Origin of the sequence: Bradyrhizobium sp. CCBAU 45384, assembly GCF_028128665.1 — a bacterium.
GTDB classification, from domain to species: domain Bacteria; phylum Pseudomonadota; class Alphaproteobacteria; order Rhizobiales; family Xanthobacteraceae; genus Bradyrhizobium; species Bradyrhizobium manausense.
Genome location: NZ_LBIZ01000120.1, coordinates 621,390 through 678,075 on the forward strand (window position 1 = coordinate 621,390; position 56,686 = coordinate 678,075).

The 56,686-nt window shown below is 64.8% G+C and carries 50 protein-coding genes and 1 other RNA gene (1 of these 51 running past the window's edge); 23 read left to right on the forward strand and 28 right to left on the reverse strand.

The window, feature by feature from the left end; genetic code table 11:
* Both XH80_RS42695 and XH80_RS42700 read right to left on the reverse strand, forming a co-directional pair.
* Window positions 1-1,075, reverse strand: the 5' portion of a protein-coding gene (locus tag XH80_RS42695) for an oligosaccharide flippase family protein (protein ID WP_271603796.1). 293 nt of this gene lie to the left of the window's left edge; 1,075 of the gene's 1,368 nt are visible here — the first part of the coding sequence; the start codon lies at window positions 1,073-1,075; its stop codon lies off the left edge, out of view.
* 226 nt (window positions 1,076-1,301) lie between these two features.
* Entirely contained in the window at window positions 1,302-2,141 is an 840-nt protein-coding gene (locus XH80_RS42700; protein WP_271603797.1) for a protein-disulfide reductase DsbD domain-containing protein, read from the reverse strand.
* Between the two features lie 142 nt (window positions 2,142-2,283).
* On the opposite strand from XH80_RS42700, the gene XH80_RS42705 reads away from it, so the two are divergent.
* Window positions 2,284-2,928, forward strand: coding sequence for a YqgE/AlgH family protein (locus XH80_RS42705; RefSeq protein ID WP_271603798.1), 645 nt, complete (start codon window positions 2,284-2,286; stop codon window positions 2,926-2,928).
* A 170-nt stretch (window positions 2,929-3,098) separates the two neighbouring features.
* Here the strand turns inward: XH80_RS42705 and XH80_RS42710 are convergent, their stop codons facing one another.
* Together XH80_RS42710 and XH80_RS42715 are read right to left on the reverse strand one after the other, a co-directional pair.
* Complete coding sequence (locus tag XH80_RS42710) at window positions 3,099-3,986, reverse strand: TauD/TfdA dioxygenase family protein (RefSeq protein ID WP_271603799.1); 888 nt, start codon at window positions 3,984-3,986, stop codon at window positions 3,099-3,101.
* A 192-nt stretch (window positions 3,987-4,178) separates the two neighbouring features.
* On the reverse strand, window positions 4,179-4,958 hold the full coding sequence (locus tag XH80_RS42715; protein WP_271603800.1) for an SDR family NAD(P)-dependent oxidoreductase: 780 nt from the start codon (window positions 4,956-4,958) through the stop codon (window positions 4,179-4,181).
* Between the two features lie 99 nt (window positions 4,959-5,057).
* On the opposite strand from XH80_RS42715, the gene XH80_RS42720 reads away from it, so the two are divergent.
* Both XH80_RS42720 and XH80_RS42725 read left to right on the forward strand, forming a co-directional pair.
* Entirely contained in the window at window positions 5,058-5,795 is a 738-nt protein-coding gene (locus XH80_RS42720) for an SDR family NAD(P)-dependent oxidoreductase (protein WP_271603801.1), read from the forward strand.
* Window positions 5,796-5,869: 74 nt separating this feature from the next.
* Window positions 5,870-6,244, forward strand: coding sequence for a CsbD family protein (locus XH80_RS42725; protein WP_271603802.1), 375 nt, complete (start codon window positions 5,870-5,872; stop codon window positions 6,242-6,244).
* Between the two features lie 139 nt (window positions 6,245-6,383).
* On the opposite strand, the gene XH80_RS42730 is transcribed toward XH80_RS42725, so the two are convergent.
* Together XH80_RS42730 and XH80_RS42735 are read right to left on the reverse strand one after the other, a co-directional pair.
* On the reverse strand, window positions 6,384-8,102 hold the full coding sequence (locus XH80_RS42730; RefSeq protein WP_271603803.1) for an SGNH/GDSL hydrolase family protein: 1,719 nt from the start codon (window positions 8,100-8,102) through the stop codon (window positions 6,384-6,386).
* A 147-nt stretch (window positions 8,103-8,249) separates the two neighbouring features.
* Window positions 8,250-9,581 carry a lytic murein transglycosylase gene (locus XH80_RS42735; RefSeq protein ID WP_442868546.1) on the reverse strand — a complete coding sequence of 444 codons (1,332 nt, stop codon included), beginning with the start codon at window positions 9,579-9,581 and terminating at the stop codon, window positions 8,250-8,252.
* Between the two features lie 251 nt (window positions 9,582-9,832).
* Here XH80_RS42735 and XH80_RS42740 point away from each other — a divergent pair, with 251 nt between their 5' ends.
* Complete coding sequence (locus XH80_RS42740) at window positions 9,833-10,708, forward strand: UTP--glucose-1-phosphate uridylyltransferase (RefSeq protein WP_271603805.1); 876 nt, start codon at window positions 9,833-9,835, stop codon at window positions 10,706-10,708.
* 112 nt (window positions 10,709-10,820) lie between these two features.
* Here the strand turns inward: XH80_RS42740 and XH80_RS42745 are convergent, their stop codons facing one another.
* Window positions 10,821-12,317, reverse strand: a complete 1,497-nt coding sequence (locus tag XH80_RS42745) for a GGDEF domain-containing protein (RefSeq protein ID WP_271603806.1) — start codon at window positions 12,315-12,317, stop codon at window positions 10,821-10,823.
* A 154-nt stretch (window positions 12,318-12,471) separates the two neighbouring features.
* On the opposite strand from XH80_RS42745, the gene XH80_RS42750 reads away from it, so the two are divergent.
* The gene (locus XH80_RS42750; RefSeq protein WP_271603807.1) at window positions 12,472-12,735 is read left to right on the forward strand and encodes a DUF7662 domain-containing protein; all 264 of its coding nucleotides are present in this window, start codon (window positions 12,472-12,474) and stop codon (window positions 12,733-12,735) included.
* Between the two features lie 130 nt (window positions 12,736-12,865).
* Here the strand turns inward: XH80_RS42750 and XH80_RS42755 are convergent, their stop codons facing one another.
* From XH80_RS42755 to XH80_RS42765, 3 genes are all read right to left on the reverse strand, one after another.
* A complete protein-coding gene (locus XH80_RS42755; protein ID WP_333969042.1) occupies window positions 12,866-13,321 on the reverse strand; it encodes a DUF3551 domain-containing protein in 456 nt (151 codons plus the stop codon).
* A gap of 164 nt (window positions 13,322-13,485) precedes the next feature.
* Window positions 13,486-16,362 carry an EAL domain-containing protein gene (locus XH80_RS42760; protein ID WP_271603809.1) on the reverse strand — a complete coding sequence of 959 codons (2,877 nt, stop codon included), beginning with the start codon at window positions 16,360-16,362 and terminating at the stop codon, window positions 13,486-13,488.
* Window positions 16,363-16,527: 165 nt separating this feature from the next.
* Window positions 16,528-17,526 (reverse strand): NAD(P)H-quinone oxidoreductase, encoded by a 999-nt coding sequence (locus XH80_RS42765; RefSeq protein ID WP_271603810.1) that lies wholly within the window; start codon window positions 17,524-17,526, stop codon window positions 16,528-16,530.
* 127 nt (window positions 17,527-17,653) lie between these two features.
* On the opposite strand from XH80_RS42765, the gene XH80_RS42770 reads away from it, so the two are divergent.
* Window positions 17,654-17,845: a DUF1192 domain-containing protein gene (locus tag XH80_RS42770; RefSeq protein ID WP_220002087.1), complete on the forward strand. Its 192-nt coding sequence runs from the start codon at window positions 17,654-17,656 to the stop codon at window positions 17,843-17,845.
* Window positions 17,846-18,316: 471 nt separating this feature from the next.
* Window positions 18,317-18,826 (forward strand): protease adaptor protein RcdA, encoded by a 510-nt coding sequence (gene rcdA / locus XH80_RS42775; RefSeq protein ID WP_220002086.1) that lies wholly within the window; start codon window positions 18,317-18,319, stop codon window positions 18,824-18,826.
* Between the two features lie 214 nt (window positions 18,827-19,040).
* Here the strand turns inward: rcdA and rpmE are convergent, their stop codons facing one another.
* Window positions 19,041-19,268 carry a 50S ribosomal protein L31 gene (gene rpmE / locus XH80_RS42780; protein ID WP_028182497.1) on the reverse strand — a complete coding sequence of 76 codons (228 nt, stop codon included), beginning with the start codon at window positions 19,266-19,268 and terminating at the stop codon, window positions 19,041-19,043.
* Window positions 19,269-19,490: 222 nt separating this feature from the next.
* Between rpmE and XH80_RS42785 the strand changes: the two genes are divergently transcribed.
* Complete coding sequence (locus XH80_RS42785) at window positions 19,491-21,317, forward strand: ABC transporter ATP-binding protein/permease (protein WP_271603811.1); 1,827 nt, start codon at window positions 19,491-19,493, stop codon at window positions 21,315-21,317.
* 182 nt (window positions 21,318-21,499) lie between these two features.
* Here the strand turns inward: XH80_RS42785 and XH80_RS42790 are convergent, their stop codons facing one another.
* The 4 genes from XH80_RS42790 to XH80_RS42805 form a co-directional block, all read right to left on the reverse strand.
* Window positions 21,500-21,769 carry a hypothetical protein gene (locus tag XH80_RS42790; protein WP_271603812.1) on the reverse strand — a complete coding sequence of 90 codons (270 nt, stop codon included), beginning with the start codon at window positions 21,767-21,769 and terminating at the stop codon, window positions 21,500-21,502.
* 66 nt (window positions 21,770-21,835) lie between these two features.
* Window positions 21,836-22,282, reverse strand: a complete 447-nt coding sequence (locus XH80_RS42795) for a GNAT family N-acetyltransferase (RefSeq protein ID WP_271603813.1) — start codon at window positions 22,280-22,282, stop codon at window positions 21,836-21,838.
* A complete protein-coding gene (locus XH80_RS42800) occupies window positions 22,282-23,310 on the reverse strand; it encodes a peptidoglycan -binding protein (protein ID WP_057759328.1) in 1,029 nt (342 codons plus the stop codon). The genes XH80_RS42795 and XH80_RS42800 overlap by 1 nt, the downstream gene beginning before the upstream one ends.
* Window positions 23,311-23,334: 24 nt before the next feature.
* Window positions 23,335-24,357 (reverse strand): flagellar motor protein MotA, encoded by a 1,023-nt coding sequence (locus tag XH80_RS42805; RefSeq protein WP_271603814.1) that lies wholly within the window; start codon window positions 24,355-24,357, stop codon window positions 23,335-23,337.
* 182 nt (window positions 24,358-24,539) lie between these two features.
* On the opposite strand from XH80_RS42805, the gene XH80_RS42810 reads away from it, so the two are divergent.
* From XH80_RS42810 to XH80_RS42830, 5 genes are all read left to right on the forward strand, one after another.
* On the forward strand, window positions 24,540-25,349 hold the full coding sequence (locus tag XH80_RS42810) for a DUF1295 domain-containing protein (RefSeq protein WP_271603815.1): 810 nt from the start codon (window positions 24,540-24,542) through the stop codon (window positions 25,347-25,349).
* Window positions 25,346-26,377 (forward strand): SAM-dependent methyltransferase, encoded by a 1,032-nt coding sequence (locus XH80_RS42815; RefSeq protein WP_271603816.1) that lies wholly within the window; start codon window positions 25,346-25,348, stop codon window positions 26,375-26,377. The genes XH80_RS42810 and XH80_RS42815 overlap by 4 nt, the downstream gene beginning before the upstream one ends.
* A 528-nt stretch (window positions 26,378-26,905) precedes the next feature.
* The gene (locus XH80_RS42820) at window positions 26,906-28,099 is read left to right on the forward strand and encodes an efflux RND transporter periplasmic adaptor subunit (protein ID WP_271603817.1); all 1,194 of its coding nucleotides are present in this window, start codon (window positions 26,906-26,908) and stop codon (window positions 28,097-28,099) included.
* A 6-nt stretch (window positions 28,100-28,105) separates the two neighbouring features.
* Entirely contained in the window at window positions 28,106-31,261 is a 3,156-nt protein-coding gene (locus XH80_RS42825) for a multidrug efflux RND transporter permease subunit (protein ID WP_271603818.1), read from the forward strand.
* A 216-nt stretch (window positions 31,262-31,477) separates the two neighbouring features.
* The gene (locus XH80_RS42830) at window positions 31,478-32,596 is read left to right on the forward strand and encodes an AAA family ATPase (protein WP_271603819.1); all 1,119 of its coding nucleotides are present in this window, start codon (window positions 31,478-31,480) and stop codon (window positions 32,594-32,596) included.
* Window positions 32,597-32,689: 93 nt separating this feature from the next.
* On the opposite strand, the gene XH80_RS42835 is transcribed toward XH80_RS42830, so the two are convergent.
* Window positions 32,690-33,001 (reverse strand): hypothetical protein, encoded by a 312-nt coding sequence (locus XH80_RS42835; RefSeq protein WP_083514861.1) that lies wholly within the window; start codon window positions 32,999-33,001, stop codon window positions 32,690-32,692.
* A 160-nt stretch (window positions 33,002-33,161) separates the two neighbouring features.
* Here XH80_RS42835 and XH80_RS42840 point away from each other — a divergent pair, with 160 nt between their 5' ends.
* On the forward strand, window positions 33,162-34,202 hold the full coding sequence (locus XH80_RS42840) for a medium chain dehydrogenase/reductase family protein (RefSeq protein ID WP_271603820.1): 1,041 nt from the start codon (window positions 33,162-33,164) through the stop codon (window positions 34,200-34,202).
* A 41-nt stretch (window positions 34,203-34,243) separates the two neighbouring features.
* On the opposite strand, the gene XH80_RS42845 is transcribed toward XH80_RS42840, so the two are convergent.
* The 8 genes from XH80_RS42845 to tkt all read right to left on the reverse strand — a co-directional run bounded on the left by XH80_RS42845 (window position 34,244) and on the right by tkt (window position 43,848).
* Window positions 34,244-35,038 (reverse strand): inositol monophosphatase family protein, encoded by a 795-nt coding sequence (locus tag XH80_RS42845; protein ID WP_271603821.1) that lies wholly within the window; start codon window positions 35,036-35,038, stop codon window positions 34,244-34,246.
* Window positions 35,039-35,153: 115 nt separating this feature from the next.
* On the reverse strand, window positions 35,154-36,242 hold the full coding sequence (locus XH80_RS42850) for a tetratricopeptide repeat protein (protein ID WP_271603822.1): 1,089 nt from the start codon (window positions 36,240-36,242) through the stop codon (window positions 35,154-35,156).
* 8 nt (window positions 36,243-36,250) lie between these two features.
* Window positions 36,251-36,919, reverse strand: coding sequence for a thiamine phosphate synthase (locus XH80_RS42855; RefSeq protein WP_271603823.1), 669 nt, complete (start codon window positions 36,917-36,919; stop codon window positions 36,251-36,253).
* Window positions 36,920-36,922: 3 nt separating this feature from the next.
* Window positions 36,923-37,963 carry a class I fructose-bisphosphate aldolase gene (locus XH80_RS42860; protein WP_271603824.1) on the reverse strand — a complete coding sequence of 347 codons (1,041 nt, stop codon included), beginning with the start codon at window positions 37,961-37,963 and terminating at the stop codon, window positions 36,923-36,925.
* A 253-nt stretch (window positions 37,964-38,216) separates the two neighbouring features.
* Window positions 38,217-39,284, reverse strand: a complete 1,068-nt coding sequence (gene fba / locus XH80_RS42865; protein WP_271603825.1) for a class II fructose-bisphosphate aldolase — start codon at window positions 39,282-39,284, stop codon at window positions 38,217-38,219.
* A 66-nt stretch (window positions 39,285-39,350) separates the two neighbouring features.
* Complete coding sequence (locus XH80_RS42870; RefSeq protein WP_271603826.1) at window positions 39,351-40,547, reverse strand: phosphoglycerate kinase; 1,197 nt, start codon at window positions 40,545-40,547, stop codon at window positions 39,351-39,353.
* Window positions 40,548-40,682: 135 nt separating this feature from the next.
* Window positions 40,683-41,690, reverse strand: a complete 1,008-nt coding sequence (gap, locus tag XH80_RS42875) for a type I glyceraldehyde-3-phosphate dehydrogenase (protein ID WP_271603827.1) — start codon at window positions 41,688-41,690, stop codon at window positions 40,683-40,685.
* A gap of 172 nt (window positions 41,691-41,862) precedes the next feature.
* Window positions 41,863-43,848, reverse strand: a complete 1,986-nt coding sequence (gene tkt, locus XH80_RS42880; RefSeq protein ID WP_271603828.1) for a transketolase — start codon at window positions 43,846-43,848, stop codon at window positions 41,863-41,865.
* 329 nt (window positions 43,849-44,177) lie between these two features.
* Here tkt and XH80_RS42885 point away from each other — a divergent pair, with 329 nt between their 5' ends.
* The 5 genes from XH80_RS42885 (at window position 44,178) to XH80_RS42905 (ending at window position 46,841) form a co-directional block, all read left to right on the forward strand.
* Window positions 44,178-44,468, forward strand: coding sequence for a DUF4164 domain-containing protein (locus XH80_RS42885; protein WP_409363888.1), 291 nt, complete (start codon window positions 44,178-44,180; stop codon window positions 44,466-44,468).
* Window positions 44,465-44,848, forward strand: coding sequence for a cell division protein ZapA (locus tag XH80_RS42890; protein WP_057759298.1), 384 nt, complete (start codon window positions 44,465-44,467; stop codon window positions 44,846-44,848). Before XH80_RS42885 ends, XH80_RS42890 begins: the two co-directional genes overlap by 4 nt.
* A 231-nt stretch (window positions 44,849-45,079) precedes the next feature.
* A non-coding RNA gene (gene ssrS, locus XH80_RS42895) (6S RNA) lies at window positions 45,080-45,240 on the forward strand.
* A 205-nt stretch (window positions 45,241-45,445) separates the two neighbouring features.
* Window positions 45,446-46,039 carry a 5-formyltetrahydrofolate cyclo-ligase gene (locus XH80_RS42900; protein ID WP_271603829.1) on the forward strand — a complete coding sequence of 198 codons (594 nt, stop codon included), beginning with the start codon at window positions 45,446-45,448 and terminating at the stop codon, window positions 46,037-46,039.
* The gene (locus tag XH80_RS42905; protein WP_057759294.1) at window positions 46,017-46,841 is read left to right on the forward strand and encodes a TIGR00282 family metallophosphoesterase; all 825 of its coding nucleotides are present in this window, start codon (window positions 46,017-46,019) and stop codon (window positions 46,839-46,841) included. Before XH80_RS42900 ends, XH80_RS42905 begins: the two co-directional genes overlap by 23 nt.
* Window positions 46,842-47,085: 244 nt before the next feature.
* On the opposite strand, the gene XH80_RS42910 is transcribed toward XH80_RS42905, so the two are convergent.
* The 4 genes from XH80_RS42910 to XH80_RS42925 all read right to left on the reverse strand — a co-directional run bounded on the left by XH80_RS42910 (window position 47,086) and on the right by XH80_RS42925 (window position 53,285).
* Window positions 47,086-48,429 carry a c-type cytochrome gene (locus XH80_RS42910; protein WP_271603830.1) on the reverse strand — a complete coding sequence of 448 codons (1,344 nt, stop codon included), beginning with the start codon at window positions 48,427-48,429 and terminating at the stop codon, window positions 47,086-47,088.
* A complete protein-coding gene (locus tag XH80_RS42915; RefSeq protein ID WP_271603831.1) occupies window positions 48,426-50,594 on the reverse strand; it encodes a xanthine dehydrogenase family protein molybdopterin-binding subunit in 2,169 nt (722 codons plus the stop codon). Before XH80_RS42915 ends, XH80_RS42910 begins: the two co-directional genes overlap by 4 nt.
* An 8-nt stretch (window positions 50,595-50,602) precedes the next feature.
* Window positions 50,603-51,067, reverse strand: coding sequence for a (2Fe-2S)-binding protein (locus XH80_RS42920; protein WP_271603832.1), 465 nt, complete (start codon window positions 51,065-51,067; stop codon window positions 50,603-50,605).
* Between the two features lie 469 nt (window positions 51,068-51,536).
* Complete coding sequence (locus XH80_RS42925) at window positions 51,537-53,285, reverse strand: methyl-accepting chemotaxis protein (protein WP_271603833.1); 1,749 nt, start codon at window positions 53,283-53,285, stop codon at window positions 51,537-51,539.
* A gap of 208 nt (window positions 53,286-53,493) precedes the next feature.
* Here XH80_RS42925 and XH80_RS42930 point away from each other — a divergent pair, with 208 nt between their 5' ends.
* The 4 genes from XH80_RS42930 to ruvB all read left to right on the forward strand — a co-directional run bounded on the left by XH80_RS42930 (window position 53,494) and on the right by ruvB (window position 56,637).
* Window positions 53,494-54,240, forward strand: coding sequence for a YebC/PmpR family DNA-binding transcriptional regulator (locus XH80_RS42930; protein ID WP_271603834.1), 747 nt, complete (start codon window positions 53,494-53,496; stop codon window positions 54,238-54,240).
* Window positions 54,241-54,311: 71 nt separating this feature from the next.
* Entirely contained in the window at window positions 54,312-54,839 is a 528-nt protein-coding gene (gene ruvC / locus XH80_RS42935; protein WP_220002060.1) for a crossover junction endodeoxyribonuclease RuvC, read from the forward strand.
* Window positions 54,836-55,453, forward strand: a complete 618-nt coding sequence (gene ruvA, locus XH80_RS42940) for a Holliday junction branch migration protein RuvA (protein WP_057759278.1) — start codon at window positions 54,836-54,838, stop codon at window positions 55,451-55,453. Before ruvC ends, ruvA begins: the two co-directional genes overlap by 4 nt.
* A gap of 149 nt (window positions 55,454-55,602) precedes the next feature.
* Window positions 55,603-56,637: a Holliday junction branch migration DNA helicase RuvB gene (gene ruvB / locus XH80_RS42945; RefSeq protein WP_271603967.1), complete on the forward strand. Its 1,035-nt coding sequence runs from the start codon at window positions 55,603-55,605 to the stop codon at window positions 56,635-56,637.
* Window positions 56,638-56,686 lie beyond the last annotated feature (49 nt).

The following is a 56,686-nucleotide window of genomic DNA, read 5'->3' on the forward strand; positions in this document are numbered from 1 at the left end:
GCGGTCCGAACAGCCAGAGCAGCGGCTTGCCGAGCGCGAGCAGCGCGATGGTTGCCGCCAGCGACGGCCAGAATGTCCAGGCGATGGCGTGCGCGACATAGGCTGACAGGCGCGCTCTGTCGCCGCTGGCGTTGTATTCGGCGAAGCGATGCGCCGTCGTTGCCGACATCGCGTAGTGAATGAACGACACCAGTGCCAGCGTCTTCACCACAGCAAAGTAGACGCCGACCTCGTCGGAGGGACGGAACTGCTGCAGCACCAGCACGTCGGTGTAGGAGAGCAGCAAATAAAAACCTTCGACCAAAAGGATCGGCAGCGAGATCGCGAGCCAGCCGCCGATGTCGTAGGCCTTGGCGCCCGGCGCGATGTGATCGGCGAGCCTGCGGTTCAGCACCACCATCTGTCCGGCCATCGCGATCCACACGGCACCCAGGCTCGCCACCATCGCCGCGACCGCGCCGAGATGATAGCCGAGCAGGAAGGCACCGGCGGTGATGCCGATGATCAGCGCCTGGCGGATGATGAATTGCGGCATCAGGCCGAGCTGCATCCAGTCATGCGAGCGCGCGATGCCGTCCTGGGTGTTGGCGACGACGAAGGCGGGCAACGTCATGCAGCCGATATAGAGCGGCAGCTCCTCGGCCGGATCGATCCAGGGCGAGAGAAGCCTGACGATGCCGGCAAGCGCGAGCGACACCAGCGTGGAGACGGCGAAGGTCAGCCAGCGGCTGCCGGACAGAAAGCCGCGTAACAATGCATGATTGCCGCTGGCGCGATATTCCGGAATGATCTTTTGCGCGGAGGCGGAGATGCCGAAATCCATCATGCTGCCGAGCAGCAGCACCCAGGTCCAGACATAGACGTAGACGCCGTAGTCGGATGTCCCCATCCAGCGCGCCAGCAGCACCTGCGAAAGATAGGCGAGGCCCGCGCTGATGACGCGGATGATGAAGATGGTGCCGGCCAGCCGCCGCGTCAGCGATGCTTCGCTCGAGCCGCCCGTCAGTTTTCCCCGCAGCCGCGTGATCAGGCCGGCCGGTCTGGTCGTTGCGGGTTCTGCATCCATCACGGCCAAGTCGAGATCCCCAGACGTCCGCATGCTGCGGCAGGGTCCGGACTTAGCAACCATTCGTTAAGATTCGGTTGGGTGGGCGTTACGCAGTTGGTCCACCGCTGCCGTCGTCCCGGCGAAGGCCGGGACCCATAACCACAGGATTTGGTTTGACGAAGATTTGTGGTTGCCGGCTAGGCTAGCAACTTCTTTCTCGGAGTATGGGTCCCGGCCTCCGCCGGGACGACAACTACTCCAAGTTCGTATTGAACTCGTAGGATTTGTCCGGCCCCACCAGCGTGAATTTCAGTGCCGCGCCATCAGGCTTGACGCCCGGCGGCAATCCTTCGAGCTCGAAGGAAAATCGCTTCACGCCAGGCGGGCCGGGCTCGACCACATCGGGAATCGGCAGCGACCACTCCGGCGTCGGCCCTTCCACGAACAGATTGACCTTGCTGCCCTCGGGGGCGACGACATCGACCACCACGTTCTTGGGCCCGTCGCGCTTGACGTCGCGGATGGTCAGCGGATTGGGGTCTCCGATATTGGCGGGCTTCGGCACGGCGTCGAGCGCTGCGCGCAAATTGCCGTCTTCAGTCGATGCGACGTTGTTGAAGCCGAGCTCGACATTGGCATCGACGGGAATGCAGAGCTTTTCGCAGACCGCGTAGTTGATCTCGGCGCGCAGCGTCACAGGCTTGTCGGCCGCCTTGGCGACGATGCGCAAGGGCAGCACGATCTGATCGTGATAGCCGATCGAATGGCCGCCCGCGCCGTCGTCAAACTTTTGCGGCGCCGGCCACATCACGGTCACGGCTTCGACATTGTCCGACTTGGAGAAGTCGAACCGCGGTGGAACGCCGGAATCGCCCGGCATGCGCCAGTAGGTCTTCCAGCCGGGCTCGAGCTGGATGGCGATACCGCCGAGCAACACCGTGCCGCTGCGCGATCCCGCGAGCAGGCGCACCGCGGAATGTCCGTCTCGCTGCCACGGCGACGCATCGTCGGCATGGCCAGCCATCGCCAGTGACGACGCAAGCAAGGTTGCTGCGACGCCAATCGCCGCTTGCAGGGGAACTCTGGTCAGCATGGCACGTCTTTACAGGGTCGCCCCTGGTCAAACCATTGAATTGCTTGTGATGGATGCGCCCGAATCATATCTCTGCAAGCCTTGATTTGACAGCAGGCCGGCCCGACATCAGGATAGGAATTCAAACCGGAGTGCTTCACTGATGGCTCCCACAGGCAAGAGGACGGGCGAAAGCACCCGCAGCACAGGCTCCAGGCTCCCCAATTCCGCCGTTTACCTCGACGGCCGGCTCCTGATCGCGATGCCAGTGATGGGCGACTCCCGCTTCGAGCGCTCGGTGATCTATCTCTGCGCCCATTCTGCCGAGGGCGCGATGGGCATCATCGTCAATCATCCCGCGGGCAGCATCGACTTTCCGGAGCTGCTCGAGCAGCTCGGCATCGTCAAGAAGGGCGAGCACATCAAGCTGCCCGAAAATGCCGAAAGCATGAAGGTGCTGCGTGGCGGCCCGGTCGACACCGGCCGCGGCTTCGTGCTGCATTCCAGCGATTTCTATATCGAGAACGCGACGCTGCGGATCGACGACGGCGTCTGCCTCACCGCGACGGTCGACATCCTGCGTGCGATCGCCAATGGTTCCGGCCCCAAGCACGCCATCCTCGCACTCGGCTATGCCGGCTGGGGGCCGGGCCAGCTCGAGACCGAGATCCAGAGCAACGGCTGGTTGCACTGCGATGCGGATGCGGACCTGATCTTCGGCGACGACGTCGACGAAAAATACGGCCGCGCCCTGCGCAAGATCGGCATCGATCCCGGCATGCTGTCGAACGAGGCCGGGCACGCGTAACCGGCCCTACTCTCGCAGCCGTCGGGCTCGCTGCTCGCCCCACCCTCTGCCGTCATGCCCCGGCTTGACCTGGGCATCCAGTACACCGCAGCTTGTCGGCTGCATTAACTGTCTCGGGGTACTGGATCGCCCGGTCAAGCCGGGCGATGACACCTGTTACTGTGCTGCGCCTACTCCGCCGCCTGCTGTTGCACCGTCGGCTCGGTGCCCGCCACCGTTGCGCGGCGCATGTCGCGGGGCTGCGACTGGTCGTAGCGGCGGACGCGGTGCATGGTCTGGCGGTTGTCCCACATCACGAGGTCATGCAGCTTCCATTTGTGGACGTAGACGAACTCTGCCTGCGTGGCGTGCTCATTCAGGTCGCGCAGCAACAGCCGTCCTTCCGGCACACTCATGCCGACGACCTTGCCGGCATGCGATGAGAGATACAGCGATTTGCGGCGATGCACGGGATGGGTCCTTACCAGCCGCTGCAGCACCGGCTTGAACATCTCCTTTTCCTCGTCGGTATACTCGGTGAAGCCGAGCGATCCGCGCGAATACATCAGCGAGTGCTCGCAGACGAGGTCCTCGATCTCCGCCTTGGTCTCGTCATCCAGCGCATCATAGGCCGCGCGCATGTCGGCGAATTCGGTGTTGCCGCCCTTCGGGTTCACCACGCGGGCCGACAGCAGCGAGAACTTTGCCGGGATCGGGCGGAACGAGCTGTCGGAGTGCCACAGGCAATTGCCGAGATTGAACAGATGCGCGCGGCTGTCCTTGGCCAGCGGCTTGCCGTCCTTGCCGAGATTGGAGACGTCGTTGAGGCCGGACTGCAGGCGGTAGTCCTTCTCCTTGGTGACCGTGCCGCCGCGGGCGTCCTCGCGCGGGCCGAAATTCAGCGCGAAGGCCATCTGTTGCTCGTCATTGATGTCCTGGTCGTGGAACACGAGCACCGCGTACTTGTCCATGGCAGACTCGATCTCGCGGGCCTCATCCGGTGTGAGAGCTTTTCGCAGGTCGAGGCCCGAAACCTCGCCGACAAAATGCTTCTGAAGCTGCCGGATGGCGATCGTCATGGTGTTTCTCCCGCGGCTGCGAGCGGTTGGTCCCGCTCTGTCGGTGAAAAGCTACTCTGGCACTCGCAGTTGTCAACGCGCGGCACGCATGGCTCCCTTGTAGCCCGGATGGAGCGGAGCGCAATCCGGGGGGCTTTCCGCCAGATGAGAACCCCGGATTACGCTCCGCTTCATCCGGGCGACGCCATACCGTCACGCGTTCCGCGCCATCAGGCCGCCGTCGACGGGGATCACGGCACCGGTCAGGAACGATGCCGCTGGCAGGCACAGGCTCAACGTCATATGCGCGACCTCCTCGGCATCGCCATAGCGGCCGAGTGCGGTGCGACGTTTGGCGTAGATGGACTTGTGCTCCTCGGAGATGCGATCGGTGATGGCGGTGCGGATCGGGCCCGGGCAGATGCAATTGACGGTGATGCCCTCGCGGCCGAGCTCGACTGCGAGCGATCGCGTCAGGCTCGCGACGCCGCCCTTCGCCGCCGAATAGGGGCTGTGCAATACTGTGGCGCCCAGCGCTTCGGTCGAAGCAATATTGACGATGCGCGCCGACTTCGATTTGCGCAAATGCGGCAGCGCCGCGCGGATGATGCGCGGATGGGCCGTCAACATCACCGCGATGCCCTTTGCCCAGGCGTCGTCGTAAGCCTCGTCGTCGATCGCGACGCGCACAGAGATGCCGGCATTGTTGATGACGATGTCGAGCCCGCCGAAATGCGCGGCGACATCGCCAACCACGCGCTTGATCTCGCCGCCGTCAGCGACGTCGAGCTTCCACGCCTTCGCCGTTCCGCCGCTCGCTGTAATATCTTTCGCGACGGCGCGGCCGCCTTGCTCGTCATAATCGGTGACCGCGACGTTGGCGCCCTCGCCGGCGAACACGCGCGCAGTGGCGCGGCCCATGCCGCTGGCCGCGCCGGTGACGAGAACGGTCAGACCCTTCACGGAGCGGCTGAGCTCTTTGAACTCGGACATGCTGTTTCCTCGCGGTCTCTTGTTTCTTGTTGTGAGATGGACAAGGCTGGCATCGATCCGCAGACAGGTCAAACAAGCAAGACAAAAGGGGAGGCCGCGATGGCGAACGAACTCGATTTCTCAGGCAGGCAGGTGCTGGTGGTCGGTGGTTCCAGCGGCATCGGCAATGGCATTGCCCAAGCCTTTCGCGCGAGGGGTGCTGGCGTAGCGGTATGCGGCACACGAGCGCGTGCAACGGAATATCAGGCGGAGGAGGGCTCCGATCTCACCGGTCTTGCCTACGCGCAGCTCGACGTCAGCAATGCCGGCGCCATCGAAGCGTTCAAGCCATCGTTCGATAGGCTCGACATTCTCGTGCTCGCGCAGGGCGCGGTGATCTATCGCCGTGGCGAGTTCGAGATGGCGGGCTTCCGCAAGGTGGTCGAGGTCAACCTGATGAGCCTGATGGCGTGCGCGATGCGATTTCATTCCATGTTGCGGGATTCCAAGGGCGCACTGATCATGGTGTCCTCGACCGCGGCCTATCATTCCACCATGGGCAATCCTGCCTACAACGCCTCGAAGACCGGCGCGGTCGGCTTGACGCGGACCTTGGGCGAGGCGTGGGCCGAGGACGGCATCCGCGTCAACGGCATCGCGCCCGGCCTCGTCGACACCAAAATGACGAAGGTGACGACGGACAATCCGAAGCGGCTCGAAGGCGCATTGGCACGGATTCCGCTGCGGCGATTGGGCACGCCGGCCGACATGGCGGGTGCCGCGCTGTTCCTGGCCTCGCCGCTGTCGTCGTACATCATTGGACAGACGCTCGTGGTCGATGACGGGCTTATTCTCTAGTCCAAACTCCACGCAGCCGTGGAACTGCGCTGCTCCTGATCGGTTACTTGGGCAGACCCCCGAGGAGGAGCATCATGGACAAGGACAGGATCGTCGGATCGGCCAAGGAATTCGCTGGACGCGCGGAAGGCGCCGTCGGCGATCTCGCAGGCGATGCGCAGACACAGGCGTCGGGCAAGGCGCGCGAAGCCGCCGGCACCGTGCAGAATCTCTACGGCCAGGCCAAGGACGCCGTGCGCGACGCTGCGGACACCGCCACGAGCTATGCCAAGGACGCCTATGAGAACAGTGGCGAGACGCTTCGCGACGGATCGCAGGCGCTGTCGAAGAAGGTGCAGGACAATCCGCTCGGCGCGCTGCTGGTTGCCGGCGGCATCGGCTTTGCGCTCGCGCTTCTGATGTCGCGCCCGGCACGTCGCCCGCCGCCGCGCTGGCGCTATTACGGCTGAGCCTGTCCGTCATTCCGGGGCGCGCCTCTTGGCGCGAGCCCGGAATCGATTCATCGACATTGACGGTGGCACGATGGATTCTCAGGTGCGCAATTGCGCACCATAGCTCGTGCTTCGCACGCCCCGGAATGACCTGCGCCTACCGAACTTCCGCCGCACGCCCGACATTGCCGGGCGGACGCGGGATCGCAGGATTCGGATTCGGGTTGCGCGGCGGCGGCGCCAGCTGGCGCGGCGCGGGCTGCGGCGAGCCAAAGCCGAAGAAATCACGCAGTGACGGGGTTGCCTGTGCCGGTTGCTGCGGCGGCTTCTTCGGTGCGGGCGGCTTGGGAGGCGCGACCGCAGAAGCTGCACCAGGCGTGCCGGGCGCTCCGGGAGCCGCAGCACCTCCGTCGGGCGTCGTCGCCGCAACCGGCGTATCGCCCTTGGCCTGCTCGCGGCCGACCTCGCGGCGCGGCCAGGAATAATCATCCGCGCGGCCCGCGGGCGCGGCCAGCGGCTCGCCCTTCACCAGCGTTTTGGCGGCGAGCGCATCGACAGCGGCTGGACGCGTGCCTGGTCCACCCAGCAATTGATCGGTCGCGATCGAGGCCGCAACCAGCGGCACGATCGGGCCGGCGAGCGGCCGCGGCGGCGGCTTACCGGGCTCGGCATTGGTGTCGGGCGTCGCCGGTTCGCTCGGCAGGGCGATGGGACCGGAGCGGCCCGCCAGGAGACGCGTGATCTCGCGCTCGACATAGTGCGCGAGCTTGCGCGCGCCGGGCTTGGTGAAATAGACGCCGTCGCCGCTGCGCAGCTGACGGATCTGACCTTCGAAGTCAGGGCCCTTCTGCAGGAAGCGGCCGGCCTCGTCGACGAAGCCGTCCCAGACGTCGACATAGGTGATGCCGGCCTTGGCCGCGCCTTCGCGATAGAGCGAATCCAGGAACAGCATGTCTGCGGTGCCCTTGGGGCCGCGGATCGCAGGCAAGCCGACCCAGAGCACCGGCACGCCCTTGGCCTTCAGGACGTTCGCGAGCTCCTCGATCTTCTTGCTGTAGAGTTCGACCCAATGGTCGTCACGGAATTCATAGACGCCATTTGGATTGCGTGCGGTCTTCTCGGGCGCGCTCGCCGGCGCATCAGCGTTATCGGCGTCGTCCTGCGGCAGGTCGGTGTCGACAGGCTTGTCGTCCGGCTTCGCGGCGGAGTCGGGCTTGGCGTCGCCGGGCTTCGCATCCCCCTGCTTGCCTTGCGGCTTGGCGCGCGCGCCCTTGTCGTTCTTCTTGTCTTTGTCTTTGTCTTTGTCTTTGTCTTTGTCCTTGTCCGCCGGCTTCTCGGTGACGGGCTCGCGGATCGAAATGCGGTCGTTGAGGCCGAGCATGACGACGATGACGTCAGGCTTCTCGGTCTCCAGAATGCCCTTTGCGGCCGCGGCCCAGTCCGAGGGCTCGCCCTTCGGCTGGTATTTGATCAGCCCGGACGTGGTCTTGTGCTTGCGGATCACGCCCATGTCGGGCTGCTCGGTATAGGCGTCTTCCAGGCCGTAGGCGAGCCAGTCGGCCATGGCATCGCCGATCACCAGCACGTTCTTGTCGGCAATGGTGTCGCGCTTGGCGGGCGCCGGTGCGCGCGAAAAATCCTGGCGCGGAGCCTGCGGCTGCTGTTGCTGGAAGGGCGCGAAGAAGTCGCCGCCGAACCAGCCGCCGCCACGCTGCGGCGGCGCCTGGCGCTGCGGCGGGCCGCCGAAGCCGGGGAAGCTGAAGAACTGCGCCGAGGCCGGTCCCGCGACCGAGACCAGGATCGCAAGCGCCGTCCCCAGCGCGATCAGCGGGCCGGTCTCGGTCAGCGCCTTGAAAAAGGATTTTGGCTTCGACATGCGATCTCGGGCGCGCGCAACGGGGTCTGGAGACAGGTCGTTATAATAACGGAATCGGGCGCCAAACGGGCAAATTCTCTTGCAGATTCTTAGGGAATGCACCGCCGATCGACGAAATCGCCGCTCAGGGTTACTTTCGGGCCGTTTTTACCGCCCGCGCAGCCGGTCCAGCACGTCGGAGGTGGCAAATCCGTCGGCAGGGAGCCCGATCGAGACCTGGAAATTGCGCAGGGCATCCCGGGTCTGGCCGCCGAACTGACCGTCCGGGGTGCCCTTGTAGAAACCGCGCTGGGCCAGCAACTGCTGCAGTTCCAGCCGCTCGGTCCGCGAGAGCTCCCGTTCCTGTCGTGGCCAGGGCTGCACAAAGGGCTGCCCGCCGCGCAGGCGGTCGGCGAAATGGCCGATCGCCAGCGCATAGGCCTCGGCGGGATTGTATTTCATGATGACCCGGAAGTTCTGCAGCATCAGGAAGCCCGGCCCTTGCGCGCCTGCGGGCGCGAGCAGATAGGCTTTCTCCGCCGGATGCGGGAAGGGCTGGCCCGTCGCCCGTTTCAGCCCGAGCTTCTCCCATTGCGCCAGCGTCATCATCTTGGCGCGGTCGGCCAGCATGTAGTTGAAGCCTTGGGGCACCACGACCTCAAAGCCCCAGCTCTGGCCGCTCTGCCAGCCGTCCTTCTTCAGATTGTTGGCGGTCGAGGCGATCAGGTCGGTCGGGTTGTCGACGACGTCGCGCCGTCCGTCGCCGTCGCCGTCCACGGCAAAGCGCTTGAACGCGGTCGGCATGAACTGGGTCGGGCCGAACGCGCCGGCCCAGGAGCCGCGCATCTGCTCCGGCCTGAGATCGCCGCGGTTGAGGATTTCCAGTGCCGAGAGGAACTCGTCCTTGAAATAGGCCTGGCGGCGGCCGATGCAGGCGAGCGTCGCGGTCGATTGCAGCACGCTGCGGTCGCCCATCTGCGTCGAATAGTTGGACTCGATGCCCCAGATCGCGGCGATGATATAGCGATCGACGCCATAGGCCTTTTCGGTCGCGTCGAACTGCGCCTTGTATTGGACGAGGATCTCCCTGCCTTTGGCGAGGCGGTTGTCATTCACGAGGATGTCGAGATAGTCCCAGATCGACTTCGAGAATTCCGGCTGCGAATCCATCAGGTCCATGATGCGCAGGTCGGGCGTAAGCCCGGCGGTGAAGCGCTGAAAATTCTCCTGCGTGATGCCGCGCCTTGCGGCATCCGGCCACATCCCCGCAACGCAATTGTCGAAATTGCCGGCCGCCTCGCGGATCGCAGCCGCCGTCATCAGCGGATGGCCGGAGGCGCCGTCCTCGCCAGACCATGGTTGGGCACCGCCAGGGCCGGGCGGGGCTTGCGACGGCTGCGGGTTCGAGCCGGAGAAAATACCGCCGAACAGGTTGGACAGGCCGTTTTGCCCCTGTTGTGCTTGGGCCTGCGCGGGGAACAGCAAGCCGGCCGCAAGCATTGTTGCGCCGGCCAATGTTGATGTTACCGCTGTCACCAATCGTCTCATATCCCACTCGTCGGCCGAAAATCCGCCATCAGGAGGCCTCGTTACGGTTGCCAATATCTTAACAAAGGTGAATTTTTGCTGGTCACCTTTTTCGCAAATTCTCGGAGACGGAGCCCAACATCCGCCTTTGTTACCGGCTGCAAAACGGCTAGCAAGATGCCATTGCTTCTTTCACGCGCGCTCCAAGGTATTCGATCAATCACATGAAAATCCGCAAAGCCGTATTTCCCGTCGCCGGTCTCGGCACCCGCGTCCTGCCCGCCACCAAGGCGATGCCGAAAGAAATGCTCACCATCGTCGACAAGCCCCTGATCCAGTACGTCTATGACGAGGCGCGGGAAGCCGGCATCGAGCACTTCGTCTTCGTCACCGGCCGCAACAAGAACGTCATCGAGGATCATTTCGACAGGATGTTCGAGCTCGACTCTACGCTTGCCGCACGCGGCAAGAAGACCGAGCAGGAAATCCTGGCGCAGAACCAGCCGGAAGCCGGCGCCGTCAGCTTCACCCGCCAGCAGGCGCCGCTCGGTCTCGGCCACGCGGTCTGGTGCGCGCGCGACATCGTCGGCAACGAGCCGTTCGCGGTGGTGCTGCCCGACGAGCTCGTGCTCAACACGCCGGGTTGCCTGAAGCAGATGATCGAGACGGCTGCGACGCTCGGCGAGAAGTCCAACCTGGTCGCGGTCGAGGCGGTGCCCGACCATCTCACCCATCAATACGGCATCTGCGGCGTCGGAAAACGCAGCGGCAAGATGTTCGAGGTCGACGGCATGGTCGAGAAGCCGGCCAAAGGCACCGCGCCCTCAAACCTTTCCATCACCGGCCGCTACATCCTCCAGCCCGAGATCTTCAAGATTCTGGAGACCCAGGAGCGCGGCGCCGGCGGCGAGATCCAGCTCACCGACGCGATGATCGGCCTTTCCAAATCGCAGAAGTTCTACGGCGTCGAGTTCGAGGGCGAGCGCCATGATTGCGGCTCCAAGCCCGGCTTCCTCCGCGCCAACATCGCCTATGCGCTCAAGCGCCCCGAGCTGCGCGAGGGGCTGATCGCGGAGATGAAGAAGTATCTGGGGCAGTGACATCGAAGGCGAAATGCCTTCGATGTCATCCCGGGATGGTCCGAAGGACCAGACCCGGGATCTCGAGATTCCGGGTTCGATGCTTCGCATCGCCCCGGAATGACAGCAGTCTTCACGCCACCAGCGACAGCTGCGGCAAGCTCGCCACCACCGACTGATTCCGCCCGCCGGCTTTCGCGGCATAGAGCGCCTTGTCGGCGGCCGCAACCAGCACGGCCCAGTCCAGGCCGGCCGTGGGCGCGAGGCTGGCGACGCCGCAGGAGACGGTCGATCCCGCGCCGCCATCGGACCAGCCCAGCACCTTGGCGCGAATGGTCTCGGCGATCCTGAACGCGTCGGCGGCCGACGTGTTCGGCAGCAGCACGGCGAACTCCTCGCCGCCATAGCGCGCGGCGCAGTCGCTGGCGCGACGCACCGAGTCCGAAATGCAGATGGCGATGCCGACCAGCACCTGGTCGCCGGCCTGGTGACCGAACGTGTCGTTGTAGGCCTTGAAATGGTCGGCATCGATCATCAGCAGCGCTACTTGCGTCTTCTGGCGCATGGCGCGCCGCCATTCCATGTCGATGACCTGGTCGAACTTGCGGCGGTTGCGCAGGCCCGTGAGCGCGTCGGTCGTCGCCATCTCCTCGAGCTTGCTTTCGGCATCCGCGCGCCGGCCGATCTCGCGGGCGAGCACGATGGCCGAGCCCAGCACGAACAGCGAAAGCATCAGCACCACGGCGCCGATGCGCAGCGCTTCCCGCTGCCACAATGAGAACACGGTGCTCAGCGGCTTGCCTGCCACGACAAACAACGGACCGGAGCCGCTGCTGCGCACGTAGAGGCGCGGCGTCACATCCACCGGCCCTTTTCCGGCGTAGGATCCGCCGGCCTTGAGATTTTCAGGTTTCCAGTCCCGTTGCGTTCCCAGATTCTTGCCGATGATGTCGAGATCGAACGGCCGCCGCATCATGATGGTGCGGTCGCGCTTGAGCACGGTGATGGTGTCGTCGGAGTCGAGGCTCAGCCGCTCGAACAGTTCGTGGAAATAGGTGTAGCGGATCGAGCCGGCGACGACCCCCATGAAGCCGCCGTCGCTATCGCTGATGCGCCGGCTCAGCACGATCGAGAAGGCGCCGCGGAACAGCATCGGACGGCTGATGAACAGTCCGACGCCCGGGTTGTCGCGATGAACCCTGAAATACTCTTCGTCGGCGCGGTTCTCTGGTTGCGGATCCAGCGTCGAGGCATCGATGCTCAGTCTGCCGTCGACATCGAGCACCTGGATGGCGCCGAAATGCCGTGCCGTGGTCGCATGATCGAACAGGATGAGCTGCCGGATCGGCCTCGAGACCGTGGCTATTTCCGGCAGCAGCATGTTGTTGACGACCGCCTTCAGGGACAGGTCGTAGATATCTATATTGCGGCTGATGTCGGCGTCGATCGAGGTGGCCAGGTTTTCCAGCGTCTGGCGGGCCAGCGCCTCTTCGCCGCGGCGCATGTCCAGCATGACGTTGACGCAAATGGCGGAAAAGCCGATCACCGTCACGACCGACGTGATGATCAACAGCTTTGCCGACATACGCCAGGGCCGGCGGGCCGCGGCTTCGCGCCATCCAGACAGCATCCTTTGCTCCCGATCCTAGTGGATGCGCCTGAAATCTTGCGTAGTGTTTAAGCCGCGACGGCACTGCCGCGATGAGTTAAGGATTGGTTTATCCGGCTGACGATTTTCGGCAGGCCTGATCGACTGGATCCCGGCTTCGGACGAGAGGACTGATGTGAACGACTACGACGCGCTACGTGATTATCTTCTGCGGCAGAAGCAGACGGAACTCGTGCTGAGCTTTGAGCAGATCGAGGAGATCATCGGCGCAGCCCTGCCGCGCGCGGCCAACCGTGCGTCATGGTGGGACAGCCTGCGCAGCCCCGATATCAAGATGCCGCAACGCGAAGCCTGCCTCGCCGCGGGATTTGTCGCGACACGGATGCCGGATGGCGCCAGCGTGCGGTTCACGAAGCGGAAGAAGGACGGGCGGAGGTGAGGGGCTGACTGTCTCTCCACATCCAACGGTCTCGTAGGGTGGCAAAAGCGCAAGCGTGCCCACGTCCTCTGGATGGTGGGCACGGCGCAAGTGCGCCTTTGCCCACCCCACGGCACCGCGCACTTCTGCTCTACAGGCTTCGTCTCACGCTTTCGAGAAATTGTTGCTTTTCGCCAGGCGCGTAACCCTGGGAAGCTCCGTAATACGGTTCATTGGATTGATTGTACGGTGCGGACCGGGAGCGGATCGGTGACTTGGGTGGCACATACGATCTGGTCTTAGCGTGTGCGGCCGATCTTCCTTTCATCGTCGCCGTCGCACCAGCGTAGTACGGGTTGAGGACGCACATCTGACCGTTGGCCGATGCCCTGCATTCGTCCATCGTATGGTAGCTGCATCGATAGTAGGGGGTAGCGCCGAAGGAGACGACGTACAGACAAACGGGAAAAGCCGGATCATATGTCTGAGCCCGGGAATGCCCTGATGCTAAGACCATGCCTGTGGTCAAAATCGTCAAAGCCAATGCGCGCATTGGATCTTCCTCCAAGTGGCGCGGCATTCGGTGCACCCGGACCGTAGGCTGCATTGATCCAGGTCAATGTTCTCGGAATGGGTTCACGCCCCGGAAGCGAGAGGCCGCGTATCCTAAGTATCGTAGGGTGGGCAAAGCGAAGCGTGCCCACGTCTTCTGGATGGTGGGCACGGCGCAAGTGCGCCTTTGCGCACCCTACGGCACCTCGCGCGAAAAGATCAGCTCGCCGCTTCCAGCCGCACTTCCGTCAGCAGGCGCATCGCGGCATCCGCGTCCATCGGCTCGCCGAAGGCAAAGCCCTGCGCGTATTCGCAGCCCAGTTGGTACAGCTCGACCGCGTCCGAATCGGTCTCGGCGCCTTCCGCCACCACGTCCATGCCGAGATCATGCGCGAGCGCGATGATCGACTTCAGGATCACCGGCCGCGTGCCGCGATTGGTGGTGCGGACGAAGGACTGGTCGATCTTGATGGTGTCGAACGGGAAACGCTGCAGATAGGCCAGCGAGGAATGGCCGGTGCCGAAATCGTCGAGCGACAGGCCGGTGCCGAGCTCGCGGATGCGCGTCAGCATTTGCGCTGCGTGCTCCGGATTCTCCATCACCAGCGATTCCGTCAGTTCCAGCTTCAGCGTGCCGCGTGCGACCGAGGAGCGCGACAGCACGGTGCGGATATCGTGGATCAGATCGTGGCGCAGCAGCTGCCGCGAGGAGACGTTGACGGATGCGAAGATCGGCTCGCGCGATCGCATCGCGCGCTGCCAGACCGAGAGCTGCTTGGCGGTCTGGTCGAGCACGAACATGCCGAGATCGACGATCAGGCCGGTCTCTTCCGCGATGGTGATGAATTCCGACGGCGCCATGCGGCCGAGCTTGGGATGATCCCAGCGCGCCAAGGCCTCGAAACCCGCGACCGAACGGTCCTCCAGCCGCACGATCGGCTGATACAGGATCGTGAGCTCCTGCCGCTCGATGGCGCGGCGCAGCTCGCTTTCCAGCGTCAGGCGGTCGGTCTTCCGCGCGCGCATCGCGGGCTTGTAGACGTCGATACGGTCGCCGCCGATGCGCTTGGAATGATACATCGCAAGCTCGGCGTCCTTGATGATCTCGTCCGTCAGCTGCGTCTGCGGATCGGACAGCGCCATGCCGATCGAGGCGGTCAGGAAGATCTCGCGGTCGTTGAAGGCGATCGGCGCGCGGATGGTCTTGCGGATGGTCTCGGCGAAATTGGTGATCCGGGCCGGGTCCTGCTCCGACAAAAGGATCAGGCCGAACTGGTCGCCGGCGAGCCGCGCCAGCGTGTCCTGCGGCTTCAGGATGCGGGTGAGGCGGCGGGCCAGCGTCAGCAGGATGGAATCGCCGACCGCGATGCCGACGGAATCGTTGACCTGCTTGAAGCGGTCGAGGTCGATCACCATCAGCGTCGGGCGCAGCGTCGGCATCGACTTGGCGAAATGCGCAACGGCACCCAAGCGGTCCATGAACAGCTTGCGGTTCGGCAGGCCGGTGAGGTTGTCATGCACGGAATCGTGCAGCAGGCGTTCCTCGGCGTTGCGCAGCTCGGTGACGTCGGTGAGCGTGCCGACCACACGCGAGACCTCACCGTCCGAGCCGACCACCGGGCGCGCCTTCAGCGCGAACCACATGAAGTGACCGTCGGGGGTACGCAGGCGGAAATCCTGCACCAGACGGCCGCGGCGCTGGTCGAGCACGCTGTCGAGCGCGGCGCGGAAGCGGTCCTGGTCGAGCGGATGCAGCACCTCGAGCCAGGAGGCCGCCGGGCCTTCCAGCGTGCCGCGCTTCAGTCCGAGCAGGGCTTCCGTCTCGGGGCTGGTAAAAACTTTGTCGGCGGAAACGTCCCAGTCCCAGATCAGGTCGCCGGAGCCGGCCAGCGCCAGCGCCCGCCGTTCGATGTCGGAGACGACGCCGGTGCTGGCGCCGCCGCCGGCGAAGGCGTGCTGCATGACGGTGAAGCCGATCAGCATCACGATCAGCACGAGGCCGCCGAGCAGGGCAGGGCCGACGATGTCATTGGTGACGGAGCCCGCCACCGTCATGCCGGCTGCGACCACCCAGACCACCAGCAGGAACCAGGTCGGGATCAGCAGCACGGCGCGATCGAAGCCGTGGGTGGAGAGATAGACGATCAGCGCGAAGCCGGCGAAGGCGATCAACACCAGCGAGATGCGCGCGATGCCGGAGGCGACGGCCGGATCGAACAGCGCCAGCGCGACCAGCGAGCCGAGGAAGGCGAGCCAGCCCACCGTGATGTGCGAATAGCGCACATGCCATCGACTGAGATTGAGGTAGGCGAACAGGAACACCAGCAGCGTCGCCGCCAGGATCGCTTCACCCGCCGCGCGCCAGATGCGCTCGGCGTTGTTCGACATGTCGAGCACCTTGCCCCAGAAGCCGAAATCGACGCCGATATAGACCAGCACCGCCCAGGCCAGCGCCGCCGCGGCCGGGAACATGATGCTGCCCTTCACCACGAAGAGGATGGTCAGTACCAGCGCCAGCAGGCCGGAGATGCCGATCACGATGCCCTGGTACAGCGTGAAGGAGTTGACCTTGTCCTTGTAGGCTTCCGGCTCCCAAAGATAGAGCTGCGGCAGCTTGTCGGTGCGTAGTTCCGCGACGAAGGTGACGACGGCGCCGGGATCGAGCGTGATGCGGAATACGTCGGCCGTCGCACTTTCCTGCCGTTCCGGCCGGTCGCCGATCGACGGCGTGATGGTTGCGATGCGCGACAGGCCGAGGTCTGGCCAGAGCAATCCCGATGAGACGATGCGGTAGTGCGGGGCGACGATCAGGCGGTCGAGCTGGTCGTCGGTGTTGTTGGCGAGCGCGAACACCACCCAGTTCTGGCCGCCCTCGCGCGCGCGCACCTCGATGCGGCGGACGATGCCGTCGGTGCCGGGCGCAGTGGAGACCTGGATGCGATCGGCGTCGCTGCGCTGATGCTCGAGCACGCCGGTGAGATCGATCGCGGGCGCGTCGCTGCGGACGCTGACGGCGTCAAGCGCGCGCGCGGGATACGCGGCGACAAGAATCATGAAGCCCAGCGCGATGGGCGCGAGGCACCTGATCAGACGCAAGGTCAGTTCTCCGCGTTGGACGCAAACTCTGAGTGCAAGAACGGCACGCAAGGCTGGTACGTAAGGACGATTTCAGGCCGGACGGAAGTGGTTCGGCATTCGCGATAGATGCCACGAAAGCGAGGAAAATCAAAGGGTTTCCGCCCGGCTTGCTGGGCCTGCGGCCTAGACCTCCAACACAATTTTGCCAATATGTGCTGAGGTCTCCATGCGCCGGTGGGCGTCGGCGGCCTTTTCCAGCGGGAAGGCGCTGTCCATCAGTGGTTTGACCCGTCCTTCGCGCAGCAGCGGCATCACTTTCGCCTCAATGGCAGCCACCATCGCCGCCTTGTCCGCATTACTACGGGGACGCAAGGTCGAGCCGGTATGGGTCAGCCGCTTCACCATCACCTTGGCGATGTTGACGCTGACCTTCGGGCCGTTGAGGGTCGCGATCTGGACGATGCGGCCGTCGACGGCAGCGGCGTCGTAGTTGCGGTCGACATAGTCGCCGGCGACCATGTCGAGGATCAGGTTGACGCCGACCTTGTCGGTCTCTTCCTTGACGACAGCGACGAAATCTTCGGTCTTGTAATTGATCGCACGATCCGCCCCGAGCTTGAGGCAGGCATCGATCTTGTCCTGCGAGCCGACGGTGACGAACACCTTTGCACCGAACGCCTTCGCGAGCTGGATCGCCATGGTGCCGATGCCGGAGGAGCCGCCATGGATCAGCAGCGTCTCGCCGGCCTTCAGGCCGCCGCGCTCGAACACGTTGTGCCAGACCGTCATCAGGGTTTCCGGCAGCGCGCCGGCTTCCTGGATCGAGAGCGCCGGCGGCACGCTCATGGCTTGGGCGTCCTGTGCGATGCAGTACTGCGCATAGCCGCCGCCGGCGACGAGCGACATCACGATATCGCCGATCTTGTGCCGCCTGGCGTTGCTGCCGACCGCGACCACTTCACCTGCGATTTCGAGGCCGGGCAGGTCGCTGGCGCCGGGCGGCGGCGGATAGGCGCCGGAGCGCTGCGCCACGTCGGGCCGGTTGACGCCGGCGGCCTGTACCTTGACCAGGATCTCGTCAGGACCGGGCTGCGGAACGGGACGTTGTTCCGGCACCAGCACCTCCGGTCCGCCTGGCTTGGAAATGGCGACCACGGTCATTTGCGCGGGCAGCTTGTCCATGATGTGTCCTTGAGCAAAGGTGCGAGGGAAACGAGGCCTTTGATTAGCCAGCGCGGTCTTGGCTGGCAACCGCCCAAGCCGGTATCAAGCGGTGTGGTCCGGCCCGCGGACGAGAGGAGGAACGACGATGCCGATGGAAGACGACGACCGCCCGCGCAAGAAGGTCACCCACGAGATCGGACAGGATCTCTCACTCTTGTCAGTGGAGGAACTGACCGAGCGCGTCGCCCTGCTCAAGACCGAGATCGCAAGGCTGGAGGAAGCCGCCACCAAGAAGCGCGCCTCGCGCGATGCGGCGAACAGTTTTTTCAAGACGTAGTCGGGAGCGCCTGCTTCGACGCGTCATGGCCGGGCTTGTCCCGGCCATCCACGTCTTTCTTTCCAACAGCGACGAAGAACGTGGATGGCCGGGACAAGCCCGGGCATGACGGCGGAGAGAGCGCGACTACATCCCACTCGGCCACTGACCGACATGCCTAACGAACCCTCAAAAAATTCGTTCGTTTACTCCCAATTAAGCTTTCGAGTTTATGACTGGAACCGTCCTCGTTTGGACACCGAGTGGCTCCTGTCCACTCTGTTTGACGCCTCCCTGTTATCAACTTTCAAAGCCGCCGGTCTCCGGCGGCTCTTTTTTTGCCTCCATTCCCGGTTGAATTCCTCGGAATGACGCGCGGAAACCATATCCGTGCTTGCCGCTGGACTCCGCGATCCCCCCGCGCAATGATTTGTTCATCATAAGCCGGCGCCAAAGCCGGACAGGTAAACAGTTGCGTAAGGGGCGTTAACCATGGAACGTTTGCAGGCCGACGGCGCTCTCGTTCAACTCAGCGAGCGGTTCACCAATTCTGCGGCGTTCGGCGCCCTGTTCCGCGAGGGCATGGATCTCGTCGAAGAGACGGCCGCCTATCTCGACGGTGCCGGCCGTACCGAGGCCAAGGCGCTCGACCGTGCCGTCAGCCTCACTTACGCGACCGAGAGCATGCGCCTCACCACGCGCCTGATGCAACTCGCCTCATGGCTGCTGCTGCATCGCGCCGTGAAGGAAGGCGAGATGACGCTGGTCCAGGCCAACCGCGAAAAGACCAAGGTCAAGCTCACAGCCGCCGATCCCGGCCCCGCCGACACCATCGAGAAACTGCCGACGCAGCTGCAGGATCTGATCCACCGCTCGATGAGCCTGCAGGCCCGCGTGCGCCGGCTCGACACCTCGATTCACACCCCGCCGGCCGACCACATCGCGATCGGCAACCCGCTGGTGCCGCACCTCAACGCATTGAAGGCCGCGTTCGAGCGGTAGGGTCTCAGAGGCAAGCCCCACTCTTGTAGGGTGGGCAAAGGCGCAAAGCGCCGTGCCCACGGTCTCTGATTGAGGATCACGATAACCGTTTCGTGGGCACGCTTCGCTTTGCCCACCCTACGAAATCTCGGTTTTGACGGACGACTGCCCCCGCAAACAAAAACGCCCCCGGCTTTCCGGGGGCGCTTTCGTCTCCAGCCTTCGCCGGCCGGGATCAATCCTTTTTGAGGAAGCCCGAAAACTTCTTCTGGAAGCGCGAGACGCGGCCGCCGCGGTCCATGATCTGAGTAGAGCCGCCGGTCCAGGCCGGATGCGACTTCGGGTCGATGTCGAGGTTCAGCGTGTCGCCTTCCTTGCCCCAGGTGGAGCGGGTCAGGTACTCGGTTCCGTCGGTCATGACGACCTTAATCGTATGATAATCCGGATGAATTTCGGCTTTCATGGCAATTCCTAGGGCGCCCGGCGCCCGGCTTGAGTGACTATCGAATGACGGATTTGGCGGGGGTCTATACCCCACAGACCCCTTAAAGACAAGCTGGCCCCCTTAAAACAAGCCATTGTGGAGACTTGAGAACCGGGCCGCCCCTTACGGTACATCCCGGATTTGCCTCGCCTCGTGCCGGGGCCTATGTGGAGCCTACGTCTCTCTTTTGGTCGGATTCTAATGAGCGCAGTTGAACGGCTTGAAACCGGGCATGCCGAGGCCCCGTCGATCGAAGCCGAGCTGATCGAACAGCCGGCCAAGGGCCGGGCCAAGCTGCGGCCGCTGCTGGCGCTTGCGCCCTACGTCGCCCGCTATCGCGGCCGGGCGGCGCTGGCCTTCGTTGCGTTGACGATTGCGGCGCTGACCACGCTGCTGGTGCCGGTCGCGGTGCGCCGGATGATCGATTTCGGGCTGACGCCCGAAGGCATCGCGATGATCAACAGCTACTTCTCGGTGATGATCGCCGTCGTCGCCGTGCTCGCGCTGGCGAGTGCATCGCGCTATTACCTCGTGATGACGATCGGCGAGCGCATCGTCGCCGATCTCCGGCGCGACGTGTTTGCGCATCTGCTTTCGCTGTCGCCCTCTTTCTTCGATTCCGCGCGCAGCGGCGAATTGGTGTCGCGGCTCACCGCCGACACCACGCAGATCAAATCCGCGGTTGGCGCCTCCGTGTCGATCGCGCTGCGCAATCTCATGATGTTCCTCGGCGCTGCCGCGATGATGGTGATCACCAGCCCGCGGCTCTCGGGCTTCGTGCTGCTGGCGATCCCCTTGATCGTGCTGCCGCTGGTCGCGTTCGGGCGCTGGGTGCGGCGGCTGTCACGCAACGCGCAGGATACGCTGGCCGAAGCCTCAGCCTATGCCGGCGAGCTGGTCGGCGCGATCCGCACCGTGCAGGCCTATACCAGCGAGGGGTTAGCGGCGAAACGTTTTGGCGGCGAGGTGGAGCAGGCCTATGAGGCCGCGCGCACCTCCACGCAGGCCCGTGCGGTTCTCACCGCCATCGTCATCTTCATCGTGTTCGCAAGCGTGGTCGGCATCCTCTGGATCGGCTCGCATGACGTGCTGACGGGCGCGATCACCCCGGGCCGGCTCGGCCAGTTCGTGCTCTATGCGGCCTTCGCGGCCGCGGGGCTCGGCCAGCTCAGCGAGGTCTGGGGCGAGGTATCGGCGGCATCAGGCGCGGCCGAACGTCTGTTCGAGATCCTGCACGTGAAGCCCGAGATCGCCGCGCCCGCATCGCCGCGCGCACTGCCCGTGCCGGGGCGCGGCGAGGTCGGCTTCGATCGTGTCAGCTTCGCCTATCCGGCGCGGCCCGACGTCAACGTGCTCGATGCTGTTTCATTTACCGTGCGGCCCGGCGAGAAGGTTGCGATCGTCGGCCCGTCCGGTGCCGGCAAGAGCACGATCTTCCATCTGCTGCTGCGCTTCTACGATCCCAAGGGCGGTTCGATCTCGCTCGATGGCGTGCCGGTGAAATCAGCCGATCCGCGCGACTTCCGCTCCCGCATCGCTTTGGTGCCGCAGGAGTCCAATGTGTTTGCCGCCAGCGCCCGCGAGAACATCCGCTTCGGCCGGCCCGATGCTGATGACGCCGAGGTCGAGCGTGCAGCCGATCTCGCGCATGCCTCTGAGTTCATCCGCCGCCTGCCTGAAGGTTTTGATACCCCGCTCGGCGAACGCGGCGTGACGTTGTCCGGCGGTCAGCGCCAGCGCATCGCCATCGCCCGCGCCATCCTGCGCGACGCGCCGCTCTTGCTGCTCGATGAAGCCACCTCCGCGCTCGACGCCGAAAGCGAGACGCTGGTGCAGACCGCACTCGAAGAGCTGATGGCCCATCGCACCACGCTCGTCATCGCGCACCGCCTCGCCACGGTGCTCTCCTGCGACCGCATCCTGGTGATGGACCAGGGCAAGATCGTCGAGCAGGGCACGCATGCCGAGCTCGTCGCCGCGAACGGGCTCTATGCGCGGCTGGCGAGGTTGCAGTTCGAGGGCGCGTGAGACGGGGCTCTTTCGTCACCCACAGTGTCATCACCCGCCTTGTGCGCACTTGCGCACTGGGGCGGGTGATCCAGTAGTCCGTGACAGCAGTGATCAGCCGACAAGCCGCGGCGTACTGGATTCCCCGCCTTCGCGGGGAATGACAGTGGAGCGTGTTGAAGCAGCTTCGCACCGACCGATTCTCACTCGCACTTCGGCGAGCCCATCGGCACGTTCGGCCACGGCCAGTTCTTCCAGCTGCCGCCCTCGCCGATACAGGCCGATCCGCCGTTGGCCGGCGTCGGGTTGTCGGTCGGAGCAGGGCTGTTCGTTGGCGCTGGCGAACCTGTCGTCTCGGTTGCTGCCTTGGGCGGCGGAGCCAAGCGCTGGTCGACATACACAGTCGACACATAGCCCGCGACGATGACGCCGAGAAAGACCGAAGACCCTTTGGCCAGATCGCTCAGCCGCATTGATCCTCTCCATCAGTTGCTGATTGCGACACTAGCAAGCCACGCTGCGCCTTAGCGTGACATCAGTCACGGCCGCCACGCCATCTTCAGCACCGGCCGTCCCGATGTCGGGTTCACGTCCTCGCCGGCATGGGCGAAGCCGTTGCGCTCGTAGAAGCGGATGGCGCGGGCATTGTCCTTGTTCACCAGCAGCGTGACGCCTGATGGTGACAGGCGTTTTGCTTCGTCCACCAGCAGCCTCGCCGCGTCCGAGCCCCAATGGTCGGGGTCGACCACGAGCTGGTCGAGATAACCATCGCCGTCGATGGTGACGAAACCGCTCAGCGTGCCATCTTGTTCCGAGACGATGATCTGGGCCTTCGGCACCAGATCCTTGCGCCAGCGTTCGCGCCACCAGGCCAGCCGCGCGGAGAAGTCGATCTGCGGATAGGCCTGCTGCCAGGTGCGATGCCAGAGGTCGATCGCCGCCGCTTCGTCGGCGTCCGCGTAGGGGCGAAGGTGGAGCGCGCTCACTACCGCTCCGTCAGCTTCAGCTCGATGCGGCGGTTGCGCTTGTAGGCCTCTTCGGTGTTGGCGGTGTCGAGGGGCTGGAACTCGCCGAAGCCGGCGGCGACCAGGCGCTGGGCCGGCACGCCGAGCGAAATCAGATATTGCACCACCGAGATCGCACGCGCCGCGGACAGATCCCAGTTCGACTTGAAGTTCGGACCGTTGACCGGCCGCACGTCGGTGTGGCCGTCGACGCGCAGCACCCAGGCGATCTCGGCCGGAATCTTCTTGTCGAGCTCGATCAGCGCGTTCGCCACGGTGTCGAGCTCGGCCTTGCCCTCGGGCAGCAGCGTCGCCTGTCCGGTGTCGAAGAACACTTCGGACTGGAACACGAAGCGGTCGCCGACCACGCGGATGTCAGGACGGTTGCCGAGAATGGCGCGCAGGCGCCCGAAGAACTCGGAGCGGTAGCGCGACAATTCCTGCACGCGCTGCGCCAACGCGACGTTGAGGCGCGAGCCGAGATCGGCGATGCGGTTCTGCGATTCCTTGTCGCGCTTCTCGGATGCATCGAGCGCCTCTTCGAGGGCGGCCAATTGCCGGCGCAGCGCGCTGATCTGCTGGTTCAGCACCTCGATCTGCGCCAGCGCCCGCGCCGAGACGGCCTTTTCCGACTCGAGCGCCTTGCCGAGCTCGGTGGTCTTGCCTTGCGCATCGTTGCCGGCATTGGCAAGGCCTTCATAGAGGCCCTTCATGCGGTCGCGCTCGCTCTCGGCCGAGGCGAGGCCGGCCCTGAGCTGCGAGACCTGATCATCGAGCGAGAGCTTGCCGAGCTTCTCCAGCGAGAGCAGCTCGGTGAGCTGGGCGATCCTGGCGTTGAGCTGCTCCAGCGCCTTGTCCTTGCCGGTGACCTCCTGCGACAGGAAGAACTGCACGACCAGGAACACCGACAGCAGGAACACGATCGACAGCACCAGCGTCGACAGCGCGTCGACGAATCCGGGCCAGTAGTTGAAGGCGCCTTCGCTGCGGCGGCCGCGGGCTAGAGCCATGCTCGCCTCTCAAATCCTGATTGCTTAACTCTTCTCGGGCTGGCGCGCGATGCGCTCCAGCAGGCGGCGGATCTCGCGGTTCTGCTCGCCCTGGCCGTCGGCCCATTCGCGGATCATCTGCTGCTCGGTCCGCATATGCGAGACCAGCGCCTGGATCGCTTCGGCGAGGCTCGCCATCGCCGCGGTGGTGCCGCGACTGGCGCTGCCTTCCTCGAGCACGGAGCGTAAGCGTTCGACGGCGGCCTGGAGCTCGCCGCTCGCCACCCCGCCGCCAGTGCTCGCGACGGCGGCGACCTCTCCGTTGCCGTATTCCCGCACGGTGGTGGCGAGCCAGTCTTCGAGGTCGGTGTAGAAGCGGTTCTGCGCCTGGCTCGATTGCAGATCGAGGAAGCCGAGGATCAGCGAGCCGGCGAGGCCGAACAGCGATGAGGAAAAGGAGATGCCCATGCCGCCGAGCGGGGCGGCGAGGCCCTCCTTCAGCGTGTCGAACAGCGCCCCGGCATCGCTGCCGACCTTGAGCCCATCGATCACCTTGCCGACCGAGCCGACCGTCTCGATCAGGCCCCAGAAGGTGCCGAGCAGGCCGAGGAAGACCAAGAGGCCCGTCATGTAGCGGGAGATGTCCCGGGCTTCGTCGAGGCGCGTTGCGATCGAATCGAGCAGGTGCCGCATCGTCGTCTGCGTGATGCTCATCCGCCCGGAGCGCTCGCCGCCGAGGATCGCCGCCATCGGCGCCAGCAGTTTCGGGTGCCGGGCCGGCGCCAGGCCGGGGTCGGCGATGCGGAAATTATTGACCCAGGACACTTCAGGATAGAGCCGGATCACCTGGCGGAAGGCCAGCACGATGCCGATGAACAGCACGGCCCCGATCAGCGCGTTCAGCCCGGGATTGGCGAAGAAGGCCAGGATGATCTGCTTGTAGAGCACCACGCCCACCAGCGAGCACAGCACCAGGAAGACCAGCATCCGCACCAGGAAGACGCTGGGCGAGGATAGTTTTGTGTATTCGATGTCGATGGCGGAGCGGGGCGAGGCGCCTGACGGCATGGCCGGGATCATCCATTACGAAGCTTGCTTGCCTCCGCACTATGGCACAGGCCGGGTGCAAAAAAAGCGCCGGATGTGCGGATTTCGGGAAGGCGCGCGGAACCCAACGCTGAAACCGGGCTTTGTTATCCACGTATTTTGCAAAACTTCGGCATTCCACAGGCTTAGGTCGGATTTTTTGCATGGCGATTTTTCTTGGGGGATTCGCTTCCATCGCGCTCTCGCTCGCGGTCCTGATGGCATTCGCCTGGGTTGTGCAGCAGCGCAGCGGCAATTCCGGCTGGGTCGACACGATCTGGACCTTTGCGGTCGGGCTGGTCGGCGCCGTCAGCGCGCTGTGGCCGCTCGCTGGCGACGGGTCCAATATCAGGCAATGGCTGGTCGCCGGCCTCGTCGCAATCTGGTCGCTCCGGCTCGGCACCCATATCGCGATCCGCACCTTAGGGATCACCGACGATCCCCGCTACGCCGCCTTTGCCGCGGAGTGGGGCCTCAACGCCCCCCGGCGGATGTTCATCTTCCTGCAAAACCAGGCGCTGGGCTCGGTGCCCCTGGTATTTTCGATTTTCGTTGCCGCGCATGTCCCCGCGCCAGCCCTGCGCGGTCAGGACGTCCTGGGAGCTGCGATCCTGCTGATCGCCATCGCCGGTGAGGCGCTGGCGGATGCGCAGCTGCGCCGCTTCCGGCACGACCCTGCCAACAAGGGCAGGGTCTGCGCGACAGGGCTGTGGCGCTGGTCGCGTCACCCCAACTATTTCTTCGAATGGTTCGGCTGGCTCGCCTATCCCGTGATCGGCCTTGCGGCCGGCTACCCCTGGGGCTGGGCCAGCCTGCTCGCGCCTGTCTTCATGTACTGGATCCTGGTCCACGTCACCGGCATCCCGCCTCTCGAAGCGCAGATGCTGCGATCGCGCGGCGAGCGCTACCGCGCCTATCAATCCCAAACCAGCATGTTCTTTCCGTTGCCACCGCGAGAGGGAATGGTCGCATGAGCGTCGTGTCCACAATCATCGGGACTGCCGAACGCGTGCCGCTGCCGGATCTCGTGGTCCGCGCCGCCATCCAGCGCCTGTGTTCGCGCACCGCAACGCGCCTCGCCGCGCACACGGCCGCCGATGATGCCGCCTTCGCCGGAAAGATGATGCTGCGGCCGATCGCCGAGCATACGGACGCCGCCAACATCCAGCATTACGAAGTGCCGCAAAGTTTCTTCGCGCAGCTGCTGGGCCCGAACCGCAAATACTCCTCCTGCTTCTACAAGACGGATGCGACCACGCTTCAGGAGGCGGAGGAAGAGGCGTTGCGCCAGACCGTCGCGCATGCCGGCCTCGCCGATGGCCAGACCATCCTCGAGCTCGGCTGCGGCTGGGGCGCGCTGTCGCTGTGGATTGCGCGGCAGTTTCCGCATGCCAAGGTGACCGCGGTGTCGAACTCGCAAGGACAGCGCGCCTATATCGAGGACGTCGCGCAGAGCCGCGGCCTTTCGAACCTGCGCGTGGTCACGGCAGACATGAACGTGTTCGCGCCGGAGGGGCAGTTCGACCGCATCGTCTCGGTCGAGATGTTCGAGCACATGATGAATTGGCGCAAGCTGATGACGCGCGTGCGCTCATGGCTCGCCCCCGACGGGCGCTTCTTCATGCACATCTTCACCCATCGCGCCGGCTCCTATGTATTCGACCGCGCCAATCGCGAGGACTGGATCGCGCAGCATTTCTTCACCGGCGGCGTGATGCCGAGCCATCAGCTCGTCAGGCAATATGCCGACATCTTTGAGGTCGAGAAGGAATGGCGCTGGAGCGGCACCCATTATCAGCGCACGGCGATGGACTGGCTCGCCAATTTCGACGCGCATCGCGACGCGGTCGAAGCCGTCTTGCGCAACGTCTATGGCGACGAGACCTATCTGTGGATGCGGCGCTGGCGCTGGTTCTTCCTCGCCACCGCAGGCCTGTTCGGCTACGCCGACGGCACGGAGTGGGGCGTCAGCCACTACCGGATGAAGGCGGCGGACAGCTAGATCTACGCAGCTTTGCGGGCACGCGTCCTCGCTGATTTGCGCGGCTGTCCGCCTGGTTCGACGACATGCCCACCAATTTAACACCGTCGCCCCCGCGCAACCGCGAAGCGGTTGTCGCTGGAGGCGGCCGCTCCTTCAGTGGCCCTCGAAGGGCGACGGCCCGGCTGCATCTCGGCCGTTCATCCTTCGAGGCTCCCCATGCGACGCTTTGCGTCGCAAGGCTCGCACCTCCAGCGACAATGGCGTAGCCATTGCGCGGGGGTGACGGGTCGAAAGCTCTAGGGACGGCTGACGAGTTGCGATGTTCTGTCGCAGCGCCGACGCGGCGAAACCTGACTCACAATCCGGTGAGTCCCAGAAATCGACCTGAACTCAGCGCGATAGCGGATGTGACATTGAGCCGCCCGCGTCATGCGTTGCGTCGCAGCACGCGCATTCTATTTTGACGGCGTCAGCCGCGCAGAATTGTCCAGAACGGACGTTGCGCGAGGCTTGACCAGTTTCAACAATCTTGGGGCACCCCATTTCATGTCAGGACTTCGAGCGCGATCGGCATGCGTTGCAATCATGCTCGCGGCCCTTGCGCCGCTGCTTGCTGCTTGCGATGAATCCTCCTCCGCCGTTTCGGCTGCGCAAGCCACCGAACCCGACGTCAGCATTGTCATGGTTAAACCACAACCGCGCGCCGTGGTGCGCGAGCTGCCGGGGCGGATTTCGCCGACGCGCGTCGCGGAAGTGCGTCCTCGCGTGTCGGGCATCGTGGTCGAGCGGCTGTTCCGCCAGGGCAGCGAGGTGAAGGCGGGCGATCCGCTATATCGCATCGATCCGCGTCCGTTCGAGGTCGAGGTCATGGCCAATGAGGCCGCGCTTGCCAAGGCCGAAGCCGCGTTGATGCAGGCGCAGCAGCAGGCGCGCCGCATCGCGACGCTGACCAGCCAGCGCGCCGCGCCCGAAGCCGAGAACGAAAAGACCATCGCCGCCGAGCGTCAGGCCCAGGCCGAAGTCGAGGGCCGCAAGGCCGATCTCGCGCGGGCAAAACTCAATCTCGATTATGCGACCGTGCGCGCGCCGATTGATGGCGTTGTCGGCGCCGCCCTCGTCAGCGAAGGCGCTCTGGTGGTGCAGAACGAGACCAATCTCGCCACCGTGCAGCAGCTCGATCCTGTCTATGCCGACTTCACCCAATCGGTCACCGAGCTCAATCAGCTGCGACGCGCTTTCGAAAGCGGTGACCTCGAGCGCATCGCGGCCGATGCGGCCAAGGTGCGCCTCGTGCTCGACGACATCTCCCTCTATGGGCTCGACGGCAAGCTGCTGTTCTCCGACGCCAAGGTCGACGCCCATACCGGGCAGGTGACCTTGCGCGGCGAATTTCCCAATCCCAAGCGCGAGCTGCTGCCGGGCATGTATATCCGCGTTCGCATCGACCAGGGCCTGGACTCCGATGCGATCGCGGTGCCGCAGCAGGCGGTCCAGCGCAATGGCGGCGGCGGCAGCGAGGTATTCGTCGTCAAGGACGACAATCGCATCGCGGTGCAGCCTGTTCGTACCGGCTCGGTGCAGGACGGCGTCTGGTTCGTCACCGAGGGCCTCAAGGCCGGCGACAAGGTCGTGGTCGAAGGCTTCCAGAAATTCGCGGCCGGCGACAAGGTCAAGCCGCAATCCTGGTCGGAAGCGGATTCGACTGCCGACGTCAGGCACGCGCAAAAGCTCGCCCGGTAACCCGCCATGCCGAGCTTCTTCATCGACAGGCCGATCTTCGCCTGGGTGGTCGCGCTGTTCATCTGTCTGATCGGCGCGATCGCGATCCCGCTGTTGCCGATCGCGCAATATCCTGTTATCGCGCCGCCCTCGATTTCGATCTCGACCAGCTACCCGGGCGCGTCGCCGGAAAACCTCTACAACAGCGTCACGCGCCTGATCGAGGAGGAGCTCAACGGCGCCTCCGGCATCCTCAATTTCGAGTCCACCAGCGACTCGCTCGGCCAGGTCGAGATCACAGCCAACTTCCAGCCGGGCACCGATACCAGCGCGGCCTCGGTCGAGGTGCAGAACCGCATCAAGCGGGTCGAGGCGCGCCTGCCGCGCGCAGTGATCCAGCAGGGCATCCTGATCGAGGAAGCCTCCAGCGCGGTGCTGCAGATCATCACGCTGAACTCGACCGACGGCAGCCTGGATGAAGTCGGGCTCGGCGACTTCATGATCCGCAACGTGCTCGGTGAAATCAGGCGTATCCCTGGCGTCGGCCGCGCCACGCTCTATTCGACCGAGCGCAGTCTTCGCGTCTGGGTCGATCCCGCCAAGCTCGTCGGCTATGGCCTGACCGCCGACGACGTCAACAAGGCCATATCGGCGCAGAACGCGCAGGTCGCATCTGGCAGCATCGGCGCCGAGCCGTCGACCGCAACCCAGCGCACCTCCGCGCTGGTGCTGGTCAAGGGGCAGCTGTCCTCGCCGGACGAGTTCGGCGCCATCACCCTGCGCGCCAATGCGGATGGCTCGACCGTGCGGTTGCGCGACGTCGCGCGCATCGAGGTCGGCGGCCTCAGCTACCAGTTCAACACCCGCCTCAACGGCAAGCCGACCGCCGGTCTCTCCGTGTTGATGTCGCCGACCGGCAATGCGCTGGCGACCGCGAGTGCGGTCGAAGCGAAGATGAAGGAGCTGTCGCGTTTCTTCCCGGCCAACATCTCTTATGAAATCCCCTACAACATCACGCCCGTCGTCGAGGCCTCGATCAAGAAGGTGCTTACGACGCTGCTCGAGGCCGTGGTGCTGGTCTTCGTGGTGATGTTCTTATTTCTGCAGAACATCCGCTATACCATCATCCCGACCATCGTTGTGCCGGTGGCGCTGTTAGGGGCTTGCACCACGCTGCTGCTCGCCGGCTATTCCATCAACATGCTCAGCATGTTCGGCATGGTGCTCGCGGTCGGCATCCTCGTCGACGACGCCATCGTCGTGGTCGAGAACGTCGAGCGTATCATGGCCGAGGAGGGCCTGTCGCCGAAGGAGGCCACACGCAAGGCGATGTCGCAGATCACGGGCGCTATCATCGGCATCACCCTGGTGCTGATGGCGGTGTTCGTGCCGATGGCGTTCTTCCCCGGCTCGGTTGGCATCATCTATCGCCAGTTCTCGGTGACGATGGTCGCAGCCATCGGCTTCTCGGCCTTCCTGGCGCTGTCGCTGACGCCGGCACTGTGCGCGACCTTGCTCAAGCCCGTTGCGGCCGGCCACGGCCACGCGAAAAAGGGCGTGTTCGGCTGGTTCAATCGCATGCTCGAAGGCAGCAAGGAGGGTTATTCCCGCACGGTCGGCTTCTCGCTCAAGCGCACCGGCCGCCTGATGCTGGTCTATGCTGCATTGCTGGCCGGCCTGTCCTGGGCCTTCGTCAGCCTGCCCGGCGGCTTCCTGCCCATCGACGACCAGGGCTTTGTCACCACCGACGTGCAGACGCCGTCGGATTCGTCCTATGGCCGCACCGAGGCCGTGATCGAGAAGGTCGAGAAATATCTGGCGCAGCGGCCCGGTGTCGACAACGTCACCTTCCTCACCGGTTTCAGCTTCTCCGGCCAGGGTATGAACACCGCGCAGGCCTTCATCACCTTGAAGGATTGGTCGGAGCGCGGGCCGAAGGATTCCGCGGCGGCTGTCGTCAACGACATCAACCGCGATCTCGGAGCATCGATCCGCGACGCAAAGATCTCGGCGCTGCAGCCACCGCCGATCGACAATCTCGGCAACTCCTCCGGCTTCTCGTTCCGCCTGCAGGACCGCGGCCAGAAGGGCTATCCGGCCCTGATGCGCGCCGCCGACCAGTTGATCGCGGAGGCCAATGCCAGCCCCGTGCTGCAGAAGGTCTATATTGAAGGCCTGCCCGAGGCCGGCGTGGTCAATCTCGTCATCGACCGCGAGAAGGCCGGCGCCTTCGGGGTCACCTTCGAGGACATCAACAACACCATCTCGACCAATCTCGGCTCGAACTACATCAACGACTTCCCAAACCGCGGCCGCATGCAGCGCGTCGTGGTGCAGGCCGACGCCCGCGACCGCATGAAGACCGAGGACATCCTCAATTACAACGTCAAGAACAGCGGCGGACAGCTGGTGCCGTTCTCCTCCTTCGCGACAGTCGAATGGTCGCGCGGACCGACCCAGATCGCCGGCTTCAACTACTATCCCGCGGTGCGCATCTCGGGCGAAGCCAAATCCGGCTTCACCTCGGGCGATGCCATCGCCGAGATGGAGCGGCTTGCCGGCAGGCTGCCGCGTGGCTTCGGCTATGAATGGACCGGCCAGTCGCTGCAGGAAAAACTGTCGGGCTCGCAGGCGCCGTTCCTGCTGGCGCTGTCGGTCTTCGTGGTGTTCCTGTGTCTGGCCGCGCTCTATGAAAGCTGGACCATCCCGCTCGCGGTGCTGCTCACCGTGCCGCTCGGCATCGTCGGCGCCGTGGCCGCGGCGGTGCTGCGCGGACTGCCGAACGACGTCTATTTCACCGTCGGCCTGATCACCATCATTGGCCTTGCCGCCAAGGACGCGATCCTGATCATCGAGTTCGCCAAGGATCTGCGCAAAGAAGGCAAGCCACTGGTCGAAGCGACGATCGAGGCCTGCCGCCTGCGCTTCCGTCCGATCCTGATGACGGGCCTTGCCTTCATCTGCGGCGTGCTGCCGATGGCGATCGCTCACGGCGCCGGCGGCGCCAGCCAGCAGGCGCTCGGCAGCGTCGTGATGGGCGGCATGATCGCAGTCGTGATCCTGGCGCTGCTGATGGTGCCTGTGTTCTTCGTCTCCGTGCAGCGCGTGCTGGCGGGGGACAGGGAGAAGGTGGCGGCGAGGGAAGGTGACGCTTACGGGCCACCTGCTCCGGTGAAGCCATAGGGCACACTGTCATTCCGGGGCGTGCGCAGCACGAGCCCGGAATCCATCGTGCCACCGTTCATGCGGATCAATGGATTCCGGGCTCGCGCCAAGAGGCGCGCCTCGGAATGACGAGCGGAGCTTGCCTTCGCGCGATGGTCGATCCAGACTGCATCTCTGGATTGAAAGCACGTGCAATTCGCGTCGCGAATGCTACCCGCCTGTTGAGAGCACCTGATGCGTCCGACCGACATTGCGATTTCGAACTATCGCTCCATCAGGCGGCTCTCCCTCCCAATCCACCCCCTGTCCGTGTTCGTGGGCGAGAACGGCGTCGGCAAGTCCAATCTCTACAAGTCCCTGTCGCTGTTGCGCGACGCGGCGACCGGGCGGATCACGCGCACGATCGCCGAGGAGGGCGGACTGAATTCGGTCTGCTGGTCAGGCATCCGCAAACGCGGCGAAGATGGGCGACTGCGATTGTCGGCCAGATTCGATCGCCTGAAATATTCCATCGAAATCGGATACCCCAGTCCGGTCGCGGCGGCGTTTGCCGGCGAGCCGATGATCAAGGAAGAAAGCATCGAGGCGACGGAGGGCAAACGAACGGTTCGACTGATGGAGCGGAAGAATTCGCTCGTCACCATCCGCGGCGACAGCGGCGCATGGACCAGCCACAAGGATGCGGTGCTGCCGTCCGAGCCCGCGCTTGCGGGCTTTTTCGACGGCAAGGAATGCCTTGAAATCGATCTGATCAGGAATGCGATGCTGGGCTGGCGCTTCTATCACGACTTTCGCACCGATCCGGCGTCACCGATCCGAAAGCCGTGCCTCGCGATCACGACGCCCTCGCTCAGTGCCGATGGCAGCGATCTGGCTGCGGCCCTGGCGACGCTCTATACCATCAGGGGAGATGCCGCCGACCTGCAGGACGCAATCCAGGATGCCTTCCCGGGCGCCGAGCTCCGCGCATGGGAAGAAGGCGGCCTGTGTGAATTCGATCTGCAATTGGAGGATATGCCGCGGCCGTTCAGGGCGCATGAACTATCCGACGGGACGCTGAAATACATCTGCCTGCTCGCGGTGTTCATGGGCTATCGGCTTCCACCGTTCATCGCGCTGAACGAACCCGAGACCAGCCTGCATCCGTCGCTGCTGGCGCCATTGGCCCGTCTGATCGTCAAGGCCTCTGGCCGTGCCGACATCTGGATCGTCACCCATTCGGAGCAGTTGATGGACGCCTTGCGAAGCGAGAGCTCAGTCCCGCTTCGCCGCGTGATCAAGTCGAAAGGCGCCACGATGATCGAGGGCCTGACCCTCGGCGGTGAGTATCGGGACGAGGAAGACGACAATTAGGTACGCAGTCACAATCGTTCACGATATCCGCTTTGATCGCGCAGCAAGAGACCGCCCGAAGGCGGTCTCGCATTCGGGACGGAAGGCGTTCCGTCAAAGATCGACCTGGATGGAAATGTTCGAACGTACCCAATCCGACTGTCCAGCCTTCAGCCGCTTGGCTTGAAATTCTGCGAACGCTGGATCGGCACCTAGTGAGGCCAGGGCGCGGCCATAGGATTCGACACTGTCGAAACGAGCGACGAAGGCGTAGTTCCCGACCTCGCCGCCGATCACTGACCAATAGCTGACATCGGCTCCGTGTTTCCTCCAAAGTGCCGCGCCGTCTTTTGCCAGCTGTAAGATGGTCGCAAGATCACTACCGGGTCTTGGATGCGAAACGAACTGCATAGCAACTGCAGGCATTTTCTCCTCCAATGAAAAAAGGTGCCGCCAAACGGATTTTTGGCTGGAGGAGAATTCCAAAGAGTGCAGCCTCAAGATTGATCTGGATCAATTCTATTTCTCCGGCTTGGCGGCAGTCTGCCCGCCCTCGCTGAATGGCGGCATTGCATGGAGATCGCCCATGATGGAGCAGCGCAATCGCGTTGTTCAGGTCAGCCGCTTCGGTGATCCCGAGAGACTGGAGGTCGTCGACGCTCACCTGCCGATCGCCGGCCCGGGCGAGGTGCGTGTTCGCGTACTCGCCTCGAGCCTCAACTACACCGAGGTGTTGATCAGGCGTCACCTCTATCCGCAAACGATGCGCCTCCGGCCGCCCTTCGTGATGGGCTACGACGTGGTGGGGGCAATCGATCAACTCGGCGAAGGCGTGCATGACTTTCAGATTGGCGACCGCGTGGCCGACATGACAGTGGTCGGGTCAAACGCCGAGTATCGCACGCTTCGGGCGAGGGACGTGGCCCGCGTGCCGGCGGGCGTGGACGCGGCTGAAGCGGCCGCGCTGATCTTAAGCTGGACGACTGCGCATCAGCTTCTGCACCGCGCGGCCAGGGTCCAGCGAGGTCAACGTGTGCTCGTGCACGGGGCCGCCGGCGCAGTCGGCCAGGCGCTGCTCGTGCTCGGAAGATTGGCCGGCCTCGAGCTGTGGGGCACTGTACGCGGCGAGCACATGGCGCTCGTCCGAGAGCTGGGGGCGACGCCGATCGACTACCAGCATCAGGACTTCACGCGGGTCGTGCCGGGCGGGTTCGATGTCATCATCGACGGCGTTGGCGAAGACGGCTATCGCCGCTCATACGCGGCGCTCAAGCCAGGTGGCCTGCTCTGTGCCATCGGTTTCTCGGCGAGCGTGCAGGCACAGCGTCGAATGATTCCTATCTTGTTGGAGATCGCGCGCCTTTATCTGTGGAGATTGTTGCCCGGCGGCAAGCGAGCGCGCTTTTACTCGGTCAATGCCATGCGGGCGCGACATCCCAACTGGTTCAAGGATGACCTGGAGCAACTGTTCGGACTTCTGGCAACGGGCGCCATCCGGCCGCGCATCGCCGGGCGAATCTCTTTTGAGGAGGTCGTCGATGCTCACCGTCGCCTCGAGGCTGGTGGTCTTGAGGGCAAGCTCGTGCTTTGCCCGGATCTGTCGCGTCCCAGCCTGCGCGCCGCCTGACGCGGCGCGCTGGGCGGTCACGGCGGATCGCCTCGACGTGCCTACTGCCCGAGCCGCTTCAAAATCTTCACCAGCTCCCCGTGCACGTACTCGTTTCCGCACACGACATCGCCCGTGACCAGCGCATCGCCCGGGGTGTTGATGTCGCTGACCGTGCCGCCCGCTTCGCGCACCATCAGCATACCGGCGGCGATGTCCCAGGATTGCAGATTGCGTTCCCAATAGCCGTCGAGGCGGCCGGCGGCGACGAAGGCGAGGTCGAGGGAGGCGGCGCCGAAGCGGCGCAGGCCCGCGACGCGGTCCTGGATCGCGGTCATCTCGCGGCGGAATTCCTCGTGGTCGCCGCGGCCGATATGGGGCAGGCCGCAGGCCACCACGCATTCGCTGAGCTGGCGGCGGCCGGCCACCCGCAGGCGCTGGTCGTTGAGGAAGGCGCCTTTGCCACGCTCGGCGATATAGAGCTCGTCATTGGCGGGGTTGTAGATCACGCCGGCGATGATCGTGCCCTCGCGCACGAGGCCGATCGAGATCGCGAATTGCGGGATGCCGTGCAGGAAGTTGGTGGTGCCGTCCAAGGGATCGACGACCCAGGTGTGGCTCTTGTCGGTGCCCTCGCGCATTCCGCCCTCTTCGCCGATGAAGCCATAGCCGGGCCGCGCCTTGGCGAGGTCCTGGTAGAGGATCTCCTCTGCGCGCTTGTCGGCGAGCGAGACGAAATTGGCCGGCCCCTTCAGCGAGACCTGCAGATGCTCGATCTCGCCGAGATCGCGCTTGAGGCTGCGGCCGGCGCGGCGCGCGGCTTTGACCATGACGTTGATAGTGGCGGAATACAGCATGAGATCAGTCTTTGACGGGGGAGGGGCGCGGAAGGCGCCATTTGAGGGGATTGGGTGCCCCGCGAGGGGGCAAAGGTCAAGTCATTCGGGTCCCTGGCAGGTCACTTGTGTCGGGTCATTTGTTCCCGAGCCATTTCTTGGCGGCGGCCTCCGCCTTGGCACGGTCGTCGGCCGGCAGGTCGGCCAGCTGCTTGTCGAGCTCCGGATCGCCCTTGCCTGATGTTTTGGCCACCAGGTGCCATTTGAACCCCTCGACCTTGTCCACGGGCGCGCCCATGCCGTTGATCAGAACCCAGGCCAGGCGGTTCTGCGCGATCGCGCTGCCCTGGCGGGCGGCCTTGCGCAGCAGCGCCACGGCCGCGGGCTGGTTCTTCGGCGTGCCGGTGCCGTTGAACATGGCGATGGCGTATTCGACCTCGGCATCGACATTGTCGGCGAGCGAGGCCGCCTGGAGCAGCCGCACCGCGCGTTCGGGGTCCTTCGGCACCCCCGTGCCTTCCTTGTAGAAGGTGGCGAGCGCGTATTGCGCCTCGGGCAGGCCGGCATCGGCCGCCTGGCGCAGCAGCTCGGCGGAGCGCTTGACGTCCTGCGGCAGGGTCTGGCCGTCGAGATAAAGCAGCGCGAGATTATAGGCCGCCTTGGGCTCGCCGAGCTTGGCGGCGGAGGCCATCAGCTTGACCGCCTCGCCCTTGTCGACCGGGCCGCCGCGGCCGGCCATCCGCAGCATCGCCAGCGCGAACATCGCCTCGCGATCGCCGGCATCGGCGGCGCGCTTGTACCACTCGACCGCCTTGACGTAGTCGCGCCGGATGCCCATGGCGTTGGAATAGAGCTCGCCCAGCATGGTCATGGCCTTGGCATCGCCGGTCTGGGCGCGCGCGCTGGCGAGGTCGAAGGCGGTCTTGTACTGGCCGCGCTGATAGGCGCCGAACACCAGATCGACGTTGGAATTGTCGGTTGGCGGCGCAGGGATCACGGTCGCCGGCAGTGTCGGGCTCGGCGAGGCCGACGGCTTCGGCGCCGGCTCCTTCTTCTTGGTGATCGTGTGCGGGGTGGCCTTTGGCTTTTCCTTCGCAGGCTCTTTGGCCTTTTGCTTGTCGGGCGCGGGGCTCGGGATTGTCGCCGGCGGCGTGATCTGAAGCTGCGCGAGCGCGGGCGTTGCCAGCAGCAGCGTGGCCACAAGGGTGATGCGCGGGAGCGTCATGTCGCCTGCTAGCCCTGGCCCACGGCAGCCGCCGCGAATGCCTGCTTGATTGCGGCGTCGGCCTCGATCAGCGCGGCCTTGGGCCCACGTGGATCGGCCCAGATGAAATCGCCGACCAGCACGAAATCGGCGCCGCTGGCGGCGAAGTCGTAAGCCTCTTCGATCGAGGCGGCGAAGCCGACGCAGGGGGGCTCGAACAGCTCGGCCCACCAGTCCAGCCGCTCGGCGATCGCCTGGGCCGAGGGCCGCTGGCCCTTCTTGTCGGGCTCGCCGAACAGCACGTAATCGGCGCCCATCTCGCCCGCATTCATGGATTCGTGGCGCGTCTCGAGCCCGCCGACGCCGGCGATGCGATCGGGCTTGAGCGATGGCATCGCCTCCTCCAGCGCGGCGATATCTGAAAGATGCGCACCATCGGCGCCGCCGCGCGCGACGATCTCGGGGTGGCCGTTGATGAGCAGGGCCGCGCCGGCGTTCTGCACGACCGGCGCCAGCGCCTTGATCCGCGAGATCATGGTGCGCTGGTCGGTCTCCTTCAGCCGCACCAGCACGGCTGCGACATCGACGGCTGCGAGCAGATCGGGCAACTCGGCAAGGAGCGCAGCGGGATCATCGACCACAGGCGTCGCGAGATAGAGACGCGGCGCCGGGCGCGGCGGAGGCGATTTGTTCGACAAGGTCTAGGCTGCCTTCTTTTCCAGGCTGCTTTGCCATTCGCCCCTGGAGGCGAGGCCGTTCATGCGGGCACGATGACTGAATGCGTTCTGTCCGGCCGTAACATTCTCGGGCCTTCCCGACCAGGCCTTCTGCGGCGCGGCCTGCAGCGCGCGGCCGTAGGAGAAGGTCAGGCCCCAAGGTAACGGGCCGAGCTTGTGCATGGCGTTGAGATGCGCGGTCGCCTCCTCGTCCGACTGGCCGCCGGAGAGGAAGGCGATGCCGGGCACCGCCGCGGGCACGCACGCCTTGAGCAGCCGGATCGTCTTCTCCGCGACTTCCTCGACGGAAGCCTGCTTCGGGCACTTCTTTCCTGATATCGCCATGTTCGGCTTCAGCACCATGCCTTCCAGCGCGACGCGCTGCACCCGCAATTCCTGGAACGTCTTGTTGAGCACGCGGCTCGTGACCTCATAGCAGCGGTCGATGTCGTGGTCGCCGTCCATCAGCACCTCCGGCTCGACGATCGGCACGATCTGCGCGGCCTGGCACAGCGCGGCGTAGCGCGCCAGTGCATGCGCATTGACGCTGATCGCGGTCATCGAGGGGATGCCCCGGCCGTCAGTGCCGCTGCCGATATCGATCACCGCGCGCCATTTGGCGAAGCGCGCCCCGCGCTCGTAATATCTCTTCAGCCGCTCGGCCAGCTTGTCGAGCCCGACGGTGACGAGCTCGCCCGGGCACATCGGTAAGGCTTGCGTGCCCTCGTCGACCTTGATGCCGGGGATGGCGCCGCTCTGTTCGATCAGCTTGATCAGCGGCGTGCCGTCCTTGGCATCCTGCCAGATCGTCTCGTCATAGAGGATCACGCCGGAGATGTACCGGCTCATGGCCTCCTTGGCGCGGAACAGCATTTCGCGATAGTCGCGGCGGTTCGTTTCCGTCGATTCCACGCCGATCGCGTCGAACCGCTTTTTGATGGTGCCGGAGGATTCGTCGGCGGCAAGGATGCCCTTGCCCGGTGCGACCATGGCGGTCGCGATCCTGTTGAGCTCAGTCAGATTCATCGAGAGGTCCTCCCAAAACGATTCTGCCCTTGCCCGTGAAAATAGACCGTTCTCGGGCAATTGCCGAGACAACGTTGGTCGCAGGGGAGGGGCGGGAGACCGGTCTTTCCGGGCGCGCCTGTTGGCGCGAGCCCGGAATCCATCGATTTGCGTCGACGGTAGCCCGATGGATTCCGGGCCCACGCGGAGTATGTCATCGGGCCGCGCGTTCGCGCGGACCCGTGGCGTGTCCCGGAATGACGGGAAAGTGGGCTTACGCGACGCGGGGATCCAGCTCGCCCTTGGCGTAGCGCTTGGCCATCTCGGCGGTGGTCAGCACCTTCTTGATCTTCGAGGCCTGGCCTGCGGTGTTGAACTCCTGCAGCCGCTGCTTGCACAGCTTGGTCATGGCTTCCATCGCCGGCTTCAAATATTTGCGCGGATCGAACTCTTCCGGATTGTCCTTCAGCACCTTCCGGATCTGGCCGGTCATGGCCATGCGGTTGTCGGTGTCGATGTTGATCTTGCGCACGCCGTTCTTGATGCCGCGCTGGATCTCGGCAACCGGCACGCCCCAGGTCGGCTTCATCTTGCCGCCATAGGCGTTGATGATGTCCTGCAGGTCCTGCGGCACCGACGACGAGCCGTGCATGACCAGATGGGTGTTCGGCAGCTTGCGGTGGATCTCCTCGATCACGTTCATGGCGAGGATGTCGCCGTCAGGCTTGCGGGTGAATTTGTAGGCGCCGTGAGAAGTCCCCATCGCGATCGCGAGCGCGTCGACCCTGGTCTCCTGCACGAATTTCACGGCCTCGTCCGGATTGGTCAGCAGCTGATCATGCGACAGCTTGCCCTCGGCGCCGTGGCCGTCCTCCTTGTCGCCCATGCCGGTTTCGAGCGAGCCGAGCACGCCGAGCTCGCCCTCGACCGAGATGCCGCCGAGATGGGCCATGTCGGTCACGGTCTTGGTGACGCCGACATTGTAGGCCCAGTCGCCGGGGGTCTTGCCGTCGGCCTTGAGCGAGCCGTCCATCATGACAGAGGTGAAGCCGGCCTGGATCGCGGTCATGCAGGTCGCGGGCTCGTTGCCGTGGTCGAGATGCACGCACACCGGAATGTGCGGATAGATCTCGGTCACCGCGTCCATCATGTGCTTGAGCATGACGTCGTTGGCGTAGGAGCGCGCGCCGCGCGAGGCCTGGATGATGACGGGCGCGTCGACCTGGTTGGCCGCGTCCATGATCGCCAGCGCCTGCTCCATATTGTTGATGTTGAAGGCCGGTACGCCGTAATCGTTCTCAGCCGCATGGTCGAGCAATTGACGCAACGTGATCCGAGCCATCTGTCTATTTCTCCCGTTTGGGCCTGCAAGCTGACTTGAAAGGCCTATTGATGACTTGCTGCCAAGTTACTTGGTGCGAAGCACTTCGACGCCGGGCAGCGGCTTGCCTTCCATCCATTCAAGAAATGCGCCGCCGGCGGTCGAGACATAGGTGAATTGACCTGCCACATGGGCCTGGTTGAGGGCCGCGACGGTGTCGCCGCCGCCCGCGATCGAGATCAGCTTCTTGGCCTTGGTGCGCTCGGCCGCGTGCTTGGCGGCCGCGACCGTGGCGCGGTCGAACGGCTGTATCTCGAACGCCCCGAGCGGCCCGTTCCACACCAGCGTGGCGGCATCGTCGATCGCGGCCTGGACGCGCACGATCGATTGCGGGCCGACGTCGAGGATCATGCCGTCGGCCGGAATCGCATCGAGGCCGTAGGCATGCGAGGGCGCATTCGCCGCGAAATGGTAGGCGACGGTGGCGTCGACCGGCAGGATGATGGCGCAATTGGCGGCTTCTGCCTTCTCCATGATCCGCAGCGCCGTGGGCGCAAGCTCCTTCTCGGCCAGCGACTTGCCGATCGCGACGCCCTGGGCATGCAGGAAGGTGTTGGCCATGCCGCCGCCGATGACGAGCGCATCGACCTTGGTCACGAGGTTTTCCAGGAGGTCGATCTTGGTCGAGACCTTGGCGCCGCCGATGATGGCGATAACAGGCTTGGTCGGCGAGCCCAGCGCCTTCTCCAGCGCGTCGAGCTCGGCCTGCATGGTGCGGCCGGCATAGGCCGGCAGCTTGTGGCCGAGACCTTCGGTCGAGGCATGGGCGCGGTGCGCCGCCGAGAACGCGTCGTTGACCCAGATGTCGCCGAGCTTTGCCAGCTCCGCGACGAAGGCCGGATCGTTCTTTTCTTCCTCTTTGTGGAAGCGGGTGTTTTCCAGACACAGGATGTCGCCATCCTTCAACGCTGCAACGGCCTTGGCGGCAGGCTCGCCGATGCAGTCGTCAGCGAAGGCGACGGGCCTCTTCAAGACGTTCGCCAGCGCTTCCGCGACGGGCCTCAGCGACTCCTTGGGGTCGCGTCCCTTCGGCCGGCCGAAATGCGCGAGCAGGATCACCTTGCCGCCCTTGTCCGCGATTTCATTGATGGTCGGCGCGACGCGCTCGAGCCGGGTCGCGTCGGTGACGCGGCCATTGTCCATGGGCACGTTGAGATCGACGCGCAGCAGCACGCGCTTGCCCTTCATGTCGACGTCGTCGAGGGTGCGGAATTTGTTGGTCATCTCTGGGCTCTCTTGTCCCGGGCCTCTAGGGAGTCGTTCCGGGGCGCCCGAAGGGCGAACCCGGAACCTCGAGATTCCGGGTCTGGTCCTTCGGACCATCCCGGAATGACGGAGCAACTGGAAGGCGCCAGATCCTCAGATCACCTTGCTCATCGCAACGGCGGTGTCGGCCATGCGGTTCGAGAAGCCCCACTCGTTGTCGTACCAGGACATCACGCGCACCAGCGTGCCGTTCTGCACCTTGGTCTGGTCCTCATGGAAGGTCGAGGAGTGCGGGTCGTGGTTGAAGTCGATCGAGACGTTCGGCGCATTGGTGTAGCCGAGCACGCCCTTGAGCTGCTGCTCGCTGGCGCGCTTCATCGCCGCGTTGATTTCCTTGGCGTCGGTTGCGCGCTTGGCGACGATCTTGAGGTCGACGACCGAGACATTCGGGGTCGGCACGCGGATCGCGACGCCGTCGAGCTTGCCCTTCAACTCGGGCAGCACCAGGCCGATGGCCTTGGCGGCGCCGGTCGAGGTCGGGATCATCGACATCGCCGCCGCGCGGCCGCGATAGAGATCCTTGTGCAGCGTGTCCAACGTCGGCTGGTCGCCGGTATAGGCGTGGATCGTGGTCATGAAGCCGGTCTCGATGCCGACGAGGTCGTTCAGCACCTTGGCGATCGGCGCGAGGCAGTTGGTGGTGCAGGAACCGTTGGAGACGACCAGGTGATCCCTCGTCAGCGTCTCGTGGTTGACGCCGAAGACGATGGTGGCGTCGGCGCCGTCGGCGGGCGCGGAGACCAGCACGCGCTTGGCGCCGGCGGTCAGATGCGCGGAGGCCTTGTCCTTCGAGGTGAAGATGCCGGTGCATTCCAGCGCAATGTCGACGCCGAGATCCTTCCAGGGCAGTTTTGAGGGATCGCGTTCGGCGGTGACCTTGATCTTGCCGCCTCCGAGGTTGATCGAGTCACCCTCGACGGTCACGGTGCCGGGGAAGCGGCCATGGACGCTGTCATAGCGGAGGAGATGGGCATTGGTCTCGACCGGGCCGAGATCGTTGATGCCGACGACCTCGATGTCCTTGCGGCCGGACTCGGCGATAGCCCGCAGGACGTTGCGGCCGATGCGACCAAAACCGTTAATTCCAACGCGGACTGCCATGTTTCGTCTCCTTATGACCGTTCAGTGACGGCTGTTCAATGACCCCATCATCCCGCACAGCGCGCGCTTTGCGCGCCTGCGAGGGTTTTTTAGAGGCGGACGCCCGGTTCGGCCGGGCGGTGCTTGATCATATGGGACCTTACGTAGTCCTTTTTTTTGGCAAGCTCAACTCTCAGGAAACGCGCTTCAGCACAGCGTTAACCGTCGCCTCGGCGGTAATGCCGAAATGCTTGAAAAGCTCCTTCGCCGGACCGCTTTCGCCGAAGGAATGCATGCCCACGAATTCGCCATCCTGGCCGATCACGGCATCCCAGCCCCAGCGCACCGCAGCCTCGATCGCGACCTTCACCGGCGCGTTGCCGATGATCGCCGCGCGCTTGGCTTCTGGTTGCGCTAACAACAGCTCGAGCGAGGGCACCGAAACCACCCGTGACGCGATGCCGCGCTCGGCGAGCTGCTTCTGGGCGGCCACCGCGATCTCGACCTCGGAGCCGGACGCGAACAGAGACACCTTGGCTTCGCCCTGTGCCGGAACCAGTTCGTAGGCGCCCGCCGCGCAAGGGTTGTCGTTCGGCGCGGTGATGCGGAGCTGCGGCAGGTTCTGGCGGGTCAACGCCAGCACGGTCGGGCCGTCCACGCGGTTCAGCGCAAGCTCCCAGCACTCGGCGACTTCCATGGCATCGCAGGGACGGAACACGCGCATGTTGGGAATGGCTCTGAGCGCCGAGAGATGCTCGACCGGCTGATGGGTCGGGCCGTCCTCGCCGAGGCCGATGGAATCGTGCGTCATCACGTAGACGACGCCGGCGCCCATCAATGCGGCGAGACGCATGGCAGGCCGCGCATAGTCGGTGAACACCAGGAAGGTTGCACCGTTCGGCGCGAAGCCGCCATGCAGGAAGATGCCGTTCATCGCAGCCGCCATGCCGTGCTCGCGGATGCCGTAATGGATGAAGCGGCCCTTCGGCGTCTTGGCCGAGAACGCGGTCGCCGACTTCGCCTTGTTGTTGTTGGAGCCGGTGAGGTCGGCGGAGCCTGCGAGGAATTCCATCGGCATCGCGCCGGCGATCACTTCGATGACCGCTTCGGACGATTTGCGGGTGGCCGCGACAAGCGGCTTTTCCAGCAGTTCCTTCTTGTAGGCGCGCATGGCTTTGGCGAGCGAAGCCGGGCGCTCATGGCGCAGGCGGCGTTCGAACTCGGCGCGCTTGCGGCTGCCGAGCTCACCGAGCCGAGCCTCCCACTCCTGACGCGCCGCCGCGCCGCGGCTGCCGGCTGCGCGCCAGGCTTTCAGCACGTCATCGGGCACCGAGAACGGCTCGAGCGAGATGCCGAGATTTTCCTTGGCGGCCTTCAGCTCGTCGGCGCCGAGTGCTTCGCCATGCGCCTTGGCGGTGCCGGCCTTGTGCGGCGCGCCGAAGCCGATGGTGGTGCGGCAGGCGATCAGCGTCGGCTTGTTGGATTTTTGCGCGCGGGTGATCGCAGCCGCGATCGCAGCCTGGTCGTGGCCGTCGATCTTCTCGGCGGCCCAGCCCGCCGACTTGAAGCGCTTCACCTGGTCGACCGAATCGGAGATCGAGGTCGGGCCGTCGATCGAGATGCCGTTGTCGTCGTAGAGTACGATCAGCTTGCCGAGCTTCCAGTGGCCGGCCATCGCGATCGCTTCCTGCGACACGCCCTCCATCAGGTCACCGTCGGAGGCGAGCACATAGGTATGGTGGTCGACGATCTTCTTGCCGAACTCGGCGGCGAGCATCTTCTCGGCCAGCGCCATGCCGACCGCGGTCGAGATGCCCTGGCCGAGCGGGCCGGTGGTGGTCTCGATGCCCTTGGTGCGGAAGTTCTCCGGGTGCCCCGGCGTCAGCGAATCGACCTGGCGAAACTGCTTGATCTGGTCCAGCGTCATTTCGGAATTGCCGGTCAAGTACAGCAGCGAGTAGAGCAGCATCGAGCCGTGGCCGGCCGAGAGCACGAAGCGGTCGCGATCCGGCCAGGCCGGCGCTGCGGCATCGAATTTCAGGAATTGCGTGAACAGCACCGTGGCGATGTCGGCAGCGCCCATCGGCAGGCCGGGATGGCCCGATTTCGCTTTCTCGACAGCGTCCATCGAGAGGCCGCGGATCGCGTTGGCCATGCGGTTGTGGTCGACCTGCGTCATGTCTGAAATCCGTCTGAAATGAAGCGCTTGGCGGCGATTCGCCCGCGCGGAAAGGAGCCTTTCGGCCACTGAAGGTCGGGGCTGGGATAGCACCTCGGTTCCGGGAGTCCAAGGCAATCGAACGCGCCACGGCGCGAAAAGCTGCTTATCGGTGCATAGTTTCGCGGCGGCGTTGCGCTTGGCTAGCTTGCCACGTAAATTTCTGCTTCTAACCGCTTGCCGAACCGAGTCTTTTGCCGGACGGCAAGCCCCGAGATGAAGGCCACGGGCAAAGCCCACAGGGTTCCGCCGCTGACTGCATGAACGATCGCGTATCCAAAAGCTCTGCCATGACGGAGTCGTCCGCCGTCGAGATCGAGATCGCGACCCGCAGACTCACGGCGGCGCTCGACGCGCTCGAAAGCGCGGTCGAGCGAAGGCGTGATGCCGATCGCGACGAGAACGAGCTTGCGACGCGGATCCAGGCGCTGGGCGCCGACCGCTCACGCCTTGCCGACGAGCTCGACGGCGCGCTGGTGAAGGCGCGCAAGCTCGAACGCGTCAATCGCGAGATCTCGGACCGGCTGGATTCCGCGATCGTCACGATACGCTCGGTGCTCGATACCGGAGAGGACGGATGAGCCACATCAACGTCACCATCAACGCAAGGCAATACCGCATGGCCTGCGAGGAGGGCCAGGAGGTGCGGCTGCTCAAGCTCGCCGAGAGCCTGGAGACGCGGATCCAGTCGTTGCGCGGAAAGTTCGGCGAGATCGGCGATGCGCGCCTCACCGTGATGGCAGCCCTGACCGTCTGCGACGAGCTGATCGACGCCGGCAACCGCATCCGCACCATGGAGCAGGAGCTGGTCGAGCTCCGGGATTTCCGCAACGCCGCCGTCGAGCGCGCCCGCATGACCCAGACCGCCGTGGTCAACGCCCTGAACGCCGCCGCCGAGCGCATCGAGAAATCGACCCAGGTGCTGAACAGGACTGTCGGAAACGGAATTGCGATCGGGTAGCGCAATTCGCACCCGCCGTCATTCCGGGGCGCGCCCCTTGGCGCGAGCCCGGAATCCATTCATCCACAGCGCCTGTGGCCCGATGGATTCTCAGGTGCGCAATTGCGCACCATAGTTCGCGCTTCGCGCGCCCCGGAATGACTGTCGGGGAGCGCACTTTTCGGCCTGGCATGCAGCTCGGCATTCTCGAGCGGGCTGGCGATTCGTCAGTATCGTTGTTACATTGCTCCAGCGAGGCTGCGACGTGCGTCAGGAGCCATATATCCCCGGGGCCTTATCGATCCTTTAGGGAACTGTCCCTGGCCGGGCCCGTGGGCCCGGACATATGGTGCCCACCTACTTTCGTAGGGAACTCCGGGATCGAGTGCTTCAACGGCGTCCGCGGCTTCGCACTTTTTCCTTCTGGTTCGTGCCTGTCGAATTGCGTCCCCGACACGCTTGCGGTTCAATTGAAGCTCGGTGTCATGCCCCGCGCAGGCGGGGCATCCAGTCAGCCGCGGCGTCGAGGTTCAAGCACTGACGTCTCTGGAATACTGGATCACCCGCTCCAGTGCGCAATTGCGCACAAGGCGGGTGATGACAGCGGAGCAAGCACGCATGACCACCAAATCCGAACTTCGCGCCAAAGCCCTCGCGGCGCGCGATGCGCTCAGCGAGAAGAAGCGGATCGCCGCCGCTGCAAAGCTCGCCAGGCGCGGGCTGCCGTTCGAGCTGCTGCCGGGCAGCATCGTCTCCGGCTATTCGCCGATCCGCAGCGAGATCGATCCGCTGCCGCTGATGAAGAAGCTCGCTGAGGACGGCGCCAGGCTGGCGCTGCCTTGCGTCACCGCGCGCGGCCAGTCGCTGATCTTCCGCATCTTCCATCCGAGCGACCGCCTGATGCTCGGCCCGCTCGGCATTCCCGAGCCGTCGCCCGCGGCCGCCGAGGTCATTCCCGATATCATGCTGACGCCGCTCGCAGCGTTCGACCGCCTCGGCCATCGCATCGGCTATGGCGCGGGGCATTACGATTTCACCTTCGCGCATTTGCGGAAAGCGAAGCACATCGTCGGCATCGGGCTCGCTTTCGCTGCGCAGGAGATCAAGGCGGTTCCGGCACTATCGCACGACGTGGCGCTGGATTATGTGCTAACGGAAAGCGACGTGTTCGATTTCCGGAGTTCTGAAGTTGCGCATTCTCTTCGTGGGTGATGTCGTCGGCCGCAGCGGGCGTAGCGCCGTCGCCGAATATCTGCCCGGCATGGTCAAGGACTGGTCGCTCGATTTCGTCGTGGTCAACGGCGAGAATTCGGCCGGCGGCTTCGGCATCACGGAAGCGATCTATCAGGAGTTTCTCGACGCCGGTGCCGACGCGGTGACCCTGGGCAATCACTCCTGGGACCAGCGCGAAGCGCTTGTCTTCATCGAGCGCGCCGAGCGCCTGGTGCGGCCCGCGAACTATCCGCGCGGCACGCCCGGCCGCGGCGCCGCTTTGGTCGAGACCAAGAACGGCAAGCATGCCCTCGTCGTCAACGCTTTGGGCCGCGTCTTCATGACCCCGTTCGACGATCCCTTTGCCGCGCTCGAGCGCGAGCTGGGCGCCTGTCCGCTCGGCGTCGCCGCGGATGCCATCGTCGTCGACTTCCATTGCGAGGCCTCCAGCGAGAAGCAGGGCATCGGCTTCTTCTGCGACGGCCGCGCCAGCCTCGTCGTCGGCACCCACACGCATGTGCCGACCGCCGACCATCAGATCCTCTCGGGCGGCACCGCCTACATGACCGATGCCGGCATGACCGGCGACTACGATTCGATCATCGGCATGCAGAAGGAAGAGCCGCTGCGCCGATTCACGTCGGGGATTCCGTCGGGCCGGTTCGAGCCGGCCGCGGGCGTGGCGACGCTCAGCGGTGTGGCCGTAGAGACGGATGACGCGACGGGGCTCGCGCTACGCATCGCACCGGTGCGCGTCGGTGGAAGGCTGGAGCCGGCAACACCGAAATTCTGGTTGAGCTGAAGAACGAAGCTACACTCTCCGAAATCGTAGGGTGGGCAAAGGCGCACTTGCGCCGTGGCAACGATCTCTCTCCATGTTCGCAAAGCGCGTGGGCACGCTTCGCTTTGCCCACCCTACGATACTGGTTGAGCGGAACGGTCGCGCCCACACACGCGGTGTCGTCCCGGCCTAGTGCGCAATTGCGCACTAGGCCGGGACGACAGCGGAGATCGACGCGCGATCGCGCATCAATCCCATCATCGCGCTACTCCGCCGTCTGCTCCCTCAACTCCGCCACATCCTTCGCCGTCAGCTTCGAGCCCTTCGTCCCGAACCGCGCCGTGACGTAATTCACCACCGCCGCGATCTCGTCGTCGCTATACGCCTTGCCGAACGCCGGCATCGACAGCGCGCCTTCAGGCGTGTGCCTGATGGTGCCGGAGATCACGATCTGCGCGACGTTGGTGGCGGCGGGATCGTTGACGGCCCAGGTGCCGGTCAGCGTTGCCATCGGCGAGACCGGGCTCTCGCCGCTCCAGCCGTGACAGCTGGCGCAGGCGCTGGCGAAGACTTTCTTGCCGCGGGCATCCGCTGTCACGCCGTCCTTGTGCGAGGCGGGCGCGACCGGAGCCGTCGTGGCCGGCAGGTCGGGCGAGGCAACCGGCGGCACGCTGCGCAAGTAAGCAACAATGGAACGGATGTCCTCCGGCGCGAACTGGCGGAAGCTGTGGTCGACGGCTTCGCCCATCGGACCCGAGGCCGAGCCGTGGCCCGGCGCGTGGCCGAGCGACAGATACGAGATCAGGTCCTGATCGCTCCAGTTGCCGAGACCCGTCGCCTTGTCCGAGGAGATATTGAAGGCGTGCCAGCCGGCGGTGATCGCGCCTGCAAACTTCTTGCGGTTGTCGAGCGCGAAGCCGAGATTGCGCGGGGTGTGGCACTCGCCGCAATGCGCCAGCGCTTCGACGAGATACGCGCCTCTGTTCCACTCCGGGCTCTTCGAGGTATCAGGCGCAAAGCGCGTGTCGGGATTGAACACGGCCGACCAGAAGATCATCGCCCAGCGCTGGTTGAACGGGAACGACAGCGTGTTGTCGGGCGCCTTGGCGTGCACCGCCGGCAGGCTGAACAGATAGGCCTTCACCGCCAGCACGTCCTCGTCGCTCATGTAGGTGTAGGACGTGTAGGGCATTGCCGGATAAAGCCGTGCGCCGTCATGGCGCTTGCCGCGCTGGACCGCGTTGAGAAAATCCTGGTCGCTGTAATTGCCGATGCCGGTGTCCTTGTCCGGCGTGATGTTGGTGGAATAGAGCGTGCCGAAGGGCAGCTTGAACGCCAGCCCGCCGGCATAGTCCGTCTCGCCGGGCTTGGTGTGGCAGACCATGCAGTCGGCTGCCTTCGCCAGATATTCGCCGCGCTCGACCAGGCTCGCTTTCTCCAACTTGGCGGGCGCACCGGTCGGCTTGCCGGCGCGGTCATCCGCCAGCGCCACCTTGGCGCCGCCGGCAAAATCGAGCGGCCCCGGTCCTCTGATGATGAAGACGCCGATCCCCACCGCAACGATGGCGATCACGACGAGGCTTGCGAGGATACGCATTGTCCTGTTCATGCCTTCCTCCCCGCAGCCAGCAGTTTCCGATCAATCGGCAGGCGCCGCAGCGCGACGCCGGTTGCGGCATAGATCGCGTTGCGCAGCGCCGGTGGTCCGGCCGTCGTGCCGGTCTCGCCGATGCCGCCGGGCGCCTCGCCGCTCCTCACGACGTGGACCTCGATCCTGGGCATCTGGTTGATCCGCAGCATCCGGTAGTCGTGGAAGTTGGATTGCTGGACGCGGCCCCTGTCGATGGTCACCTCGCCGTAGAGCGCGGCAGTCAGGCCGAAGACCAGCCCGCCCTCGAGCTGGGCCGCGATCGTATCGGGATTGATGGCAATGCCGGTATCGACCACAGAGGTGGCGCGGCGCAGATTGACCTCGCCCTGCTCGTCCACTTCCGCTTCCACTACGGTCGCGATGAAGCTCCCGAATGACGGCTGCAAGCACACCCCGCGCCCGACGCGTGCCGGCAGGGGCTGCCCCCATCCGGACTTCTCGGCAGCGAGGTTGAGGACGGACAGGAAGCGCGGCGAATTGGCCAGCATGCCGCGGCGAAACTCGACGGGGTCCTTGCCTGCCTTGCGCGCCAGCTCGTCGACGAAGGACTCGACCGCAAACACGTTGTTGTTCGGGCCGACCCCGCGCCAGAACCCGGTCGGGATCGCCGGCGGTTCGGCCCTGACATATTCGACGTGGAAATTCGGGATCTCGTAGGGCATGTCGACGGCGCTGTCGACCGCATCGATATCGATGCCCTTCTGGAACGCCGGCGGCAGCCAGCGCGCGAGGATCGCGGCGCCGGCGATCTTGTATTTCCAGCTGGCGATCTTGCCGCCCGACAGGGTTGCCGCGATCGTGTCGCGATAGACCGGCCGGTAGATGTCGTGCTGGATGTCCTCCTCGCGGGTCCACACCACCTTGACCGGCCCGTCGACCTGTTTGGCGATGCGGACCGCCGTCACCACCATGTCGGGCTCGAGCTTGCGGCCGAAGCCGCCGCCCAGCAGATGGTTGTTCACGGTCACCTTCTCGACCGGCAGCCCGGCGGCCTTGGCCGCTTCCGACTGCACGCGCGCCATGATCTGCGTGCCGGTCCAGATCTCGCAGGAATCGGGCTTGCAATGCACCGTGGCGTTCAACGGCTCCATCGTCGCGTGGGCGAGAAACGGCAGTTCGAACGACGCCTCGAATTTTTCACCGGCCGCGAGACCGTTGATGACGTCGCCGGTGGATTTGGCGACCACGCCGTCCCTCGCGCTGGCGGCGCGCAGATCGTCCCAGATCGCTTTCGAATTCAGCTTGGCGTGAGGTCCCTCGTTCCATTCGATGTCGATCGCATCGAGGCCTTTCTTGGCAGCCCACATGTGATCGCCGACCACGGCGACGAGATCGTCGAGCACGACGATCTGCCGCACGCCCGGGATCTTCTTCGCGGCGCGGTCATCGACCTTGCCGACCTTGCCGCCGAACACCGGGCACTGCGCCAGCGTCGCGAATTTCATGCCCGGCACCATGGCGTCGATGCCGTAGACGGCCTTGCCGTTGACCTTCTCGGGCGTGTCGAGCCGCTTCAACGGCTGGCCGATATAGACGAAATCCTTGGGATCCTTCAGCGGGACGTTCTTGGGCGGCGTCTGGCCGCTCGCGGCCGCCGCCAACGCGCCATAGGCGAGCGTCCGGCCGCTCGCCTGGTGCGTCACTACACCCTTCGAGGTCGTGCAGCTGGCGGCATCGACGCTCCATTGTGCGGCCGCGGCCTGCACCAGCATGGCGCGCGCGCTGGCGCCGGCTTCGCGCAGCGGCTTCCAGAACGCACGGACCGATGAGGAGCCTCCGGTCGCCTGGATGATGAAGAGCGGATTGCCGTACAGCTTTTCATTCGCCGGTGCGTGCAGCAGCTGAACCTTCGACCAGTCGGCATCGAGCTCCTCTGCCAGGATCATCGAGATCGCGGTATAGATTCCCTGTCCCATCTCGACCTGCGGCATCACCAGCGTGGTCGCGCCTTCCGCATCGATGCGGATGAAGGCGTTGGGCGCGAACTTGCCGTCGGTCGTATCCTTGGGCTGCACCGGTTCGTTGACGGCGGCGCGCAGCGGCAGATGGAAGGCGAGCAGGAAGCCGCCTGCGAGGCCGCCGGTCAGCAGCGCGCGGCGGGAGAGATTGTCAGGTGCATTCATGGCTGATCTCACGACTGACGGCCGGTGGCGGCGAGCTTGATCGCCTCGCGGATGCGCACATAGGTGCCGCAGCGGCAGATGTTGCCGGCCATCGCGGCATCGATGTCGGCATCGTCAGGATTGGGCGTCGCGGCCAGAAGCGCCGCGGCCGACATGATCTGGCCGGACTGGCAGTAGCCGCACTGGACCACTTCGGCCTCCAGCCAGGCCTTCTGCACCTTCGCACCTGAGGGCGTCGTGCCGACATGCTCGATGGTGGTGATGGCGCGGCTTCCGGCCGCGCTGACCGGAAGCACGCAGGAGCGCACCGCCTTGCCGTCGACATGCACCGTACAGGCGCCGCATTGCGCGATGCCGCAGCCGAACTTGGTGCCGGTCATCCCCAGGATGTCGCGCAGCACCCACAGCAGCGGCATGTCAGGTGGTGCATCGAACGATTTCGTTTCGCCGTTGATGGTGAGAACTGTTGCCATATGCATCCCCTTGCTCGCACCGGATCGCTTGCGGCGACCTGCTCGGCGAAATTTCGCGCGACCATAATCATACCGATGCGCAACGATGAAGCTTTCAAATTCGCAGCAATGCATATCTGCGCCGGCGAAGCGTCACGCCATGACGTTCACGAATTTGTGCGGCGATTGCTGCAAAGCTTTTGGGCTAATTGATATGATAATCGTCATGTTTTGACGCATTTTCGTCGTGACGCCGTCGATCGGAGCAACACAATCGTGCGAACACGCAAAATCATGCGATGACGAAATTCGTGCGATTGGGAAAGTTGTGAGGCTGCGAGAGACGCACGGAATGTTGCTGTGCCCACGCCCCACGTGTTTTGCCCGACGAGTCAACGGGCATCAGGCGCCGGCGCGGGATGCGGCGCCAAGCCGTTGATTCCTCACGCCCCGGCTACTGTGCATGGGGTTGTTTTCGATATTTTGCTCGCTACAGCTTGTAAGCCGTGCGAAAGCCACCCCAGTGCCGGCCCTGCACGCGGATCGGGACGTCGATCTCGCGCATCATCACCGTGTTGCCGTTGCCCATGTCGCGCGCATAGCTCTGGATCAGATAGGAGCGCTGGTTGTGCGCAGCCGCGAGCCCCGCTGCATCGTTGAAGATGCGGCGGTTGCGGCAATTGGCCGTGTTCCAGGCGACATCGCCCGGCCGCTGCGGATGTGAATAGATCTTGTTGTGAACCGGCAGGAAGCCGTTGCGGTCGACCATGGCGCAGAACGCCATGCGCGGCTCCTTGGCGAGGAAGGCCTCCTGGAACGGCGGCAGCGCGCGGTCGGCCCAGTCGAGATATTTCGTGCGGTATTGCTGCGGATTGGTGCCCGCGATCTCCGCATAGTCGGTGTCGAAGAGGTCGTCCATCTTGACCTCGCCGCGCGCGACGGCCTGCTCGAAGATTTTTGTCAGCGCGTTGCCGGCCTCCATCGCGCGGGTGACGAACTCGGTGTTCTCCTCGTGGATCGACCAGAGCTTGTCTTCGATCTTTTCGCGCAGTTCGGCATTGGGACTGACGAACTGCGTGCGGGCGCCGGCCTTGGATTGCTCGATCACCCGCAGGCGGCAGGCGCCGATATCTTCGAGGCTGCCGTCGATGATCGCCTGGGCTGCGAGCCTGGATGCTTCCGTGCCGCCGATCAAGACGCCGTCCATCGCGATCTCATAGACCGGCAGCACGCCGCGCGCGCTGTCGAATTTGAGATGGCAGGGCAGGCGCTCGGTCTTGCGGCGGTCGTCGTGCTCGCTCTGCTTGAGCAGCACCGCGCAGCGCGATTTCAGCTTCTGCGCAAAGGTCGTCACGGCCTTGCCGGCGCTGGCGACGTTCTCGCCGTGAGCCTCGGCCGCCTTGGTCGCGGCGTCGATCTCGGCCGCGCTCTCGCCGACGGCGATGATGAATTGCGAGGCGCTGCTGGCGTTGCCTGACACCTCGCTGGTGGTGGCATTCTGCTCGGCCACCGCGCCGTTGACGGTGTCGAACACCGGGCGGATCGCCTCGATCGCCTGCGAGATCCGGTGCACCGCGTCGACGGAGCCGGCGGCGTCGCGCTGCAGCGCGTCGATCTTCTTGGAGATCTCCTCCGTCGCGCTCTGGGTCTGCACCGCGAGCGCCTTCACCTCGGTCGCGACGACGGCAAAGCCCTTGCCGGCAGCGCCGGCGCGCGCGGCTTCGATGGTCGAGTTGAGGGCGAGCAGTGTGGTCTGCCGCGCGATCTGGGCGATCAGGTTGACGACGTTGCCGATCGCCGCAGAGGATTCGCGCAGGCGGTCGACATTTTCGCGCGCTTCCTGCGCCGCGGCGCTGGCCTGATCGGCGAGCTTGCCGGCCTCGCGGACCTGCGTGCCGATGCCTCGCGCGGATTGGGTGAACTTGTCGGCGGCATCCGCAAAGCTCGAGGCGTTGGACTGCGCGGCATTGGTCCGCCCGGTCAGCGCGTCGGTACGCTTGCGGATATCGGCGAGCGTCGCCGCGGTCGCATCGGCGCCGCCCGCCACCGAATTGGCGGCGCGCTCGAGCTGGCGAATCATGGCGCCGAGCTCGAGTTCCAGCAGTTCCAGGATCTCGCGGGCCGAATCGGCTTCCGTGGCCGGAGCGGGCGCGGGCTGGGCGGCCGGCACCGCGGTCTGCGGGCTTGCTGCTGGCGTCACCATGTCGGGCAGGCGCTTCCGGAAAAATGCGAACGCCATTGGGACTACTCTTGTCGGAAGATGGGCGGACGCTATTTTTGCAGGCCGGGATGAAATCAGGGTTAACGGTGCCTGAGTTCTGGGCACTGGCCTCTACGATCTTACCTTAAAGTATGAGAGGCTCTTTCATTCCGGTGGGTTGGCGGCCTATAAGGCCGCGCATCCCCAGGCTTACCTTTGACGCACGATTCCCTAGAGAAGATCACGCATGGCCGGACATTCCCAATTCAAGAACATCATGCACCGCAAGGGGCGGCAGGATGCCCAGAAGTCGAAGCTGTTCGGCAAGCTGGCGCGGGAAATCACCGTCGCAGCCAAGCTCGGCACGCCCGACCCCGCCATGAACCCCCGCCTGCGCGCCGCCGTGATCGCCGCGCGGCAGGAGAACATGCCGAAGGACAATATCGAGCGCGCCATCAAGAAGGCGCTCGGCACCGATGGCGAAAATTATGACGAGATCCGCTACGAGGGCTACGGCCCGGGCGGCGTCGCCGTCATCGTGGAGGCCCTGACCGACAACCGCAACCGCGCCGCCTCCGACATCCGCTCCTTCTTCACCAAATCCGGCGGCAATCTCGGCGAAACCGGTTCGGTCTCCTTCATGTTCGACCGCACCGGCGTCATCGAATATGACCGCAGCGTTGCCGATGACGACGCAGTGCTGGATGCCGCGATCGAGGCCGGCGCCGACGACGTGGTCTCGGGCGAGGGCGGCCACGAAATCTACGCTTCAACGGAAAGCTATCGCGACGTCGCCAAGGCACTGGAAGCCAGGTTCGGCGAGCCGCGCAAAGCCGCGCTGATCTGGAAGCCGCAGAACACGGTCGCGGTCGACGACGAGACCGGCGAGAAGCTGCTCAAGCTGATGGACCTGCTCAACGAGCATGACGACGTCCAGAACGTCTACGCCAATTTCGAGGTATCGGACGCCCTGATGGCGAAGATGGGCGGCTGAGGGTCCCTTTCTCCGGGGACTTCTGTTCTGTTTCTGTTTCGCTATCATGGGCCAACCGCTATCACTGGCCCATGACCGCGCTCCCGATTCGCCAACCCGTTCGCATCATCGGCATCGACCCCGGCCTGCGCCGCACCGGCTGGGGCGTGATCGAGGCTGAGGGCAACCGCCTGATCTATGTCGCCTGCGGTTCGGTGGAACCGCCCGACGATCTGCCGCTGTCGAACCGGCTACTGGCGATCCACGAGGGGCTCGCGGCCATTCTCTCCAGCCATCAGCCGATGGAAGCGGCCGTCGAGCAGACCTTTGTGAACAAGGACGGCGTCGCGACGCTGAAACTCGGCCAGGCCCGGGGCGTCGCCATGCTGGCGCCCGCAATGTTCGGCATCTCCGTCGCCGAATACGCGCCGAACCAGGTCAAGAAGACCGTGGTTGGTGCCGGCCACGCCGACAAGCAGCAAATCGCGATGATGCTGAAAATCCTGCTCCCCAAGGCCGAGCCGCCGTCAGCGGATGCCGCTGATGCGCTCGCCATCGCCATCACCCACGCCCATCACCGCCAGAGCACGGCGCTCCGGCTGAAGGTGGCGGGACTATGATCGGTAAGCTCAAGGGCCTGATCGATTCCTATGGCGAGGATTTTGTGATCCTCGACGTCGGCGGCGTCGGTTATCAGGTGCATTGCTCGTCTCGCACCTTGCAGCATTTGCCGTCACCGGGCGAAGCGGCCGTCTTGTCGATCGAGACCTACGTTCGCGAGGACCAGATCAAGCTGTTCGGCTTCCGCACCGACCAGGAGCGCGAATGGTTTCGGCTGCTGCAGACCGTGCAGGGCGTCGGCGCCAAGGTCGCGCTCGCGGTGCTCGGCACGCTGGTGCCGGCCGATCTCGCCAACGCAATTGCTCTGCGCGACAAGGCCGCGGTGGCGCGTACGCCGGGCGTCGGGCCGAAGGTCGCCGAGCGCATCGTCACCGAGCTGAGGGACAAGGCGCCGGCTTTCGCCAGTGTCGATCCCGCCGTCGTGCATCTTGCCGGGGCCATGGACGACCAGCGTGCACCGCGCCCCGTTGCCGATGCGATCTCCGCGTTGGTCAATCTCGGTTATGGCCAGCCGCAGGCGGCTGCGGCGATCGCCTCGGCCTCGCGCAGCGCAGGTGAGAACGCCGAAACGGCACAGCTCATTCGCCTCGGACTGAAGGAGCTCTCGAAGTGAGGGCTGCAAGGCTCAATCTCGTAGGGTGGGCAAAGCGGAGCGTGCCCACCACCTTCGGATTGATCGGAGACATGGTGGGCACGGCGCGAAGGGCGCCTTTGCCCACCCTACGAGGAGTTCGCTGAGTGAGCGATCCCAAAGCCAACCGCATGGTCTCGCCCGAGCGCCGCAGCGACGATGTCGGCGACACCGCGCTGCGTCCGCAATCGCTGTCCGACTTCGTCGGCCAGCAGCAGGCGCGCAAGAATCTCTCGATCTTCATCGAGGCGGCGCGCAAGCGCGGCGAAGCGCTGGATCACGTGCTGTTCGTCGGCCCGCCCGGCCTCGGCAAGACCACGCTGGCGCAGATCGTGGCGAAGGAACTCGGCGTCGGCTTTCGTGCGACGTCGGGCCCCGTGATTGCCAAGGCCGGCGATCTCGCCGCGCTGCTGACCAATCTCGAAGAGCGCGACGTGCTGTTCATCGACGAAATTCATCGTCTCAATCCGGCGGTGGAGGAGGTGCTCTATCCCGCGATGGAGGATTTTCAGCTCGACCTCATCATCGGAGAGGGGCCGGCGGCGCGCTCGGTGAAGATCGAGCTGTCGAAGTTCACTCTCGTCGGCGCCACCACGCGCGCGGGCCTGCTCACAAATCCTTTGCGTGACCGCTTCGGTATTCCGGTCAGGCTCAACTTTTATACGATCGAGGAGCTGGAGAGCATCGTCACCCGCGGTGCGCGCGTGCTCAATGTCGGCATGAGCGCTGACGGCGCCAACGAGATTGCGCGCCGCGCCCGCGGCACGCCGCGTATCGCAGGCCGTCTGTTGCGTCGCGTGCGTGATTTTGCCTCAGCCGCCGATGCCGACAAGATCGACCGCAAGATCGCCGACCATGCATTGAGCGCGCTCGAGGTCGATGCCGCCGGCCTCGATGCCATGGACCGCCGCTACCTCACGACCATCGCGACGAACTACGGTGGCGGCCCGGTCGGCGTGGAGACGATGGCCGCGGCGCTGTCCGAGCCACGCGATGCGATCGAAGACATCATCGAGCCCTATCTGATCCAGTGCGGCTATCTGCAGCGCACCCCGCGCGGCCGCCTGCTCACCTCGCACGCCTTCCGCCATCTCGGGATCGCCGAGCCTTCGCGCGATGCGACCGCGCAGTTCGGCCTGTTCGGCACCGATGACGGCGACGAGTGATCTGCGGTAACGCGCATTGCTCCGGCTATCATGAACTTCCGGTAATCAT

Coding starts and splice junctions, on each gene's coding strand:
- XH80_RS42815 (WP_271603816.1), top strand. CDS start 25,346: ATGAGCGTCGTGTCCACAATCATCGGGACTGCCGAACGCGTGCCGCTG.
- XH80_RS42890 (WP_057759298.1), top strand. CDS start 44,465: ATGAGCCACATCAACGTCACCATCAACGCAAGGCAATACCGCATGGCC.
- XH80_RS42810 (WP_271603815.1), top strand. CDS start 24,540: ATGGCGATTTTTCTTGGGGGATTCGCTTCCATCGCGCTCTCGCTCGCG.
- ruvA (WP_057759278.1), top strand. CDS start 54,836: ATGATCGGTAAGCTCAAGGGCCTGATCGATTCCTATGGCGAGGATTTT.
- XH80_RS42735 (WP_442868546.1), bottom strand. CDS start 9,581: ATGCTTGCGGCCGGCTTGCTGTTCCCCGCGCAGGCCCAAGCACAACAG.
- XH80_RS42720 (WP_271603801.1), top strand. CDS start 5,058: ATGGCGAACGAACTCGATTTCTCAGGCAGGCAGGTGCTGGTGGTCGGT.
- rpmE (WP_028182497.1), bottom strand. CDS start 19,268: ATGAAAGCCGAAATTCATCCGGATTATCATACGATTAAGGTCGTCATG.
- XH80_RS42870 (WP_271603826.1), bottom strand. CDS start 40,547: ATGACCAACAAATTCCGCACCCTCGACGACGTCGACATGAAGGGCAAG.
- XH80_RS42885 (WP_409363888.1), top strand. CDS start 44,178: ATGACGGAGTCGTCCGCCGTCGAGATCGAGATCGCGACCCGCAGACTC.
- rcdA (WP_220002086.1), top strand. CDS start 18,317: ATGGAACGTTTGCAGGCCGACGGCGCTCTCGTTCAACTCAGCGAGCGG.
- XH80_RS42850 (WP_271603822.1), bottom strand. CDS start 36,242: ATGACGCTCCCGCGCATCACCCTTGTGGCCACGCTGCTGCTGGCAACG.
- XH80_RS42925 (WP_271603833.1), bottom strand. CDS start 53,285: ATGGCGTTCGCATTTTTCCGGAAGCGCCTGCCCGACATGGTGACGCCA.
- XH80_RS42840 (WP_271603820.1), top strand. CDS start 33,162: ATGATGGAGCAGCGCAATCGCGTTGTTCAGGTCAGCCGCTTCGGTGAT.
- XH80_RS42725 (WP_271603802.1), top strand. CDS start 5,870: ATGGACAAGGACAGGATCGTCGGATCGGCCAAGGAATTCGCTGGACGC.
- XH80_RS42770 (WP_220002087.1), top strand. CDS start 17,654: ATGCCGATGGAAGACGACGACCGCCCGCGCAAGAAGGTCACCCACGAG.
- gap (WP_271603827.1), bottom strand. CDS start 41,690: ATGGCAGTCCGCGTTGGAATTAACGGTTTTGGTCGCATCGGCCGCAAC.
- XH80_RS42745 (WP_271603806.1), bottom strand. CDS start 12,317: ATGCTGTCTGGATGGCGCGAAGCCGCGGCCCGCCGGCCCTGGCGTATG.
- XH80_RS42825 (WP_271603818.1), top strand. CDS start 28,106: ATGCCGAGCTTCTTCATCGACAGGCCGATCTTCGCCTGGGTGGTCGCG.
- XH80_RS42700 (WP_271603797.1), bottom strand. CDS start 2,141: ATGCTGACCAGAGTTCCCCTGCAAGCGGCGATTGGCGTCGCAGCAACC.
- XH80_RS42910 (WP_271603830.1), bottom strand. CDS start 48,429: ATGAACAGGACAATGCGTATCCTCGCAAGCCTCGTCGTGATCGCCATC.
- XH80_RS42705 (WP_271603798.1), top strand. CDS start 2,284: ATGGCTCCCACAGGCAAGAGGACGGGCGAAAGCACCCGCAGCACAGGC.
- ruvB (WP_271603967.1), top strand. CDS start 55,603: ATGGTCTCGCCCGAGCGCCGCAGCGACGATGTCGGCGACACCGCGCTG.
- tkt (WP_271603828.1), bottom strand. CDS start 43,848: ATGACGCAGGTCGACCACAACCGCATGGCCAACGCGATCCGCGGCCTC.
- XH80_RS42930 (WP_271603834.1), top strand. CDS start 53,494: ATGGCCGGACATTCCCAATTCAAGAACATCATGCACCGCAAGGGGCGG.
- XH80_RS42845 (WP_271603821.1), bottom strand. CDS start 35,038: ATGCTGTATTCCGCCACTATCAACGTCATGGTCAAAGCCGCGCGCCGC.
- ruvC (WP_220002060.1), top strand. CDS start 54,312: ATGACCGCGCTCCCGATTCGCCAACCCGTTCGCATCATCGGCATCGAC.
- XH80_RS42820 (WP_271603817.1), top strand. CDS start 26,906: ATGTCAGGACTTCGAGCGCGATCGGCATGCGTTGCAATCATGCTCGCG.
- XH80_RS42900 (WP_271603829.1), top strand. CDS start 45,446: ATGACCACCAAATCCGAACTTCGCGCCAAAGCCCTCGCGGCGCGCGAT.
- XH80_RS42765 (WP_271603810.1), bottom strand. CDS start 17,526: ATGGACAAGCTGCCCGCGCAAATGACCGTGGTCGCCATTTCCAAGCCA.
- XH80_RS42800 (WP_057759328.1), bottom strand. CDS start 23,310: ATGGCTCTAGCCCGCGGCCGCCGCAGCGAAGGCGCCTTCAACTACTGG.
- XH80_RS42740 (WP_271603805.1), top strand. CDS start 9,833: ATGAAAATCCGCAAAGCCGTATTTCCCGTCGCCGGTCTCGGCACCCGC.
- XH80_RS42805 (WP_271603814.1), bottom strand. CDS start 24,357: ATGCCGTCAGGCGCCTCGCCCCGCTCCGCCATCGACATCGAATACACA.
- XH80_RS42785 (WP_271603811.1), top strand. CDS start 19,491: ATGAGCGCAGTTGAACGGCTTGAAACCGGGCATGCCGAGGCCCCGTCG.
- XH80_RS42790 (WP_271603812.1), bottom strand. CDS start 21,769: ATGCGGCTGAGCGATCTGGCCAAAGGGTCTTCGGTCTTTCTCGGCGTC.
- fba (WP_271603825.1), bottom strand. CDS start 39,284: ATGGCTCGGATCACGTTGCGTCAATTGCTCGACCATGCGGCTGAGAAC.
- XH80_RS42915 (WP_271603831.1), bottom strand. CDS start 50,594: ATGAATGCACCTGACAATCTCTCCCGCCGCGCGCTGCTGACCGGCGGC.
- XH80_RS42920 (WP_271603832.1), bottom strand. CDS start 51,067: ATGGCAACAGTTCTCACCATCAACGGCGAAACGAAATCGTTCGATGCA.
- XH80_RS42730 (WP_271603803.1), bottom strand. CDS start 8,102: ATGTCGAAGCCAAAATCCTTTTTCAAGGCGCTGACCGAGACCGGCCCG.
- XH80_RS42860 (WP_271603824.1), bottom strand. CDS start 37,963: ATGAATCTGACTGAGCTCAACAGGATCGCGACCGCCATGGTCGCACCG.
- XH80_RS42830 (WP_271603819.1), top strand. CDS start 31,478: ATGCGTCCGACCGACATTGCGATTTCGAACTATCGCTCCATCAGGCGG.
- XH80_RS42710 (WP_271603799.1), bottom strand. CDS start 3,986: ATGACGATCGCCATCCGGCAGCTTCAGAAGCATTTTGTCGGCGAGGTT.
- XH80_RS42755 (WP_333969042.1), bottom strand. CDS start 13,321: ATGCAGCCTACGGTCCGGGTGCACCGAATGCCGCGCCACTTGGAGGAA.
- XH80_RS42715 (WP_271603800.1), bottom strand. CDS start 4,958: ATGTCCGAGTTCAAAGAGCTCAGCCGCTCCGTGAAGGGTCTGACCGTT.
- XH80_RS42835 (WP_083514861.1), bottom strand. CDS start 33,001: ATGCCTGCAGTTGCTATGCAGTTCGTTTCGCATCCAAGACCCGGTAGT.